General features: G+C 68.5%; 59 protein-coding genes (3 of these 59 cut by a window edge). 30 read left to right on the forward strand and 29 right to left on the reverse strand.

Annotated features, from left to right (window positions below):
* Position 1 carries a 1-nt sliver of a galactokinase gene (gene galK, locus BLR21_RS14860; protein ID WP_090006394.1) on the reverse strand. The gene continues 1175 nt to the left of window position 1, outside the view, so just 1 of its 1176 coding nucleotides falls inside the window; only part of the start codon is in view: it crosses the left edge, with 1 base visible at position 1; the stop codon falls past the left edge of the window.
* Positions 1 to 693 carry the 5' portion of an iron-dependent transcriptional repressor DtxR gene (locus BLR21_RS14865; protein WP_030474727.1) on the reverse strand. The gene continues 3 nt to the left of window position 1, outside the view, so 693 of the gene's 696 nt are visible here — the first part of the coding sequence; the start codon lies at positions 691 to 693; its stop codon lies off the left edge, out of view. The genes galK and BLR21_RS14865 overlap by 4 nt, the downstream gene beginning before the upstream one ends.
* A 78-nt stretch (positions 694 to 771) precedes the next feature.
* Here BLR21_RS14865 and BLR21_RS14870 point away from each other — a divergent pair, with 78 nt between their 5' ends.
* Positions 772 to 1623, forward strand: coding sequence for a sulfurtransferase (locus BLR21_RS14870; protein ID WP_090006395.1), 852 nt, complete (start codon positions 772 to 774; stop codon positions 1621 to 1623).
* 28 nt (positions 1624 to 1651) lie between these two features.
* Here the strand turns inward: BLR21_RS14870 and BLR21_RS14875 are convergent, their stop codons facing one another.
* Complete coding sequence (locus BLR21_RS14875; protein WP_090006396.1) at positions 1652 to 2254, reverse strand: hypothetical protein; 603 nt, start codon at positions 2252 to 2254, stop codon at positions 1652 to 1654.
* 61 nt (positions 2255 to 2315) lie between these two features.
* Here BLR21_RS14875 and BLR21_RS14880 point away from each other — a divergent pair, with 61 nt between their 5' ends.
* The 6 genes from BLR21_RS14880 (at position 2316) to BLR21_RS14905 (ending at position 9117) form a co-directional block, all read left to right on the forward strand.
* Positions 2316 to 3488, forward strand: coding sequence for an acetoin utilization protein AcuC (locus tag BLR21_RS14880; protein WP_090006397.1), 1173 nt, complete (start codon positions 2316 to 2318; stop codon positions 3486 to 3488).
* Between the two features lie 17 nt (positions 3489 to 3505).
* Entirely contained in the window at positions 3506 to 6175 is a 2670-nt protein-coding gene (locus BLR21_RS14885) for a bifunctional acetate--CoA ligase family protein/GNAT family N-acetyltransferase (protein WP_090006496.1), read from the forward strand.
* 222 nt (positions 6176 to 6397) lie between these two features.
* On the forward strand, positions 6398 to 7183 hold the full coding sequence (locus BLR21_RS14890) for a glutamate ABC transporter substrate-binding protein (RefSeq protein ID WP_256334684.1): 786 nt from the start codon (positions 6398 to 6400) through the stop codon (positions 7181 to 7183).
* Between the two features lie 31 nt (positions 7184 to 7214).
* A complete protein-coding gene (locus BLR21_RS14895; protein WP_090006399.1) occupies positions 7215 to 7982 on the forward strand; it encodes a GntR family transcriptional regulator in 768 nt (255 codons plus the stop codon).
* Positions 7983 to 8406: 424 nt separating this feature from the next.
* On the forward strand, positions 8407 to 8622 hold the full coding sequence (locus BLR21_RS14900; protein WP_090006400.1) for a hypothetical protein: 216 nt from the start codon (positions 8407 to 8409) through the stop codon (positions 8620 to 8622).
* 153 nt (positions 8623 to 8775) lie between these two features.
* Entirely contained in the window at positions 8776 to 9117 is a 342-nt protein-coding gene (locus BLR21_RS14905) for a hypothetical protein (protein ID WP_090006401.1), read from the forward strand.
* A gap of 59 nt (positions 9118 to 9176) precedes the next feature.
* Here the strand turns inward: BLR21_RS14905 and BLR21_RS14910 are convergent, their stop codons facing one another.
* The 4 genes from BLR21_RS14910 to BLR21_RS14925 form a co-directional block, all read right to left on the reverse strand.
* A complete protein-coding gene (locus tag BLR21_RS14910; RefSeq protein ID WP_090006402.1) occupies positions 9177 to 9593 on the reverse strand; it encodes a hypothetical protein in 417 nt (138 codons plus the stop codon).
* Complete coding sequence (locus tag BLR21_RS14915) at positions 9586 to 10170, reverse strand: hypothetical protein (protein ID WP_090006403.1); 585 nt, start codon at positions 10168 to 10170, stop codon at positions 9586 to 9588. Before BLR21_RS14915 ends, BLR21_RS14910 begins: the two co-directional genes overlap by 8 nt.
* 74 nt (positions 10171 to 10244) lie before the next feature.
* Positions 10245 to 11423 (reverse strand): RtcB family protein, encoded by a 1179-nt coding sequence (locus tag BLR21_RS14920; RefSeq protein WP_090006404.1) that lies wholly within the window; start codon positions 11421 to 11423, stop codon positions 10245 to 10247.
* 10 nt (positions 11424 to 11433) lie between these two features.
* On the reverse strand, positions 11434 to 12108 hold the full coding sequence (locus BLR21_RS14925; protein WP_176929638.1) for a hypothetical protein: 675 nt from the start codon (positions 12106 to 12108) through the stop codon (positions 11434 to 11436).
* Between the two features lie 274 nt (positions 12109 to 12382).
* Here BLR21_RS14925 and BLR21_RS14930 point away from each other — a divergent pair, with 274 nt between their 5' ends.
* Both BLR21_RS14930 and cpt read left to right on the forward strand, forming a co-directional pair.
* Positions 12383 to 13702, forward strand: coding sequence for an NAD(P)-binding domain-containing protein (locus tag BLR21_RS14930; RefSeq protein WP_090006405.1), 1320 nt, complete (start codon positions 12383 to 12385; stop codon positions 13700 to 13702).
* Positions 13703 to 13955: 253 nt separating this feature from the next.
* A complete protein-coding gene (cpt, locus tag BLR21_RS14935; RefSeq protein WP_256334685.1) occupies positions 13956 to 14513 on the forward strand; it encodes a chloramphenicol phosphotransferase CPT in 558 nt (185 codons plus the stop codon).
* A 25-nt stretch (positions 14514 to 14538) separates the two neighbouring features.
* On the opposite strand, the gene BLR21_RS14940 is transcribed toward cpt, so the two are convergent.
* The 4 genes from BLR21_RS14940 to BLR21_RS14955 all read right to left on the reverse strand — a co-directional run bounded on the left by BLR21_RS14940 (position 14539) and on the right by BLR21_RS14955 (position 18343).
* On the reverse strand, positions 14539 to 15120 hold the full coding sequence (locus tag BLR21_RS14940; RefSeq protein WP_090006407.1) for a class I SAM-dependent methyltransferase: 582 nt from the start codon (positions 15118 to 15120) through the stop codon (positions 14539 to 14541).
* Between the two features lie 68 nt (positions 15121 to 15188).
* Positions 15189 to 16691 (reverse strand): aldehyde dehydrogenase (NADP(+)), encoded by a 1503-nt coding sequence (locus tag BLR21_RS14945; protein WP_090006408.1) that lies wholly within the window; start codon positions 16689 to 16691, stop codon positions 15189 to 15191.
* On the reverse strand, positions 16688 to 17512 hold the full coding sequence (locus BLR21_RS14950) for an NAD-dependent epimerase/dehydratase family protein (protein ID WP_090006409.1): 825 nt from the start codon (positions 17510 to 17512) through the stop codon (positions 16688 to 16690). Before BLR21_RS14950 ends, BLR21_RS14945 begins: the two co-directional genes overlap by 4 nt.
* A gap of 42 nt (positions 17513 to 17554) precedes the next feature.
* Entirely contained in the window at positions 17555 to 18343 is a 789-nt protein-coding gene (locus BLR21_RS14955; RefSeq protein WP_256334686.1) for an IclR family transcriptional regulator, read from the reverse strand.
* 124 nt (positions 18344 to 18467) lie between these two features.
* Here BLR21_RS14955 and BLR21_RS14960 point away from each other — a divergent pair, with 124 nt between their 5' ends.
* The 8 genes from BLR21_RS14960 (at position 18468) to BLR21_RS14995 (ending at position 26164) form a co-directional block, all read left to right on the forward strand.
* The gene (locus BLR21_RS14960) at positions 18468 to 19787 is read left to right on the forward strand and encodes a sugar ABC transporter substrate-binding protein (RefSeq protein WP_090006410.1); all 1320 of its coding nucleotides are present in this window, start codon (positions 18468 to 18470) and stop codon (positions 19785 to 19787) included.
* Positions 19784 to 20755, forward strand: coding sequence for a carbohydrate ABC transporter permease (locus BLR21_RS14965; protein ID WP_218130870.1), 972 nt, complete (start codon positions 19784 to 19786; stop codon positions 20753 to 20755). The genes BLR21_RS14960 and BLR21_RS14965 overlap by 4 nt, the downstream gene beginning before the upstream one ends.
* On the forward strand, positions 20752 to 21633 hold the full coding sequence (locus BLR21_RS14970) for a carbohydrate ABC transporter permease (RefSeq protein ID WP_090006411.1): 882 nt from the start codon (positions 20752 to 20754) through the stop codon (positions 21631 to 21633). Before BLR21_RS14965 ends, BLR21_RS14970 begins: the two co-directional genes overlap by 4 nt.
* A gap of 8 nt (positions 21634 to 21641) precedes the next feature.
* Positions 21642 to 22544 (forward strand): 5-dehydro-4-deoxyglucarate dehydratase, encoded by a 903-nt coding sequence (locus BLR21_RS14975; RefSeq protein ID WP_090006412.1) that lies wholly within the window; start codon positions 21642 to 21644, stop codon positions 22542 to 22544.
* A gap of 13 nt (positions 22545 to 22557) precedes the next feature.
* The gene (locus tag BLR21_RS14980) at positions 22558 to 23817 is read left to right on the forward strand and encodes a glucarate dehydratase family protein (RefSeq protein ID WP_090006413.1); all 1260 of its coding nucleotides are present in this window, start codon (positions 22558 to 22560) and stop codon (positions 23815 to 23817) included.
* On the forward strand, positions 23811 to 24941 hold the full coding sequence (locus BLR21_RS14985) for a hypothetical protein (protein WP_090006414.1): 1131 nt from the start codon (positions 23811 to 23813) through the stop codon (positions 24939 to 24941). Before BLR21_RS14980 ends, BLR21_RS14985 begins: the two co-directional genes overlap by 7 nt.
* A gap of 66 nt (positions 24942 to 25007) precedes the next feature.
* Positions 25008 to 25478: a hypothetical protein gene (locus BLR21_RS14990; protein WP_090006415.1), complete on the forward strand. Its 471-nt coding sequence runs from the start codon at positions 25008 to 25010 to the stop codon at positions 25476 to 25478.
* Between the two features lie 155 nt (positions 25479 to 25633).
* A complete protein-coding gene (locus BLR21_RS14995; RefSeq protein WP_143027725.1) occupies positions 25634 to 26164 on the forward strand; it encodes a hypothetical protein in 531 nt (176 codons plus the stop codon).
* A 232-nt stretch (positions 26165 to 26396) separates the two neighbouring features.
* On the opposite strand, the gene BLR21_RS15005 is transcribed toward BLR21_RS14995, so the two are convergent.
* The 5 genes from BLR21_RS15005 to BLR21_RS15025 all read right to left on the reverse strand — a co-directional run bounded on the left by BLR21_RS15005 (position 26397) and on the right by BLR21_RS15025 (position 32979).
* Positions 26397 to 28061 (reverse strand): fumarate hydratase, encoded by a 1665-nt coding sequence (locus BLR21_RS15005; RefSeq protein ID WP_420843882.1) that lies wholly within the window; start codon positions 28059 to 28061, stop codon positions 26397 to 26399.
* Between the two features lie 276 nt (positions 28062 to 28337).
* A complete protein-coding gene (locus BLR21_RS15010) occupies positions 28338 to 29327 on the reverse strand; it encodes a sigma-70 family RNA polymerase sigma factor (protein WP_090006418.1) in 990 nt (329 codons plus the stop codon).
* A gap of 250 nt (positions 29328 to 29577) precedes the next feature.
* The gene (dtd, locus tag BLR21_RS15015) at positions 29578 to 30003 is read right to left on the reverse strand and encodes a D-aminoacyl-tRNA deacylase (protein ID WP_090006419.1); all 426 of its coding nucleotides are present in this window, start codon (positions 30001 to 30003) and stop codon (positions 29578 to 29580) included.
* Complete coding sequence (locus BLR21_RS15020) at positions 30000 to 31466, reverse strand: DUF7782 domain-containing protein (protein ID WP_090006420.1); 1467 nt, start codon at positions 31464 to 31466, stop codon at positions 30000 to 30002. The genes dtd and BLR21_RS15020 overlap by 4 nt, the downstream gene beginning before the upstream one ends.
* A gap of 28 nt (positions 31467 to 31494) precedes the next feature.
* Positions 31495 to 32979: a PucR family transcriptional regulator gene (locus BLR21_RS15025; RefSeq protein ID WP_090006421.1), complete on the reverse strand. Its 1485-nt coding sequence runs from the start codon at positions 32977 to 32979 to the stop codon at positions 31495 to 31497.
* A gap of 70 nt (positions 32980 to 33049) precedes the next feature.
* Between BLR21_RS15025 and BLR21_RS15030 the strand changes: the two genes are divergently transcribed.
* Positions 33050 to 33388 carry a DUF3099 domain-containing protein gene (locus BLR21_RS15030; RefSeq protein WP_090006422.1) on the forward strand — a complete coding sequence of 113 codons (339 nt, stop codon included), beginning with the start codon at positions 33050 to 33052 and terminating at the stop codon, positions 33386 to 33388.
* 247 nt (positions 33389 to 33635) lie between these two features.
* On the opposite strand, the gene BLR21_RS15035 is transcribed toward BLR21_RS15030, so the two are convergent.
* Both BLR21_RS15035 and BLR21_RS15040 read right to left on the reverse strand, forming a co-directional pair.
* Entirely contained in the window at positions 33636 to 34514 is an 879-nt protein-coding gene (locus BLR21_RS15035; RefSeq protein WP_090006423.1) for a carbohydrate kinase family protein, read from the reverse strand.
* A complete protein-coding gene (locus BLR21_RS15040) occupies positions 34511 to 35401 on the reverse strand; it encodes a pseudouridine-5'-phosphate glycosidase (protein ID WP_090006424.1) in 891 nt (296 codons plus the stop codon). Before BLR21_RS15040 ends, BLR21_RS15035 begins: the two co-directional genes overlap by 4 nt.
* Before the next feature lie 31 nt (positions 35402 to 35432).
* Between BLR21_RS15040 and BLR21_RS15045 the strand changes: the two genes are divergently transcribed.
* Positions 35433 to 35684: a DUF3039 domain-containing protein gene (locus tag BLR21_RS15045; RefSeq protein WP_090006425.1), complete on the forward strand. Its 252-nt coding sequence runs from the start codon at positions 35433 to 35435 to the stop codon at positions 35682 to 35684.
* A gap of 95 nt (positions 35685 to 35779) precedes the next feature.
* Here BLR21_RS15045 and BLR21_RS15050 read toward each other — a convergent pair whose 3' ends face one another.
* Positions 35780 to 36880 (reverse strand): YihY/virulence factor BrkB family protein, encoded by a 1101-nt coding sequence (locus BLR21_RS15050; protein ID WP_090006426.1) that lies wholly within the window; start codon positions 36878 to 36880, stop codon positions 35780 to 35782.
* A 141-nt stretch (positions 36881 to 37021) separates the two neighbouring features.
* On the opposite strand from BLR21_RS15050, the gene BLR21_RS15055 reads away from it, so the two are divergent.
* A complete protein-coding gene (locus BLR21_RS15055) occupies positions 37022 to 38707 on the forward strand; it encodes a DEAD/DEAH box helicase (RefSeq protein ID WP_256334693.1) in 1686 nt (561 codons plus the stop codon).
* A 14-nt stretch (positions 38708 to 38721) separates the two neighbouring features.
* Here the strand turns inward: BLR21_RS15055 and BLR21_RS15060 are convergent, their stop codons facing one another.
* The gene (locus BLR21_RS15060; protein WP_090006428.1) at positions 38722 to 39510 is read right to left on the reverse strand and encodes a class I SAM-dependent methyltransferase; all 789 of its coding nucleotides are present in this window, start codon (positions 39508 to 39510) and stop codon (positions 38722 to 38724) included.
* A 246-nt stretch (positions 39511 to 39756) separates the two neighbouring features.
* On the opposite strand from BLR21_RS15060, the gene BLR21_RS15065 reads away from it, so the two are divergent.
* From BLR21_RS15065 to BLR21_RS15080, 4 genes are all read left to right on the forward strand, one after another.
* A complete protein-coding gene (locus BLR21_RS15065) occupies positions 39757 to 40881 on the forward strand; it encodes a sugar ABC transporter substrate-binding protein (RefSeq protein ID WP_090006429.1) in 1125 nt (374 codons plus the stop codon).
* Positions 40882 to 40953: 72 nt separating this feature from the next.
* On the forward strand, positions 40954 to 41727 hold the full coding sequence (locus BLR21_RS15070; RefSeq protein WP_090006430.1) for an ATP-binding cassette domain-containing protein: 774 nt from the start codon (positions 40954 to 40956) through the stop codon (positions 41725 to 41727).
* A gap of 20 nt (positions 41728 to 41747) precedes the next feature.
* The gene (locus BLR21_RS15075) at positions 41748 to 43184 is read left to right on the forward strand and encodes a sugar ABC transporter permease (RefSeq protein ID WP_176929646.1); all 1437 of its coding nucleotides are present in this window, start codon (positions 41748 to 41750) and stop codon (positions 43182 to 43184) included.
* A 4-nt stretch (positions 43185 to 43188) separates the two neighbouring features.
* Positions 43189 to 44343, forward strand: coding sequence for an ROK family transcriptional regulator (locus BLR21_RS15080; RefSeq protein WP_090006431.1), 1155 nt, complete (start codon positions 43189 to 43191; stop codon positions 44341 to 44343).
* 62 nt (positions 44344 to 44405) lie between these two features.
* Here BLR21_RS15080 and BLR21_RS15085 read toward each other — a convergent pair whose 3' ends face one another.
* The 4 genes from BLR21_RS15085 to ppgK all read right to left on the reverse strand — a co-directional run bounded on the left by BLR21_RS15085 (position 44406) and on the right by ppgK (position 47993).
* Positions 44406 to 44585 (reverse strand): DUF7455 domain-containing protein, encoded by a 180-nt coding sequence (locus tag BLR21_RS15085; RefSeq protein WP_030464836.1) that lies wholly within the window; start codon positions 44583 to 44585, stop codon positions 44406 to 44408.
* A 418-nt stretch (positions 44586 to 45003) separates the two neighbouring features.
* The gene (locus BLR21_RS15090; RefSeq protein WP_051768670.1) at positions 45004 to 45546 is read right to left on the reverse strand and encodes a helix-turn-helix domain-containing protein; all 543 of its coding nucleotides are present in this window, start codon (positions 45544 to 45546) and stop codon (positions 45004 to 45006) included.
* A 147-nt stretch (positions 45547 to 45693) separates the two neighbouring features.
* Complete coding sequence (locus BLR21_RS15095) at positions 45694 to 47013, reverse strand: RNA polymerase sigma factor (protein ID WP_090006432.1); 1320 nt, start codon at positions 47011 to 47013, stop codon at positions 45694 to 45696.
* 218 nt (positions 47014 to 47231) lie between these two features.
* Positions 47232 to 47993, reverse strand: a complete 762-nt coding sequence (ppgK, locus tag BLR21_RS15100) for a polyphosphate--glucose phosphotransferase (protein ID WP_090006433.1) — start codon at positions 47991 to 47993, stop codon at positions 47232 to 47234.
* Positions 47994 to 48110: 117 nt separating this feature from the next.
* Here ppgK and BLR21_RS15105 point away from each other — a divergent pair, with 117 nt between their 5' ends.
* Positions 48111 to 48917, forward strand: coding sequence for an inositol monophosphatase family protein (locus BLR21_RS15105; RefSeq protein ID WP_090006434.1), 807 nt, complete (start codon positions 48111 to 48113; stop codon positions 48915 to 48917).
* Positions 48918 to 49013: 96 nt separating this feature from the next.
* On the opposite strand, the gene BLR21_RS15110 is transcribed toward BLR21_RS15105, so the two are convergent.
* Positions 49014 to 49556, reverse strand: coding sequence for a hypothetical protein (locus tag BLR21_RS15110; protein ID WP_090006435.1), 543 nt, complete (start codon positions 49554 to 49556; stop codon positions 49014 to 49016).
* Positions 49557 to 49587: 31 nt separating this feature from the next.
* On the reverse strand, positions 49588 to 50304 hold the full coding sequence (gene cei / locus BLR21_RS15115; RefSeq protein ID WP_090006436.1) for an envelope integrity protein Cei: 717 nt from the start codon (positions 50302 to 50304) through the stop codon (positions 49588 to 49590).
* 420 nt (positions 50305 to 50724) lie between these two features.
* On the opposite strand from cei, the gene BLR21_RS15120 reads away from it, so the two are divergent.
* Positions 50725 to 51024, forward strand: coding sequence for a DUF4193 domain-containing protein (locus BLR21_RS15120; protein WP_030474775.1), 300 nt, complete (start codon positions 50725 to 50727; stop codon positions 51022 to 51024).
* Positions 51025 to 51087: 63 nt separating this feature from the next.
* Here BLR21_RS15120 and BLR21_RS15125 read toward each other — a convergent pair whose 3' ends face one another.
* Positions 51088 to 51564, reverse strand: a complete 477-nt coding sequence (locus BLR21_RS15125) for a DUF3093 domain-containing protein (protein ID WP_256334688.1) — start codon at positions 51562 to 51564, stop codon at positions 51088 to 51090.
* Between the two features lie 24 nt (positions 51565 to 51588).
* Between BLR21_RS15125 and dut the strand changes: the two genes are divergently transcribed.
* Complete coding sequence (dut, locus tag BLR21_RS15130) at positions 51589 to 52062, forward strand: dUTP diphosphatase (protein WP_030474777.1); 474 nt, start codon at positions 51589 to 51591, stop codon at positions 52060 to 52062.
* 4 nt (positions 52063 to 52066) lie between these two features.
* Positions 52067 to 52681, forward strand: a complete 615-nt coding sequence (locus tag BLR21_RS15135) for a DUF3710 domain-containing protein (protein WP_090006438.1) — start codon at positions 52067 to 52069, stop codon at positions 52679 to 52681.
* Here the strand turns inward: BLR21_RS15135 and BLR21_RS15140 are convergent.
* A complete protein-coding gene (locus BLR21_RS15140; RefSeq protein WP_256334689.1) occupies positions 52678 to 53334 on the reverse strand; it encodes an alpha/beta fold hydrolase in 657 nt (218 codons plus the stop codon). The two genes, BLR21_RS15135 and BLR21_RS15140, sit on opposite strands and share 4 nt — an antisense overlap.
* 69 nt (positions 53335 to 53403) lie before the next feature.
* On the opposite strand from BLR21_RS15140, the gene BLR21_RS15145 reads away from it, so the two are divergent.
* Together BLR21_RS15145 and BLR21_RS15150 are read left to right on the forward strand one after the other, a co-directional pair.
* Positions 53404 to 53784 carry an OB-fold nucleic acid binding domain-containing protein gene (locus BLR21_RS15145; RefSeq protein WP_030474780.1) on the forward strand — a complete coding sequence of 127 codons (381 nt, stop codon included), beginning with the start codon at positions 53404 to 53406 and terminating at the stop codon, positions 53782 to 53784.
* The gene (locus BLR21_RS15150) at positions 53781 to 54551 is read left to right on the forward strand and encodes a DUF3159 domain-containing protein (RefSeq protein ID WP_090006440.1); all 771 of its coding nucleotides are present in this window, start codon (positions 53781 to 53783) and stop codon (positions 54549 to 54551) included. Before BLR21_RS15145 ends, BLR21_RS15150 begins: the two co-directional genes overlap by 4 nt.
* Before the next feature lie 375 nt (positions 54552 to 54926).
* Here the strand turns inward: BLR21_RS15150 and BLR21_RS15155 are convergent, their stop codons facing one another.
* A protein-coding gene (locus BLR21_RS15155) for a LuxR C-terminal-related transcriptional regulator (protein WP_143027726.1) crosses the window boundary here: on the reverse strand, positions 54927 to 56396 show its 3' portion. The gene runs 1080 nt beyond the window's last position; the window shows 1470 of its 2550 coding nt (coding positions 1081–2550); its start codon lies beyond the right edge, outside the window; its stop codon occupies positions 54927 to 54929.

The raw sequence follows: 56396 nt of genomic DNA on the forward strand, positions 1-56396 counted from the left end.
CCGGGCGAGCACCATGACGGCGTGGGCGACTGCGGGGTCGAGTTCTGCCGTGGTGCCGTTACCGCCGCGCACCTGGATGACCTTGGCGCCACCGAGCGCCTCGACCTCCACGGTGCCGCCCGGTACGACGCCGGCGGCCTTCAGTTCGGCCATGAGGTCCGGGTCGAGCTGGACGTGTTCGGCGATGCGGCGCACCTCGACGCGGCCGCCACCGCGGCGGGCCACCTCGTCCACGCGCACCAGGTCCGCCTCGGCGGGCGGGGCGGGCTCGCCGTCGCCCAGCTTGTCGAGGCCGGGGATCGGGTTGCCGTAGGGCGAGGTGGTGGGGTTGCCGAGCAGCTTGATGAGCTTGCGCTCGACAGCCTCGCTCATCACGTGCTCCCAGCGGCATGCCTCGCTGTGCACGTGCTCCCACTCGAGCCCGATGATGTCCACGAGGAGGCGTTCGGCGAGCCGGTGCTTGCGCATGACGGCGATCGCGAGGTTGCGGCCCTGCTCGGTGAGCTCGAGGTGGCGGTCCTCCGCCACGATCACCAGGCCGTCGCGTTCCATGCGGCCGACGGTCTGGCTCACCGTCGGTCCACTTTGGCCGAGACGCTCGGCGATGCGGGCGCGCAGAGGCACCACGCCCTCTTCTTCGAGCTCGTAGATCGTGCGGAGATACATCTCCGTGGTGTCGATGAGGTCGTTCACACCCGCTCCCCTTCGTATGGTGTCGATGGTAGTCGTGCCGGGGGACACAGGTGTCCGCGCGGGTGCAGGATGTGAGCCGTGCATCCCTTGATCACTCCTGAGGCCCTCGCCGATGCGCTGAGTGCGCGTTCGGCCACCGTCGTGCTGGACGTCCGGTGGCGTCTCGGCGGACCACCCGGACGTCAAGACTACGAGGTCAGCCACGTCCCCGGCGCGGTGTACTTGGATCTGGACACCGAGCTGTCCGCTCCGCCCGGTGCCGGCGGCCGTCATCCGCTGCCCGAACCGGAGCGGCTGCAGGCGGTGCTGCGCGCCGCGGGCGTGCGCGAGGGCACCCAGGTCGTGGCGTACGACGCGGGGGACGGGTCGGTCGCCGCACGGGTCTGGTGGCTGCTGCGATGGGCAGGGTTCGGCGAGGTCGCGGTGCTGGACGGCGGGTTCGCCGCGTGGGAGGCCGCCGGGCTGCCGGTGACCGCGGAGGTGCCGGCGCCGCTGACGGGGGATGCCGCCGGTGACGTGGTGGTGCGGCCCGGGCAGATGCCCGTGCTCGACGCGGCCGAGGCGGCGGCGCTCGCTCGGGACGGTGTGCTGCTCGACGCTCGCGCGGCCGCCCGGTATCGCGGCGAGACCGAGCCGGTGGATCCCAAGGCCGGGCACATTCCGGGCGCGCTCAACGCGCCGACGACCGGGCATGTCGGAGCGGACGGGCGGTGGCTCGGGCCGGAGGGGCTGGCCGCGCGGTTCGCCGGGCTCGGAGTGTCGGGTGATGTGGCTGTCGGCGCGTACTGCGGCTCGGGGGTGACCGCCTCGTCCGTGGTCCTCGCGCTGGAGGTCGCGGGGATCACGTCGGCCGAGAAGCCGGCGGCGTTGTACGCCGGGTCCTGGTCCAACTGGTGTGCGTTGGACCGGGAGGTCGCGACCGGCGGCTGACGGTCCAGGCCGGGGCCGGACGCTCGCGTCAGGCCCCGGGGATTCGGTTGAAGCCCTCGGTGGCGAGCTTGAGGGCCGTTGCGCAGGTGTCCAGTTCCTCGATCGCGAGGACGCTCACCGAGAAGGCCGGGGTGATGACGTTCGGGTCGTCGGTCAGCATGACGGTGACCTGGCAGTCCTCCTTGGAGGCGCTGACCTGCCACGCGGTGTTGCCGCCGATCTCGATCTGCTTCTTCTCGCCTTCCTGGTCCACCACGTCGGGGACGGTGACCATCTGGGTGATGACGGTCGACGGACCCGTGGTCGTGTGGATGCAGCCGCCGTCCGCCGAGGACTTGCCGCCGGTGGCCGCCTCGATGTCCGCCGTCTTGAGGACGCCGCAGGTCTCGAGGCCGGTGGCCTTCTTCTTGGTGGCGATCTTCACATCGCCCTGCTTCTGAGCGGTGGGGTTCGCCGGCTTCGACGTCGCGGTGCTGGCCGACGGCTTCTTCGACGTCGTGGTGGGGTCCGCGGCTTCTTGGGTCGCGTTGGCGTCGGCGCGGGCCTGACCCTTGACCTGTTCGGCGCAGCCCGAGACGGCGGCGAGGGTCAGGCCCAGTGCGAGGAGGACGGCCGCTGGTCGCAGGTGCATGTCGCCTCTGACCCCTGTTCGGTGAGATCGGTTCCGGGCTCGCGACTGTAGGTTGCTGGGCATGGGTAAGCCAGCCGCTGTTGTCTGGGACAGGTCCTTCCTGGGGTACGACCTCGGTGGCGACCATCCGCTGAATCCGGTTCGGCTCGATCTGACCATCAGGCTCGCCACGGCGCTCGGGGTGCTGGACGGTGTGGAGTTGCGGGTGCCCGAGCCGGCCGTCGATGACGAGATCGAGCTGGTGCACAAGCCGGGCTATCTGAGTGCCGTGCAGGCGGCTCCCACGGCTGGGTGGGACGTCGGGCACGGGCTGGGGACGCCGGACAACCCAGTGTTCGAGCGGATGCACGAGGCTTCGGCGTTGGTGGTGGGCGGGTCGCTGGTGGCGGCTCGGGCCATCGCGTCGGGTGAGGCGGATCGAGCCGTCAACATCGCCGGCGGGCTGCACCACGCGATGCCGGACAGCGCGGCCGGGTTCTGCGTCTACAACGACTGCGCGGTGGCCATCGAGTGGTTGTTGCGCAGCGGGGTTGAGCGCATCGCTTACGTCGATGTCGACGTGCATCACGGAGACGGGGTGCAGACGGCGTTCTGGGACGACCCGAGGGTGCTGACGATCTCGTTGCACCAGCATCCGATGAGCCTGTGGCCCGGCACCGGGTGGGCCGGTGAGGTCGGGGGCGCCGGGGCCGAGGGCAGTGCGGTCAACGTGCCGCTGCCCGCCGGAACGCGTGACGGCGCGTGGATGCGGGCATTCCAGGCGACGGTGCCGTCGTTGTTGCGGGCGTTCCGGCCGCAGGTGCTGGTCACACAGTGCGGTGTCGATACGCACAAGGAGGATCCGCTCGCGGACCTGTCGTTGAGCGTGGATGGGCATCGGGCGATCTATCAGGCGTTCCGGGACCTGGTCACCGAGCACGGGTACAAGTGGCTCGCGCTCGGCGGCGGTGGGTACGAGCTGCTCAGGGTGGTGCCGCGGTCGTGGACGCACCTGCTGGCCACGGTGCTGGACCGCGACGTCGACCCGAACCGGCCGTTGCCGGCGGACTGGGTGGCTCATGCGACACGGATCGCACCTGAGTGGCCTTTGCCTGCGTCCATGACCGATGGATGCGACGCTGGGTACCAGCCGTGGGGCGGGGACGCGGAAGGGCCGGTGGACAAGGCGATCCGTGAGACCCGGCGCGCGGTGTTCCCGTTGCATGGCCTCGATCCCGACGACCCCAGGGACTGACCAAAGTGCCGGACAACGTGCCTGAAGACGCGCCAGGCAGAGATCCGTTCGACTTCCCGAGGAGCTGGGAGGCGGACGTCGTCCTCAGCGACGGCGGCACCGTCCACCTGCGGCCGATCACGCCGGACGACGGCGAGAAGCTGCGGGAGTTCCACGGGCGGCTGTCCGAGCGCACCCGGTACTTCCGGTATTTCGGGCCGTATCCGCGGATCCCGCAGCGTGACCTGGAGCGGTTCAGCACCGTCGACCACCATGACCGGGTGGCGCTCATCGCGCTCCTGGGCGACGACATCGTCGCCGTCGGCCGGTTCGACCGGCTCCACCGCGACAATCACGGGGACAACCACGGGGACGACCAGCGGGGCGACAGCGCCGAGGTCGCGTTCGTCGTCGAGGACGGACATCAGGGGCGCGGGGTGGGCAGCATCCTGCTCGAACACCTCGCCGCCGCGGCCAAGGAGGTCGGGCTGGCCCGGTTCGAGGCCGAGGTGCTCGCCGAGAACGGGCAGATGGTGCGGGTGTTCCGCGACGCCGGCTACCAGGTCAGCAGGGCGTTCGAGGAGGGCGTGCTGCACCTGGAGTTCGCGATCGACCCCACCGACGAGTCCGTCGCCGTCGCCAGGGCCCGCGAGCAGGCCGCCGAGGCCCGCAGCGTGCACAACCTGCTGCACCCGCGCAGCATCGCCGTGATCGGCGCGTCCACCGACCCGACCAAGATCGGGCACGCGGTCCTCAAGAACCTCCTCGAAGCCGACTTCAACGGGCCCGTCTACCCCGTTAACGCCGAGCACCGGGCGGTCCGGGGCGTCCGGGCCTACCCGACCGTGCTCGACATCCCCGACGACGTCGACCTCGCCGTCGTCGCCGTGCCCGCGGCCAGCGTCGACGAGGTCATGGACGGGTGTCTCGCCAAGGGCGTGAAGGCGCTCGTCGTCGTCAGTTCGGGCTACGGCGAGACGGGACCCGACGGGCTGTCGGCCGAACGCAGGCTCGCGGCGGAGGCGAGAGCGCACGGCATGCGCGTCGTCGGTCCGAACGCACTGGGCGTGATCAACCTCGACCCCAAGGTCCGACTCAACGCGAGCCTCGCCCCGAAGCTGCCCGCACGCGGCCGCGCGGGCTTCTTCTGCCAGTCCGGCGCCCTCGGCACGGCCATCCTCGCCAACGCCGCGGGCTGGGGTCTCGGCCTGTCCACGTTCGTCTCGGCCGGCAACCGCGCCGACGTTTCCGGCAACGACCTGCTGCAGTACTGGGAGACCGACCCCACCACCGACGTCGTCCTGCTCTACCTGGAGTCGTTCGGCAACCCCCGCAAGTTCGCGCGGCTCGCCCGCAGGCTCGGCCGCACCAAGCCCATCGTCGCGGTGAAGTCCGGCCGGCACGCCGTCGTCCCCGGCCTCGCCGCCACCGGCGCGAAGGTCGACGAAGCGAGCGTCCAGGCCCTGTTCGAGCAGGCCGGCGTGATCCGGGTCGACTCGCTGGCGCAACTGTTCGACACCGCGCTCCTGCTGGCCCACCAGCCTCTGCCCAAGGGCAAGCGCGTCGCCGTCGTCGGGAACTCCACGGCGATCGGCCTGCTCGCCGCCGACACGCTGCTCGCCCAGGGCCTCGACCTCGCGGGGTATCCCGTCGACGTCGGTGCCCAGGCCACCCCCGAGGAGTTCGCGAAGGCCGTTCAGGAGGCCCTGGACCGCTCCGACACCGACGCCCTCGTCGTCGTGTTCGTGCCTCCGATCGCGGTCCCCGGCGCCGCCTACGCCCGCGCGCTCAAGGAAGCCGCGCACCGCACGAAACCGATCGTCTCCACGTTCCTCGCGGTCGAGGGCATTCCCGACGAGCTGAAGATGCCCGGAAAGGGCTCGATTCCCAGCTACGCCAGTCCCGAACGCGCCGTGCTCGCCCTGGCCCGCACCGTCCGCTACGCCCGCTGGCGCGCCGCGCCGCAGGGCAACTTCACCCGGCCCGGCGGCATCGACGTCGACCGGGCGCGATCCATTGTGGACAACCCTGGCAGCGAGCTCCGCCTCGACGACCGCAAAGCCGTCGATCTGCTGGAGTGTTACGGCATCGACGTCGTTCCGTTCCGCATCGCCCACAGTGAGGACGAGGCCGTCGAAGCGGCGGACGAGCTCGGCTACCCCGTCGCGATGAAGGCCACCAGCGAACGCCTCCGCCACCGCACCGACCTGGTCGGCGTCAGGCTCGACATTGCCCAGCGCGAATCGGTCAAGGCCGCCTACCACGACCTCGCCGCGCTCTCCGGAAAACCGGACGTGTACGTGCAACGCATGGCGCCCAAGGGAGTCAGCTGCGTCCTGGGCCTGCAGGACGACCCGAGCTTCGGCACGCTGGTCTGGTTCGGACTGTCGGGTCTGGTCAGCGACCTCCTCGGCGACCGGGCCTACCGGGCGGTACCCCTCACCGACACCGACGCGGCGGAACTCGTTGCCGCACCGAAAGCAGCGCCTCTGCTCACCGGATACCGCGGCGACGAACCGGCGGACCTGAAAGCACTTCAGGATCTGGTACTCCGTTTGGCGGCACTGGCCGAGGACCTTCCGGAGGTGCGCTCGCTGAAGCTCGAACCCGTTCTTGCTTCTGCCGCAGGGGCTTTCGTGAGCAGCGCCCGCATCGTCATCGGCCCACCTCCGTCCCTGCACGACGCCGGTCCACGCCGTCTGCGGTGACCGCGGAACTGATGAGTTACCGCAACGATTCCGATGTTTCGTTCGCTCGCAGCTATGGACATGCGTCCTTTGGACGCTTAGGTTTCCCGCATCACCGAGCAGCGCCGAACGAGGTGGGCAGGCGCATGCCCGTGGAGTACGCGTTGTAGTTGATAACCGCTGTAAGAGGGACGAATGACGCCGAGAGCACTTCTCCGCCTGGTGGCGACAACATGTGCGGCCGTGCTCCTGCTCGCCTCGTGTGCCGGCGGCGACGGGTCCGGCATGGCCAGCAAGGTCAGCTCGAGCGACCGCATGGTCATCGCCGTGTCGTACGACCAGCCGGGACTGGCGGTGCGCAGGCTCGACGGCAGCTACCGCGGGTTCGACGTCGACGTCGCCAAGTACATCGCGAACGAACTGGGCGTCCCGGAGGAGAACATCACCTGGAGGGAAGCGCAGCCGGGCAACCGGGAGACGCTCCTGACCAGCGGTGAGGCCGACATGGTCGTCTCCACCTACTCGATCACGGACAAGCGCAAGCAGATCGTCGACTTCGTCGGCCCGTACTTCGTCGCCGGCCAGGACCTCCTGGTCCGCATGAACGAGAGCCGCATCGAGGGCCCGAAGTCGCTCAACGCCAGCCTCCGCCTGTGCTCCACCGCCGGCTCCACGTCCGCCGAGTACGTCCGCGACCAGTTCGCGAAGGACGTGAAGATGGTCGAGTACGCGAAGTTCAGCGACTGCGTCACGGCGCTGCTCGCGGAGAACGTCGACGCCGTCACCACCGACGACGTGCTGCTCGCGGGCTACGCCGCCCAGAACCCGGAGCTCCTGCGGGTCGTCGGCGACCCGTTCAGCAAGGAGGAGTACGGCGTCGGCCTGAAGCGCGACGACCCGAGCAGCAAGGCCAAGGTCCAGGCCGCGATGCAGAAGATGATCGACACGGGTGCCTGGCGCAAGTCGCTCGAGGTCAACATCGGATCTTCCGGCTACAAGATTCCCGACCCGCCGAAGCTGGCCCCGTGATCACACGGGGCGTCACGTAGGCTCACGCCACGTGAACCGCGTCCCGCCGCACCGCGCTGATCGACCCGTTCGCGCGGGCATTCCAGAACACGGCCGAGTCCCGCGTTACTACGCGGTCAAGGCCGAACTGTTCGACCTCGTCGAGAACCTCGGTGAAGGCACCGTCCTGCCGTCCGAACGCGAGCTCGCCGAACGGTTCTCCGTGTCGCGCGTCACGTTGCGCCAGGCCGTCAGCGAACTCGTGCTCGAAGGCAAGCTGATCCGCCGTCAGGGCAGCGGCACGTTCGTCGCGCCGCCCAAGCTCGTGCAACCGTTGTCGCTGGTCAGCTACACCGAGGGCATGCGCCGTCAAGGCGTGGAGCCGAACCGCACGGTGATCACGGTCGAGGAACTGGGCGCCGACGACGGCCTGGCCCGCGACCTGATGCTCGAACCGGGCGACCCGATCGTGCACCTCGAACGCGTCCTGCTCGCCGACGAAGAACGCATCGGCCTCGAGTCGACCTACCTGAGCCTCGGCCGCTTTCCGGACCTGCTGGAGAAGCTCGACCCCGCCGGATCGCTCTACGCGTGCCTCACCGAACGGCTCGGCGTGCGGTTCGCCGAGGCGGAGGAACGTGTCGAGACGGTGCTCGCCACGCCTCGCGAGGCGCTGCTGATCGGCACGAACCCGGCGCTGCCCATGCTGCTGCTGCACCGCGTCTCCTACGACGTCGACGGCCACCCGATCGAACGCGCCCGATCGCTCTACCGCGGTGACCGGTTCAGCTTCGTCGCGAGGCTTCACGCGGACCGCTAGTGCGATTCATCCGGCATGGAACCGGCGGTCCCGGAGCGTCTGAAGATCATGGCGCTGCCGCCGCTATCGCGACACCCCACCGCCAATCTCGACAAGGCCGGGGCGAACGCACGCGAATGTCCAAGATGGACGGAGGCGGTGCGTTGTCCTGAGCGAGAAACCGGTCCGGTGGTGTTCGGCGGCGACGACCCGGCGCAGTGCGAGACGACGAACTTCACGGATCTGGAAGATGTCAAACGATTCGCCGACGGCAGGCTCTGCTTCACGACGTTCGCGTGGACGCCGGCCCGCGAGCCGATTCCCCAGCCGACGCAACAGTTGTCACCATCTACGAGGCCGCTCAGAAGAAGCACGCGCGCAGCGGCATTCCTTTGGGTCCCAACGGATGTGTTCTGCTCGCTTATGGCGCCGTCAGCGTTGTCGCGTGGCACACCTCTGTTGGGGCGTCACGAGAAACGTCTACGACAAGCTGCGCACTTTGCGTGACTTTCCGGGCGCGTCCGGGAGGCTGACGTTCGACCGGGCCGGCGCGAGCGGCACGTCCGGCACCGACCCGGTCGACAAGCTTGTCGTGAACCAGATCGTCAAGTTGGACAACGGTTTCCGCGCGTCACATTACGGCTCCCGCGAAGGAACGTGACCACCAGGTGACGTGACTGCGGGTCACCGGACCCCGTGAGGGCGCAGGAAGATACCGCCCGTTCGCACTCGTTTCCCGCCCGAGCAGCGGAGGTACTGTTGTTGTCACGAACTTCAGGACGTCCGCAACGGTGCGGAGGAGCGGGGGTGTGCCGTGTCCTTCAAGGCGGAGTTCCTCGCAGAACTCGAGGACTGTCTGCGCGGTTACGGCGCGGTCCCGGTGAGCAATCCCGACGCACTCGCGTTGTTCATCGAGTTCGTGCGAGCTCTTCCGGCGACCGACCAGAGGCTGCGGTGCCTCGAAGGCGTCGACCAGGGTTCCGGATCGTTCTGGAACAACCCGGCGGTGTGGTGGGAGCAGGTGCCGAGGTTCGGCGCGGGACTGCCGCGTTGCGGGTCGGCGGAGTGCCGCAAGTTGCTGGACGACATGCTGGACGAGGCGATCAGCGACGAGATCGACGTCCTCGAGATGGAGATCCGCGAGCTGCCCAGCTGATCCGGACATGCCTGCCGGCGCCGCCACCTGTTACGGCCACGGCGCCGGGGCTTCCAGCACTATTTGACGGCGACCAGCGACTTGAAGAGTTCCCGATAGCGGTGGAGAGCCAGTCGCAGGTCCTCGGTCTGTGGATCACTGTTTCCCTCGAGCTGCTTGGTGAGGGAACGGTGCCGGGTGTTCAGTTCCTCGAGCGCGCGCGTCACGAGGTCGTCTGCCTTGCGGACGGCCGACTTCGGGTCGTCGACGAACTCGTACTGCACCGCCTGCCACTCGTCCTCGAGCTTGCTGGACGGTCGCTGCTCGGTGCGGTCGTGTTCGCCGCGCTGTGCTTCAGCATGCTGAACGTCTGCCCGCTGGCCGTCAGTCCGCTGTGCCTCAGCTCGTTGCGCGTCGGTGCGCTGCGGGGTGCGCTCGGTCTGTTGCGGCCGAGCCGGAATGGGAGCCCCGGCGGAGTGAGTCGGTGTCTCAGACATCGGTCTTCTCCTTCCGCACGGCTTCCCTGGCCTTGCGCGGTGCCGCACCGTGTTCGAGCAGGTCGGTGAACAGTTCGCGGTAGTGCACCATCGCGGTGCGCAGGTCCTCGGTGCTCGCCTCGCCGATCTCCTGGCGCTCCGAGATGTCGTGTGCCTTGCGGTAGTGCTCCAGCGTCTTCGCGTGCTCGACGGACAGAACGCTCAGCTGCGCCTCGTATCCCTCGGTGGGGTAACCGCGCTCGGACATCAGATCCGTCACGAGCCGGTCCGCGTCAGCGATGGCGCTCTGCGGCGAGTCGACGAACTTCGCCTGCACGTTCGCCCAGTGCCGGCGATAACTCTCCTGCGCCGTCTGGGAAAGCGGCTTCAGGTCGAACTCGCTGTGGCGGTGCTCCCGCTCGGCGAGTTCCTTCTCCGCGGTCGTTCTGCTGTCGCTCTCGGTGACCGCGCGGTCGTATTCAGGGCCGAAGCGGTCGCGCAGCTTCTTGCGCTGCATGGCGGGCCTCAGCACGAACGCGAGGACCACCAGCACCACGAGAACCGCGACCACCAGGCCGATGATGGCGCCCGTTGACATGGAAAAAACCTCCAAGACAGGCAAAGAGACTCTGCTGTCCCGGAGGCTTTCCCCTACGCACCAAAGGGAAAACATCAACCCTTGATACAAACGACCTGCTTGAGCTTGGCGACCACCTCGACCAGGTCGGACTGGTTTGCCATCACGGTGTCGATGTCCTTGTAGGCGCCCGGAATCTCGTCCACCACACCGGAGTCCTTGCGGCACTCGACACCACTTGTCTGGGCGGCGAGATCCTGCGTCGTGAACGTCTTGCGGGCCTTGTTGCGCGACATCCTCCGGCCGGCGCCGTGTGACGCCGACTCGAACGAGTCGGGGTTCCCGAGCCCGCGCACGATGTACGAACCGGTGCCCATGGAACCCGGGATGATGCCCAGCTCACCACGGCCGGCGCGGATCGCACCCTTGCGCGTCACCAGCACGTCCTCGCCGAAGTGGTTCTCCTCCGAGACATAGTTATGGTGGCAACTGATCGGCTCCTCGAACGCGATCTGCGGGAACTCGGCGCGCAACACGTCGCAGACCAGGCGCAGCATCACCGCGCGGTTGCGTCGCGCATAGTCCTGAGCCCAGTACAGGTCGTGACGGTACGCCGCCATCTCGGTCGTGCCCGCGAGGAACACGGCGAGGTCCGGGTCCGGCAGCTCGGCGTTGTGCGCGAGCGTGCGCGCCACCGCGATGTGGTGCTGCGCAAGCTCGTTGCCGATGCCACGCGATCCGGAGTGCAGCATGACCCACACCCGCTGGTCGGTGTCGAGGCAGACCTCGAGGAAGTGGTTGCCGCCGCCGAGCGTGCCCATCTGGTGCATCGCCTTGTCGGCGCGCGCCTTCACGGCCGGCGTCAGGTCGTCGAACTTCCTCCAGAACGTGCCCCAGTCGGCCGCGTCCCTCTCGGTGAACGCGGTCGCCTTGTGCTGGCCGAAACCGACGGGAACCACGGCCTCCATGCGGGACCGCAACCCGCGCAGGGTCTCCGGCAGGTCGTTGGCCGTGAGCGAGGTGCGCACGGCGGCCATGCCGCAGCCGATGTCCACGCCGACCGCCGCGGGGGAGACGGCGTCGCGCAGCGCGATCACCGAGCCCACCGTGGCGCCCTTTCCGTAATGCACGTCGGGCATGACCGCGATGTGCTTCACGGCCCACGGCAGCGCGGAGATGTTCTGGAGCTGTCGCATGGCGAACTCCTCGACCTCGTCCGGTCGAGTCCACATTCGGATGTCCACGTTCTGGCCGCGGACCACGGTTGCTGCCATGACTACGAGGTTAGGCCGCGTTTTGCTTGTTCCACAAAGGAGTTTCCTCCGCGCTGACGAACTCCCAGGTGCCCTTGCGCACCTTCGCCTTGCGGATGTCGCCGCCGATGCCGGTGACGAACGCCCGCACAGTCGGCAGGTCGTCGACGTCCGCGATGAGGATCGCCTTGTTGTGCAACGTGACGCTGCCACCGCCGAGCTTCTCGCGCGCGACCGCGTCCTCGAGAAGGCCTTCGCGGACCTGCGTCGCGGTGATTCCGTCGACCTCGACCTGGACGGCGTCGACCTTCGGCGAGTTCGCGGGCAGGAAGCGGAACGTGAGCACCGACTCCTGCCGGAACTGCTTGCTGATCGTGGACGCGGTGTGGCGCAGGCTTTCCTCGTCGAGGGTGACGTCGAACTTGCGGGACCGCTCGAACGTCGTCTGCTGCAGTTCGCTCGACCAGAACACGCCGTCGAGCAGAGTCGAACGGGTGGTGAGGCCGCCGTTGGCGCGCACAATGCCGCGCACCTCGCGGTCGAACCGCACCAGTCGGTCTCGCAACCGCGGGTCGGCGGGGTCGGTGATGATCGCGGTGTTGTTCGTCGCGAAGATCTCCGGGCACGGCAGCGGCGCGCCCGCCGCCGTGCCGGTGGAGACCGCGAACGCCAGTACCGACGTGACTGCCACGAGAAGATTTCGCATGGGCCACAACGTATTGGGCGCGACCCGGTCTGGCACACCCCGTTCCACTCAGCGGGCTACCGCGCGTTTGTGTTGATAGTGGTAGAGCCTGCCGGCCATGTCGGAGTTCTCGGCCCGTGAGGTCGGCCGCCGCGTACTGGCCGCAGAGTCCGATCTTCGTGCGCAGCTCGTCGGCCTGCTCACGAACGTCGACTCGCCGGACTGACATCTTTGTCCGATTCCGACCGTGTCCGGTGATTGACAGCCGCCTCGAACGTGAAAATACTTCGGTCGCATGGAACGCGTGTGCGTCATCGGGGCGGGGTCGTCCGGCATCGCCGCTTGTCAGGTGCTCGGCGCCCGCGGCATCGAGTTCGACTGCTTCGAGACCGGGTCGGAGGTCGGCGGCAACTGGCGCTACCTCAACGACAACGGCATGTCCTCGGCCTACCGGTCCCTCCACATCAACACCTCGCGGCAGATGATGGAGTTCAAGTCCTTCCCGATGCCCGCGCGGCTGCCCGCGTATCCCTCCCACTTCCAGATCGCCGAGTACTTCGACGACTTCGTGAAGCACCACGGGTTCCGCGACCGCATCCGCTTCCGGACCGAGGTCACGTCCGTTTCCGTCGCGCCGGGCGGCTATTCCGTCACGACGCGCGATCGCGACACGGGCGAGGAGATGTCGGGTGTCTACCGTTCGGTAATCGTCGCGAACGGGCACCACTGGTCGCCGCGGATGCCTGAGCCCGCGTTCCCCGGCTCGTTCGACGGCGAACAGATGCACGCGCACTTCTACAAGACGCCCGAACGATTCGCGGACAAGAAGGTGCTGGTCCTCGGCATCGGCAACTCGGCCTGCGACATCGCGGTCGAGACATCGCGCGTCTCGTCGCGGACGTTCCTGGCCATGCGCCGCGGAGCGCACATCATGCCCAAGTACCTCTTCGGTATGCCCACCGACCACCTGACCACCTCGCCGCTCGCCCGCTTCGCACCAGCGTGGCTGCAGGCGCTGTCCGTGCGGATGATGCTTCGGCTGGCGCGAGGCAAGCTCTCCGACTACGGCCTGCCCGAACCGTCGCACGGCATCCTCGCCGCGCATCCGACGGTGTCCGACGACCTGCTCACCCGGCTCGGGCACGGCGACATCACCGTGAAGCCGAACCTGACGCGGCTGGACGGGTCCGGCGTCGTGTTCGCCGACGGGTCGCGCGAGGACGTCGACATGATCGTCTACTGCACTGGTTACAAGGTGGAGTTCCCGTTCCTCTCCGCCGCCGAGTTCCCCGCGGTGTCGTCTGCCGACAACGACGTGTCGCTCTATCGGCGGGTCGTGGATCCGGCACATCCCGGGCTGTACTTCCTCGGGCTGATCCAGCCGCTGGGGGCGATCATGCCGCTGGCCGAGGCCCAGTCGGAGTGGGTCGCCGACCTGATCTCCGGGCGCGGGGTGCTGCCTCCGGTGCCGGAGATGAAGGCCGAGATCACCGCATACCGGGAGAGGCTGCGGCGCCGGTACGTGAAGTCGAAGCGGCACACTCTGGAGGTCGACTTCCTCGGGTATCAGCGGGAGTTGCAGCAGGAACGGCGAGTCGGCGCCGCCCGCCGCTGACTGCTCCGGCCACGCCGCCGTAGGGCCTGCGCCGCCCTGGTGATGTGGATCTTTGCAATGAGTCTTTTGACTTCGTCCGCAAACGTTTTTTGCATCCGGCGTTCGCGATATGCGATATATCAGTTAGCGGAAGTGCCGTGAGCTGCACCTTAGCAATGGGTCTTTTGAGGACGTCGTCAAAAGACCCATTGCCAAGGTGGTAGCGGGTGGGAAATGAGCGATGAGGACGAGGTCGTCTGGGTACGGTCGGGGTGTGTCGGCGAGTACTCAGGTGATCGTTCTCAACGGTGGGTCCAGCTCGGGCAAGTCGGGGATCGCGAGGTGTCTGCAGGCGGTGTTGCCGCAGGCGTGGCTGGCGATCGGGGTCGACACGTTGATCGACGTGATGCCCGCGCGGTTGCGGCTCGGTTCGGAGGGGATCGGGTTCGCGGGTGACGGCGAGGTCAGCGTCGGAGCCGAGTTCCGGATGCTGGAGGACGCGTGGATGGCCGGGGTCGCCTCGATGGTGCGCGCGGGGGCGCGGGTGATCGTGGACGACGTGTTCCTCGGTGGCGTCGAGTCTCGGCGTCGGTGGGAGAAGGCGCTCGACGGGCTGGACGTGGTGTGGGTCGGGGTGCGGTGTGATGCCGCCGTCGCCGCCGGGCGGGAGCTTTCCCGTGGTGATCGGGTCGCCGGGATGGCCGCGGCGCAGGCCGAGCTGGTGCATCGCGGGATGAGGTACGACGTCGAGGTCGACAGTGCGAAGTCCGAGGCGGTCGAGTGCGCCAGGGTGATCGCCGCGAGGGTCGCCTCGCTATCGGCAACTGAGTGATCAGCCGCCGATCAGGAGCGCTTCATCAGGAGCGCCTCATCAGGAAGCACGCGAAACCGCTCCCGCGAGCGGGCTCGGCGAGCCGCTCGATCTCGAACGACGCCCCGAACAGCCGCTGCTCGCCACCCTCGGCGAGACCGGGGAACCGGCCGCCACGGCGCTTCCACCACGGGATCTCGTCGTAGAAGCACCACATCAGGAACAACGAGCCGGGGTGCGACAGGCGGTGAACCGTCGCCGCCATCGCGTCCTGGGCGGGTCCGCGCAGGTCATCGAGCACGCTGTAGTCGACGAGCAGGTCGAACGTCCCGGAGATCCCGGGGATCGAGGTCGCGGTCAGGTCGCCGGGTAGCCACTCGATCGACAACGACGGCGGGGTCGCGCGCCGGGCCTTCGCCAGGCCGACGGGGGAGTAGTCGACGCCCGTCACGTCGAAGCCGTGCTCCGCGAGGAAGATCGAGTTCGCCCCGCTGCCGCACCCGAGGTCGATCGCGCGGCCGGGCACGATCCGTCCCGACGTCACCAGGTCCACGAGTTCGGAACGGGCTTCGCCCTCCCACGGCGCCCACGTCCGGTACATGAAGTTGTACGCCCAGCGACCGACCATCCCAAGTCCTCCCAACGAAAACGGGGCCGCCGACACGTGTCAGCGGCCCCGGTCATCCGGATGTCCTCTCAGTGCACGCCGAGCACACCGTCCACCCGGCGCGGAATGCCGAGCGGGTTCGCGTCCTGCAACTCCGCCGGCAGCAATGCGTCCGGCCACGACTGGTATGTCACCGGCGCGATCCAGCGGCGGATCGACGTGGCGCCCACCGACGTGTGCAGCGGGTTCGTCGTCGACGGCCACGGTCCACCGTGGTGCTGACCCCACGCCACCGCGACACCGGTCGGCCACGCGTTGAAGATGATCCGGCCCGCCACGTGCCGCAGGACCTCGGCGACCTCACCGGCCTGCGCGTGGTCCGACTCGGCGGCGTGCACCGTGCCGGTCAGCGTGCCCGGCAGCTTCGCGAGCACCGAGTGCAGCTCCTCCGGCGACGAGTACGTCACGACCAGCGCGGCCGGGCCGAAGTGCTCCTCGGTCAGCTTCTCGAGGTTCTCCTCGAACACCTTCACCGACGTGCTGAACAGCAACGGTGCCACGGCCCACGCCTCGTCCGGGCGGGCACCCGTCGACACGACGGAGACGAGGTCCGACGCGGCCAGCGCGTCCGTGCCCGCCTTGTAGGAGTCGCACATCCGCTCGTTCAGCATCGCGCCACCCGACGAGGCGGCGACCGCCTCGCCCAGCGCCTCCACGATCGACTCCGGCGCGAACACCAGACCTGGGTTCGTGCAGAACTGCCCGACACCCATCACCAGCGACTGCGCGAAACCGGCGGCGATCTCCGGGGTGGCCGCGCCGGGCAGGATCACCGTCGGGTTCACGCTGCCGAGCTCGCCGTAGAACGGGATCGGGTCCGGCCGGCCCTGCGCCAGGTCGAACAGCGCCCGGCCGCCACCGGTGGAGCCGGTGAAACCGACGGCCCGCACGGCGGAGTGCTTCACCAGCGCGACACCGGACTCGGTGCCGTACACGATGCCGAACACGCCCTCGGGCGCACCGGCCTTCCGCAGCGCGTCGATCACCACCCGGGCGGTCTCGCGCGACGTCGACGGGTGCGCCGAATGTGCCTTCACCACAACGGAACAACCGGACGCCAGCGCGGAAGCCGTGTCACCACCGGCGACCGAGAACGCGAACGGGAAGTTCGACGCGGAAAACACCGCGACCGTCCCCAAAGGACGGAGAACGCGCCGCAGCACCGGGCGCGGCGGGATGATGTCCGGGTTCGCCGTGTCCAAAGTGGCCTCGACGTAACTGCCCTCGCGCAACACCTCGCCGAACAGCCGCAGCTGGTTCGTCGTGCGCTTGAGCTCGGTCGTCAGCCGCGGCGCGCCCAGCGCCGTCTCGCCGTCCGCCGTCTCCACGAGCAACGCCGACTCGGCGTCCAGCGCGTCCGCGACCTTCTCCAGCACCACGGCACGATCCGCCGCCGGAACGACCGACCACGCCGAGAACGCGACGGCCGCGGCTGACGCGATGCGGTCGACCTCGCTGTCGGGGGTCTTCGCAACCGGTTCGCCGAACGGCTGACCGGTGCGCGGGTTGTATCCCTGCACGACGTGGCTCAACGCCCTGCCTCCTTGACTGCCGTGTCGAAATCGGGGCCGCACCAGGCCCCGCCCACGTACTTCGCCGCGGGTGACGAGGGGTCGAGCTCGCCGTGCTGCTCCAGCACGGCGGCCGCGTACTCCTCGGAGTCGTCCTGCGGCTCGTAACCCAGCGCGCGGGCCTCGTCCAGCGAGAACCAGCCGCGCTTGTTGCCGGAAACGCCCCACACGATCCGGAATCCCGGTGACGGAGCGGAAAGACACGCCTCGAACAGGCGCGCGCCGTCGTCCGGTGACATCCACGTCGACAACATTCGCACGTCACGCGGCTTCTCGAAGCACGAGCCGATGCGGATCGCGATCACGTCCATGCCGTAGCGGTCGGCGTACAGCGACCCCAACGCCTCCAGCGCCACCTTGGACACGCCGTAGTAGGTGTCCGGGCGCGGGAACGCGTAGTCGCCCGCCTCACCGTCGGCGCGCTCCAGGTAGCCGACGGCGTGGTTCGAGCTGGCCAGAACGACGCGGCGAACGCCGGCCCGCCGCGCGGCCTCCAGCAGCGTGTGCGTGCCGTCGATGTTGACGCGCAGGATCTTGTCCCACGACTCCTCGAGGCTGTGACCACCGAGGTGGATCACCGCGTCGACGTCCTTCATCGCGGCTTCCATCGCGGCCATGTCGGTCACCGACGCCTCGACGAGCTCGACGTTCTCGCCGTCGGCGGCCGCGGGCAGTTCCGCGATGTCCAGCAGCCTCAGGACGCGGCCCTCAGTGGCGAGGCGGGTACGCATGAGCGTGCCCACCCCGCCGCCGGCGCCGGTGATCAGGATGCGTGCGGTCACGGGTTGGACCCCTCCGTCTTGTTCAGGTGTTCTGTCAAAATCTCAGCGACCGAACTGGCGGAGGAGCTCGGTGATCGTCCGGGCGGCGTCGAGCAGGGCCGAGATGACCTGCCGCTCGTGCTCCGGAGTCAGTCTGCCCAGCGGGACCGAGCAACTCATGGCGTCCAGCACGGGATTGCGGTATGGCAGCGCCACCGCGAAACAGCCCAGGCCGGGCGTGTTCTCCTCGCGTTCGTGGGCGTACCCGACGTTGCGGAACCCGGCGAGCTGCTCGTGCAACGCCGCCCGATCGATCACGGTTTTCGGGGTCAGCGGCGCCAGGTCGTGGGGGAGGATCAGGTCGACCTCCTCCGGCGTGCGCGTCGAGAGCACGGCCTTGCCCAGCGACGTCGAGTGCGCGGGCAGCCGGCGGCCGACGCGCGAGACGACACGCAGGTGGTGCTCGGACTCGCGGCTCGCCAGGTAGACGACGTCCGCGCCGTCCAAACGGGCAAGGTGCACGGTCTCGTTGATCTCCTGGCGGACCTGCTCCATCACACGGATCGCCGCGCGCACCACCGGGTCGTGGTCCAAATAGGACGTACCGACGAGCAGCGCGCGCACGCCGATGCCGTACGTGCCCCTGTCCGAGTCGACCTCCACCCAGCCACGCGCCACGAGCGTCTGCAACAGCATGTAGAGGCTGGACTTGGGATAGCTGAGCTCGCGGTGCAGCTCGGTGAGCGTCAGCCTGCGGTCTGACGCGGACAGCACTTCGAGCAGCTCCACCGTGCGGTCGGCGGACTTGACCGCGCCCGGACGAGCTGTGCCCTTGTCGATCGGCGACGCCACCTGGCCTCCTCGTAACAGGAAAGCAACTTGCCCTTGACACGTTGCTGTGCCGATTCTTACAGTCCTGCACCAGGTTCACAAGTACGACCCAGGTTCATGTATCTGAACACGAAGGGCTCCGACGATGCGCCGTAGAACTGCCACAACACTTGCCACGCTGGGCGTGGCCGCGCTGCTCGCGGGTTGCGGCAGCGGTGGCACCACGGCCGCGTCGAGCAAAGACCCGAACAAGCCCCTCGAGGTGTGGACCCGCTCGACGGAGGCAACCGCGAAGGTCTACGCGAAGATCTTCAAGTCGTTCACCGAGAAGACCGGTGTGCAGGTCGACTACAAGCCGATCTTCAACGACTTCGACAAGCAGGTGCAGCAGCGCGCCGCGTCGAAGGACCTCCCCGACATCGTCATCACCGACACCGGTTCGCTCGGCAACTTCGTCAAGCAGGGCTGGACGACCGAGGTCAGCAAGAACGACGTCGCGGGCAGCGGCGACATCGTCGACCGCGCGTGGAACAACGGGAAGGGCGCGGACGGCAAGTTCTACGCCATTCCCTACTCCACCCAGGCGATGGTCACGCTGATCCGCAAGGACTGGCGCGAGAAGCTCGGCAAGCCGATCCCCACCACGTGGGAGGAGCTCGACGACCTCGCGAGGGCCTTCACCCGCGACGACCCCGACGGCAACGGGCAGAACGACACCTACGGCATGCTGGTGCCGGGCACGACCGACCGCGGCTACCTCGGCTGGTGGGCGGCCAGCTACATCTGGCAGGGCGGCGGCGACATCCTCGAGGACGAGGGCGACGGCAAGTTCCGCGTCGGCATCGACTCGCCGGAGTCGACCAAGGCCGTCGAACGGCTGCGCAAGCTCTTCTGCGAGGACAAGGTCATGCAGCCCGGCTCGCTGACCCTCGGCACGAACGACGCGCACCCGCTGTTCGAGTCGGGCAAGAGCGGCATCTACCTCACCGGCCCGTACATGATCGGCCGCTTCGACAAGTCGCTCGGCAAGGACAAGTACGAGGTCGTCGCGTCCCCGAAGGGCCCGGCCGGCGCCACGGTGCTCGGTGAGGGCGAGAACATCTACCAGATGGCCGGCTCCGCCAAGACCGCCGACCAGAAGAAGCTCGCCGAGTACCTGATCACGCCCGAGGCGCAGCAGGCCGGCATGAAGGGTGACCCGCAGCCGGTCGTCCGCCTCCCCGTGAACAAGACCGTCGACGTCAACGCGACGTACAAGGACCCGCGCTGGGCGACCGTGGCGGGCGTGTACTCCAGCGAGGCGCGGCCGTTCCCCAGCGTTCCGAACTTCGCGCCGTTCCGGCAGAAGACCTCGGAGACCCTGAACTCCATCTTCGCGAAGTGCCCCGCTGACTCCTCGGCCGAGCTGAAGACGCTCGCGGAAGCGCTCAAGAAGGAACTCGAGAACCAGAAGGCGTCGAAGTGACCGCTGTTCAATCACTCGGCGACACCCGAGACGTGGGCTCGACGGCTAGTGGCGGCGGTGCCGTCGAAACCCACCCCGTGAGGCGGCGCCGCCGGCGTCGCCTCACGGGAGCCACCTTCGTCCCGTGGCTCTTTCTCTTCCCCGCCGCGCTGATCTTCCTGGTCTTCAAGTTCATCCCGATGGCGGAGGGCATCCGGCTCTCGCTGTTCGAGGTCCGGCCGTTCCTCGGCGACATCTTCGTCGGCTTCAAGAACTACGCGACGATCCTGCAGGACGAGAAGTTCCTGACCGCCAGCTGGCACACCCTCGTGCTGGCCGGCGGTCAGACGGTCGGCGCGATGGTGATCGGCTTCTTCCTGGCGTTGCTGCTGGAAGGCCACACCAAGTCGTTGTGGTTCGTGCGGTCCGCGGTGTTCCTGCCCGTCGTGGCGGCCACCGCGGTCATCGGTGAGATCTGGCGGTTGTTCTTCTACCCGGCGCCAGAAGGCTTCCTCAACGAGCTCATCTCGTGGGTCGGCCTCGGGCCCTGGGAGTACATCCACAGCACGGACACCTCGCTGGTGTCGGTCATGTTCGTCGGCATCTGGAAGCACGCGCCGTACGACATGGTGCTGATCCTCGCCGGGCTCGCGGGCATCGACCGCCAGCAGTACGAGGCCGCCGCGATCGACGGAGCCACGACACCGCAACGGATCTGGAACGTCACGCTCCCCGCGCTGCGGCCCGTCATCACGATCCTGCTGACGCTGGCGGCGATCCGCGGCCTGCGCGTCTTCACCGAGGTGTACGTGCTCACCGGCGGTGGTCCCGCCGGGTCGACCGACGTGTGGATGACCCGCGTCTACACCACGGCGTTCGAACAGTCCGAAGCCGGACTCGCATCCGCTGGTTCCGTGCTCTTGTTCCTGGTTACCTTGATTTTGACGGTCAGCGTGCAGTGGTACCGCCGCAGGAGGGAAGCGCGATGAGCACTGTCAACTCAAGCCGCTTCGACAGCGCCATCGGCTGGTCCGCCCGCCCGGACGCGTGGCTCAGCAGGGGCATCCGGTTCCTTTTCAGTGCCCTCGCTGTAATCCTTTTCTGCGGTCCGCTGCTGGTCATCTTCTCCGGCGCGTTCGACCACAACCCGGACCCGACCAAGCTGTCGGTGATCCCGGAGAACCCGTCGCTGATCAACTTCCAGGTCGCGGCGGAGAACAAGATCTGGCGCTACCTGATGAACTCGTTGATCATCGCCGGTGGTGCGCTGCTGCTGCAGCTGTCGGTGAGCGTTTTCGCCGCATACGCGTTGGCGCGCAAGAAGTTTCGCGGTCAGGCCATCGCCCTGTTGGTCATTCTTGCCACGATGATGTTGCCTGAGGAGGTCATCGCGATCCCGCTGTCGCTGGTGATCGGAGACCTGCCTCTGGTGCACGTGAGTCTCAAGGGCACCCTGCTCGGCGTCATCCTCCCGTTGGGGGCTTGGGGTTTCTCCATCTTCGTCATGACGGAGTTCATGAAGGAGATCCCCAACGAACTGGAGGAGGCGGCCAAAGTGGACGGTGCCGGAGAGCTGCGCCTCTTCGCGCAGATCATTCTCCCGCTGTGCAAGCCCGCGCTCGGTGTCATCGCCGTGTTCGGCTTCAACATGATTTGGGAGCAGTACCTGCTCCCCCTGATCGTCGCCGCTGACCCCTCCGATTACACGCTCACGGTCGCACTCCTCGCGCTTCGATCCGACGACATGGTCGGAACGGGCATCGTGCTGGCCGGTGCGTTGCTGGCGCTGGTACCGAGCTTGGTCGTGTACCTGTCGCTGCAGAAGTCCTTCCTGCGTGGGATCACCACCGGAGCGATCAAGGGATGAGTCTGGTTATGCAACTCGATGGTGTGCTGTTCTTTCCGGTGACCCCGTTCGACAGCGAGGGGAACATCGCGTACGACGTGCTCGCCGAGCACGTCAAGCACGGTGTCTCCGCCGGGCCGGGCGCGGTGTTCGCCGCCTGCGGCACCGGCGAGTTCCACGCGTTGGAGCTGGGTGAGTTCGAGCGCGCGGTGGCGGTCGCGGTCGAGGCGACCGCGGGCAAGGTGCCGGTCTTCGCCGGAGCGGGCGGTTCGGTCGCGGCGACCAAGCAGTTCGTGCAGGCGGCGGAACGCGCTGGTGCCAACGGCATCCTGCTGCTGCCGCCGTACCTGGTGTCCAACCCGGCCGCCGGTCTCGTGCGGTACGTGGCCGAGGTCGCCGGTGCCACCGAACTGCCGATCATCGTGTACCAGCGCAACAACGCGCGGTTCACGCCGGAGACCGCGATCGAGGTCGCGCGCATCCCGAACGTCGTGGGCCTGAAGGACGGCCTCGGCGACCTCGACCAGATGCAGCGGATCGTGCTGTCCGTCCGTGCCAACGTTGACAAGCCGTTCCAGTTCTTCAACGGCCTGCCGACCGCGGAGATGACGCAGCTCGCGTACCGGGCCATCGGCGTCGAGCTCTACTCGTCGGCGGTGTTCTGCTTCGCGCCGGAGATCTCGCTCGGCTTCTACAACGCCGTGCAGTCCGGCGACACCGAGCTCGTGAACCGGTTCCTCTTCGAGTTCTACAAGCCACTGGTCGAGCTGCGCGACAAGGTTCCCGGCTACGCGGTCTCTCTGGTGAAGGCCGCGGTGCGCGCGAACGGTCTCGAGGTCGGCGGCGTGCGGCCGCCGTTGATCGACCCGCTCGACGAGCACGTGGCCGCGCTCGACAAGATCATCGCCGCGGGCAAGGCCCTGCTGAGCTGAGAGGGCGTTCGGCATGAAGATCACCGAGATTGTCCTGACACCGATCGCGTTCCGGGACCCGCCGCTGCTCAACTCGGCCGGCGTGCACGAGCCGTGGGCGCTGCGCACGATCGTCGAGGTGCACACCGACGAAGGCATTTCGGGGCTGGGGGAGACCTACGGCGACCTCGGGCACCTGGAGCGCTCGCGGTCCGTTGTGGACACTTTGATCGGCCTTGACGTCTTCGCGTTGAACGAGATGCACGCGCGGGTCGCCGCCGTGCTCGGCGGCAAGGCGGGGCCGGACAAGCACGGCCTGACCGGCAAGATCACGGCGGAGAGCACCGTCGACCGCGTGTACTCACCGTTCGAGGTCGCGTGCCTGGACATCCAGGGCAAGGCGCTGGGACGCCCGGTGCACGACCTGCTGGGTGGCGCGGTCCGTTCCGCCGTGCCGTATTCGGCCTACCTGTTCTACAAGTGGGACGGGCATCCCGGCGCCGAGCCGGACGAGTGGGGCGAGGCGGTCGACCCCGCCGGCATCGTGGCCCAGGCCGCCGGGATGATCGAGCGGTACGGCTTCGGGTCGATCAAGCTCAAGGGCGGTGTCTTCCCGCCGGAGCAGGAGATCGAGGCGATCCGCGCTCTGCGCGAGGCGTTCCCGGACCACCCGCTGCGGCTGGACCCGAACGCGGCCTGGTCGACGGCGACGTCGCTGAAGGTCGCGGCGGAGCTCGACGGCGTGCTGGAGTACCTGGAGGATCCGACGCCGGAGATCTCCGGGATGGCGGAGGTGGCCGCGAAGGCACCGATGCCGTTGGCCACCAACATGTGCGTGGTCGCGTTCGAGCACCTCAAGCCGTCCGTGGAACAGGACGCCGTGCAGGTGCTGCTGTCCGACCACCACTACTGGGGCGGACTGCAGCGGTCGCGTCAGCTGGGGATGATCTGCCAGACGTTCGGCATCGGCCTGTCGATGCACTCGAACTCGCACCTCGGCATCTCGCTGGCCGCGATGACGCACCTGGCCGCGGCGACGCCGAACCTGAACTACGCCTGCGACACGCACTACCCCTGGAACGCTCAGGACGAGGTCGTGGAACCGGGTGTGCTGTCCTTTGTGGATGGGGCGTTGCAGGTTCCCGTGACGCCGGGACTCGGTGTGTCGCTGGATCGTGACGCGTTGGCGCGCATGGCCGAGAACTACGTTCGGTGCGGCATCACGGCTCGCGACGACACGGGCTACATGCAGAAGTTCGACCCGAGTTACGAGAGGAAGCGCCCCCGGTGGTGAAGTCGGTTGTCCACGCCTATCCGTGGGACCTGATCGGAGACCCTGACGCCGTCGCGCGGTATCAGGACCTCGGGATCGACGCGATCGCCCTCGCGGCGTCGTATCACACGGTGCGGGCGGCGACGCCGCTTCATCCGTCGCATCGGATGGTCGATGCGCGGCACGCGGCGTTCTACCTGCCGGTGCGTTCGGCTAAGTACGGCCGGCTCGTGCCTGCGGAACCGTCCTGGGTGGACGGTTCCGGCTCGTTCGGCGCGGCCGCGGCTCTGGTCCGTGCCGCCGGTCTGCCGGTGTACGCGTGGACCGTGCTGACGCACAACTCGCGCCTCGGTGACCTGCACCCCGATGTGACCGTGGTGAACGCGTTCGGGGACCGCTACCCGTACGCGTTGTGCACCGCGCAGCCCGACGTCGTCGAGTACACCTCGGTGCTGGTGTCCGAGGTGCTGGAGCTCGGCGCGCCGGACGGGATCATCCTGGAGGCCTGCGGGCCGCTGGGGTTCTTCCACGGCGGGCACCACGAGAAGACCGACGGCACGGATTGGAACGCGGTGCAGCAGAAGCTGTTGTCGCTGTGCTTCTGCTCTGCCTGCACCGCCCTGTACGCCGACCCGGATGCCCTGCGTGAAGCGGTCCGGGCCGGGGTCGATCGCGGGGCGTCCAGCGTCGAGGAGGCGCTGGGCGCGCTCGCGGAAGACGTTCAAGCGGTGCGCACCGGCGTGGTGCGGTCGTTGCGGCAGAGGCTGGTGTCCGAGATTCGCGCTGCCGCGCCCTCGATCCGGGTCGGCATGCACGTGACGGCGGACCCTTGGGGCACCGGGCCGTTCGCGACCGTGGCCGGTGGTGTCGACGCCGACGTCGATGTCCTGACGACGATGTGCTGGCCCGGACCGGAGATCGCGGTTCCCGGCATCGAGGCCCTTCGTGCTGCCGCCCCGGACACGCGGATCGCCGCGTACGTGCTGGGGTTGCCGCCGAAACCGGCCGACGGTGCGGCGTTGTCGAAGGAGTGGCTCGCGTACGTGGACGCCGGCGTGGAGGAGTTCCACCTCTACCACGGTGGTCTCGCGTCCGCGGCACGGTTGGAAGCTTTGCGAGAGGCTGTAACCGCCGTTAGCCGCTAACTGTGAAGAGAAGTTCCTGAGAGAAGTTGCTGCAACCCGTTGTGAGCGCGGTTCCGTCCTCTTCACATGAGGCACATAGGAACCGTAGTTGGCACTGGCGTCCTGCTGCTGGTCATCTCGGCCTGTGGCAGCGCGCAGAACGCGGGCGCCGGGGCAGGTGGCGGTCAGGAGTTGCCGACCGCCACCTCGACCTCCGAGGTGCCCCCGAACGTCGCCCCCGGAGAAGTGCCGCCGGACGGCAAACCCGTGACGAAGCTCGACACCACGGCGCTGCCGCCCGATCAGCCGCGCACCGTGTGGACACAGGGCGACGGGAAGACCGTCGGAGTCGTGGCCCAAGAGGGCGGATGTGGCAAGGCGAGCGCGTCCGTGCTGGAGCAGAACGCTTCCACCGTGAAGATCGAACTGCTCGAGACGCTGCCGCTGACCAAGGAGATGTGCACTATGGACATCCGCTTCCCTCCGTTGACGGTGCAGCTGTCCGAGCCCCTTGGTGAGCGCACGGTCGTGCTGACGTCGCGGCAGGAACAGAAGTAGACCTTCCTCCCCACGGTGCCCGGTCGGCATCTGCCCCGCCGGCCGGGCATCTCTCCTTCTGGATCTGCTTCCGGGGCTTGTCCGGGACATTCGACCGGACAGGTCGCAGGACATTTAACAGGGACTTCTTGTCCCGGTTTGCGAGGATGGTGCGCATGAGAAACGCCGTCGCTGCCGTTGCTCTCGCCGTTGTGCTCGCCGGCTGCTCGTCCGGCACGCAATCGAGCGCGCCAGGCTCCGGTTCGTCGGGTACCACGCCTGCGGGCACCACCGCGCCCGGCTCGAGCGGCACCCCCGGCTCGTCCGGCGCGAACCCCACCGCGCCCGTCCAGCCTCCGGTCTCGATCTCGGAGGAGAAGCCGGTCGTCCCGCCCAACGTCACGCCCGTGGCGAAGGACAAGGTCGACACGACATCGTTGTCAGACACCTACCGCGACGAGGCCTACGTCTTCGGCGACGGCCGCGACCTCCAGGTCTTCGGCGTGGGCGGCGGCTGCAAGGAGGCCCGTGCCGAGGTCACCGGCCAGTCCGCCGACGTCGTCCACGTCACGCTGGTGACGATCACCAAGCAGCCCCCGGGCACCATGTGCAGCCAGGAGATCCGTCAGGTGCCACTGACGGTCCGCCTGGACGCGCCTCTCGGGAACCGCCGCTTGGTGCTGGAATCCCGCGAGGAAACCGGCTGATATATCGCATATCGCCGATTCCCTCGGCGTCCTGAAGGTCGCGGTGGCCGGACACTCCGGCGGCGCACCACACGCCCTCGCGTGCGCCGCCCTGTTGCCCGGCCTCGCACAACCGCTGGCTCGCCTGCCGGATCCCCGGCGCGGAGGTATGGCCGACTCCGGACGATGGATGCCACGAAGCCGTCCAGGCCCCGCCGATGCGGGCGAGACCTGGACGGCTTCGTGAAGGGGTCTAACGGCGGAAACTGACCTGCAGGGTCGGCGTCGACGTCTCCGCGAAGAAGTCGTTGCCCTTGTCGTCGACCACGACGAAGGCGGGGAAGTCCTCGACTTCGATCTTCCACACCGCCTCCATGCCCAGTTCGGGGTACTCGAGCACCTCGACCTTGCGGATGCAGTCCTGCGCCAGCCGCGCCGCCGGGCCACCGATCGAGCCCAGGTAGAAGCCGCCGTGCGACGAGCAGGCGTTGGTCACCTGCTTGGAGCGGTTGCCCTTGGCGAGCATCACCAGCGAGCCGCCCGCGGCCTGGAACTGCTCCACGTAGGAGTCCATTCGGCCGGCGGTGGTCGGACCGAACGAACCGGAGGCGTAGCCCTCGGGCGTCTTGGCCGGGCCGGCGTAGTAGACCGGGTGGTCCTTGAGGTACTGCGGCATCTCCTCGCCGGCGTCGAGGCGTTCCTTGATCTTGGCGTGCGCGATGTCGCGTGCCACGACCAGCGGACCGGTCAGGGAGACGCGGGTCTTCACCGGGAGCTTGGTGAGGATGTCGCGGATCTCCGCCATGGGCCGGGTGAGGTCGATCTGGACGACCTCGTCGGACAGGTCCTCGCCCTCGATCTCGGGCAGGAACCGTGCCGGGTCGCGCTCCATCTGCTCCAGGAACACGCCCTCGGCCGTGATGCGCGCCTTGGTCTGGCGGTCGGCCGAGCACGAGACCGCGATGCCGACCGGGAGGGACGCGCCGTGGCGGGGGAGGCGGATGACGCGCACGTCGTGGCAGAAGTACTTGCCGCCGAACTGGGCGCCGATGCCGAAGTTGCGGGTGAGTTCGAGGACCTGCTGCTCGAGGTCCGTGTCGCGGAACGCGTGGCCCGCCGGTGAACCCTCGGTCGGCAGGGTGTCGAGGTAGCGGGCGGAGGCGAGCTTCGCGACCTTGAGGTTCTGCTCGGCGGACAGGCCGCCGACGACGACCGCGAGGTGGTAGGGCGGGCACGCCGCGGTGCCGAGCGAACGCAGCTTCTCGTCCAGGAACGACGCGAGGCGCTTCGGGTTCAGCACCGCCTTCGTCTCCTGGTAGAGGAACGTCTTGTTCGCGCTGCCGCCGCCCTTGGCCATGAACAGGAACTCGTACACGGGCTCCTGGCCGGGCTTGTGGAACACCTCGATCTGCGCGGGCAGGTTCGTGCCGGTGTTCTTCTCGTCCCAGAACGTCACCGGGGCCATCTGCGAGTAGCGCAGGTTGAGCTCCTGGTAGGCCTCGTAGACGCCGCGGGCCAGGGCCTGTTCGTCGTCGCCGCCGGTCAGGACGGTCTCCGAACGCTTGCCCATGATGATCGCCGTGCCGGTGTCCTGGCACATGGGCAGCACACCGCCGGACGAGATGGCGGCGTTGCGCAGCAGGTCCATGGCGACGAAACGGTCGTTGCCGGAGGCCTCGGGGTCGTCGATGATCTTGCGTAGCTGGGCGAGGTGCGACGGGCGCAGGAGGTGCTGGATGTCCCGGATCGCCTCCTTCGCGAGCAGCGTCAGCGTCTCGGGGGCGATCTCCAGGAACTTGCGGTCACCGGCCTCGATGAGCTTGACCCCGTCGGAGGTGACGAGGCGGTACTCGGTCTCGGTGTCCTTCGCGAGCGGGAGGACGTCGGTGTACTCGAATGTGGTGGGCACGGGGTACACAACTCCAACGGTGTGCAGTTCGGATCAGAAAACCGTACCGCCATCAAAGGGACGTACTCGTCCCCGTCCACCGTGTTCTTCACTACCCGTGTTCCTGGCAAGGGCCGCAGACGCGGAAGGCCGGGGCGGCCCCCGGCCGTCCCGACCTTCCTTCGCGTGCGAAACCCGACTCACGACGGGCGTCGCGTGGCTCTGGTAACGCCCGACCGTGCCGTGAGTTGAGTCACAAGTCAATACTGCCGGACAGGTGAAACCCGACCGTGACGACTCCGGGGGCTACGAGGCGTAGGCCCGCAGCTTCGCGGCGCGTTCGCCCTGGCGGAGCTTCGACATGACCTCGCGCTCGATCTGACGGACCCGCTCGCGCGACAACCCGAAGCGCTTGCCGATCTGGTCGAGGGTGCGCGGCTGGCCGTCCTCCAGGCCGTAGCGCAGCCGGATCACGGCCTGCTCGCGCGGCTCCAGCGTCGCGAGAACGCGGCGCAGGTCGTCCTGCAGCAGCCCGGAGATGACGGCGCTCTCGGCGTCGGTCGCGTCCGAGTCCTCGATGAAGTCACCGAGGGGAGCGTCCTCCTCCGTGCCGACCGGCATGTCGAGCGATACCGGGTCACGCGCGTGGTCGAGCAGGTCGGCGACCTTGTCGGGGTTGAGGCCCGCTTCCTTCGCGAGCTCCTCGTTCGTCGCCTCGCGGCCGAGCGTCTGGTGCAGGTCGCGCTTGATCCGCGCGAGCTTGTTCACCTGCTCGACGAGGTGGACGGGGAGGCGGATGGTGCGGCCCTGGTCGGCCATGCCGCGGGTGATCGCCTGGCGGATCCACCACGTCGCGTACGTCGAGAACTTGAAGCCCTTGGTGTAGTCGAACTTCTCGACCGCGCGGATCAGGCCCAGGTTGCCTTCCTGGATCAGGTCCAGCAGCGGCATGCCGCGGCCGGTGTAGCGCTTGGCCAGCGACACGACGAGGCGCAGGTTGGCCTTGAGCAGGTGGTCCTTGGCGCGGCGGCCGTCGCGGACGAGCTCTCCCATCTCGTCGCGACGGGTGGGGGTGAGGCGCTTGGCCGTGTCCAGGACGTGCTGCGCGAACACACCTGCCTCGATGCGCTTGGCGAGCTCCACCTCCTCTTCGGCGGTGAGGAGCGCGGTCTTGCCGATTCCGTTCAGGTAGACTCGAACGAGGTCGGCTGCTGGTCCCTGCGCGTCGAGTTCGTGCTCGACGACGGCGGGCGTGTTCTCTCCGACTTCACGGTCGGAGATCCTCGTGACGGTCATGGATCTCCCTCCCCCTGGTGCGGGCGACGCTGCTGTCGGTCAGGACAGTCGCGCGTGGCGGTCAAGGCGGCGCGGCGCTGCGCCCTGGTTGCCGGTTGCGGCGGGCCCGCTCGGGATCCCATCGCTAGCTGGCTGATACCTGGGTAACGAAGACGATTCCGAATTCGTTCCCGACTTCCATGACCTGAAGACGTCACCACAGTCACAGCGGTTGCGCGACTAATCTGAGGATTGCCTGAGAACCGTTTAGTCAGAGGTCGACGATCACCGTGAACGGACCGTCGTTCACGCTCCGTACCTTCATCTCCGCTCTGAATCGTCCTGTTTCGACGCGAGCGCCCTTTTGGCGTAGTTCCTGCACGACGGCGTTCACCAACGGTTCCGCAAGCTCGGGCCGGGCGGCCGCCGTCCAGGACGGACGGCGGCCCTTGCGCGTGTCTCCGTAAAGGGTGAACTGGCTGACGACCAGCAGCGGAGCACCGGTCGACTCGCACGACTGCTCGTCGTCGAGGATGCGCAGACCATGCAGCTTCTGCGCCATTTTGCGGGCGTGCTCGGCCGTGTCGTCGTGGTGGACGCCGAGCAGCACCAGCAATCCGGGCTCGTCGATCGCGCCGACGATCTCCCCTTCGACTTCGACACTCGCTTCTGTGACGCGCGCCACAACTGCTTTCACGCGGGAATCAACATTCCGTGCCGGATGAGATCACGAACGATCGGCAAGGCCGCTTCTGCATCGATTTCTCCGTAAGCGAACTCGAGCAGTGCGAGCAGGTCCTCCAGTGGCAGAGCGCCGTTGCAACCGGCCACGAGCCTGGCGGTCGCCTCGTCGACCTCGTGCTGCCAGCCGGGCCCGTCGGTGCGGTGCAGCCGGGCGACGACCTTGCGCCAGCCCTCGTCACCCGGCTCGGACACCTCTTCGAGCAGCACGGTGTCGGCGACCCGGAACCGCCGGCTCAGCAGATCGGGGTTCGCGCGCAGCCACGCGACGTTGTCGAGCCAGCGCGCCGCCTCCGGGCCCAGCGGGTCGTCGTAGGCGTGCCGCAGGTCTTCGCAGATGACCTGGGAGTGCATCTCGTCGGTGCGCCGCAGCGTCACGTAACCGAAGCCGACTCCCTGGACGTCGTTCTCCTCGAACCAGTCCAGCCACGCGGCGGCCTTCTGCCGGCCCTCGGGGCTGCGCGGGTCGACGCCCGCGTCCTTGAGCCACGTGCCGACGTACAGGGCGGGCTCGGCGATGTCGCGCTGCACGAACCACGCGTCGATGCCGCCACGCGGGAGCCAGCCGGAGACGCGCTCCTCCCAGTCCTCACCCTTGCGGTGCACCCATGACGCGAGCAGCTGGCCGACGCCGCCCTCGTTGAGGAAGGCGGGCAGCTGCCGGATGACCAGCGCCGACGCGTCGTCGCCACCGAGACCGGAGTCGCGGTAGACGAAGTCCACCCGCGGCGGGCCGACGACGAACGGCGGGTTGCACACGACCTGGTCGAACCGCCGGTTGCGGACCGGCCCGAACCACTCGCCCTGCAGCGTCTCCACGTCGAGCTCGTTCATGCGGAACGTGCCCTGCGCGAGCCTCAGCGCGCGCTCGGACAGGTCGGTCGCGGTGATCTTTTGAGCGTGCGTGGCGGCGTGCAACGCCTGGACGCCGCAGCCGGTGCCGAGATCGAGCAGCGTGCCGACGGGCGTGCGCTTGGTCGCGCGGGCCAGGCTGATCGACGCGTGGCCGACGCCGAGCACGTGGTCCTCGGGGACGGCGCTGCCGCGCAGGTCGGAGTCGAGGTCGGCGACCACCCACCAGTTGTCCTCGTACGGCCTGACGTCGAGCCCGGCCTTCAGGCTGTTCGCGCCGGCGGGGGACAGGATCTCGTTCTTGACGGCCTCGTCGATGTCGACACCGTCGAGCGCCTTGCGGACGTCCTGCTCGGGTTCGTGGTCGCCGAGCAGGAACATGCGGATCAGCGTGCCGAGCGACCCGGCGTCCTTGCTCGCGCGGCGGGCCGGCTCTGGCTCGCCGCGCCCGAGTGCGGCGTGGGCTTGGAGGCCGAGAGCGCCGACGACGCCGTCCGCGGTGTAGCCGGTGTTCAGGAAGGCCTCGCGCAAACGGGCGCACAGTTCAACGGAAAGATCGGGGTGCACGGGTGGAGATGCTTTCACGCCCCGTGATTCAGCGCGTGATCTGGAGGGCGATGGCCATCGCGAGACGCTGGTCTGGATCGTCGAGGGGAAGTGGTGTCACCTCGGACATCTTCTGCATGCGATACCGCAACGTGTTCGGGTGCACGTTGAGCTCCTTGGCCGCCGCCCGCACGTCCCCCTGAGTCGTCAGCCACGCCCTCAACGTCGTCGCGTACTGCGTCCCGTACTCGGCGTCGTGTCGCAATATATTGGATATCGGTCCACGGGTCGGCAGTCGTCCGGCCTCGGCGACGGCGGCGAGCCGGTGCAGCAGGACCTGCGCCCACGCGTCGTCGTAGACAACCGGTACACCGGTGGAGAGCGCGAGGCATTCATCCGCTTCCTGCCGTGACGTAGGTAGCTGCGTCGCCTCGGCCGGCCCCCCGATGCCTGCCAGCACCGTCGCCTCGGCGGGCAGTTCGCGCACCAGCGAGCGCACCCACGCGACGGCGTCGTCGGCGGCGGGGATGACGGTGTAGAGGACGTTGCCGAACAACGCGCTGCGCCCAGGCCGCGACCAGCCGAAGCCGGCTGTGGCCCGTTGAAACGCGAGCACCGCCGCGCCGTGCTCACCCTCACCCGCGTGGGCCTGCACCGCGATCACCCGCAGATCGGCGGACGGCAGCCCGAGGCGCGCGACGTCGGCGGACTCAGGCTGGTCGAGCAGCCTGATCACCAGGTCGGCCTCGGCCTGGCGTTCGAGGTCCGTCGACGCCCGCGACCGCAACAGGTGCAACGCCGCGGTGCGCGCGCCGTCGACCAACGCGGCACTCCGAGCCGCGTCCACCGGCCCCGTCACCTCGACCCACACGGACCCCAGCAGCTCACGACCCGCCCGCACCGCGGCGACGAGCCGGTTGCCCAGCTGCGGGGTCAGCTTGGGCACGAAGATCGGCTCGTCCGACGACGCGAGGTGCGTGAACACGCCGAACTCGTCCAGCGCCCGCCGGGCCTCCTCCGGCACCCGCCGCCCGAGGATGGTCTGCACCCGCACGGGGTCGACGTCCTCCTGCCGGTAGGAGTACGCGAGCACGCGGGACTGCTGGTCCTCGATCGTCACCGGCCCGCCCACGACACCCGCGATCACGTCGGCGAGCCCGAACAGGTCCCCGGTCCGCGTACCGCCGTTGACCAGCGTCTGCGTGACGTTCGCGAGCTGACTCCACGGCACAGACGGATCCACGAGCAACACGGCGGCACCGGACTTCTTGGCCGCGGCTACCACCCGTTCGTCGAGCGGCGGCCTGCCGTGCAGAACCACCGCGGACGCCACCGTGGAAGACACGAGCCGCACCGCCGCCGCGACCGACGGCGTACCCAGCCCGAGAAGCACGTCACCCGCGGCCGCCGGCGTGTTTTCCGCAGGATCATGGAGGGCAACCCCACGAAGTTCGGCGTCACGTCCCCTCGGCGCGCAGGCCAGATGCGTGCCCAGGCTGCCGAGCACGTCCACGAGGCGATCAAGGGCGACCACCCGCGGATGTTAACCGCCAACCGGGCGTCCCTGGCGTCACTCGGACGTGGGACTATTGGACGCGTAGCCGATGGAAGTTGGACGAGGTGGTGTCGTGAGCAGTCCCGACCGGACCGACACCCCGGTGTTGATCACCGAGGCGGCCCCCTCCTACGAAGAACAGCACGCTGCCCGGCGCCGGAAGTACGCGATCATGATGAGCCTGCGCTTCCCGTGCCTCATCCTCGCTGCGCTGTTCGCCCACATCTGGTGGCTGGCCCTGTTCTTCATCGTGCTGTCCGTGCCACTGCCGTGGATGGCCGTGCTGATCGCGAACGACCGGCCGCCGCGCAAGGCCGAGAAGGCCAACCGCTACGAGGTCGAGCGCCGCGCCATCGCCCCGAAGAGCACCACCGTCATCGACGGCTGACCTGCCGCCGAACCCGCACGAATCGGACAGCGGCCCCGCGCCGTCCGTGCCATTGCAATGAGTCTTTTGACTTCGTCCGCAAACGTTTTTTGCATCCGGTGGGCGCAGCAGCACTACCCAACGTCGGTGCTGACGAGTGGCGAGACGCTGGCCTTGAGCCTCTGACCAGGGCGGCGATGGGTGCGGGGCGATTGAGAAGGCAACCGATATATCAGTTCGAACTGATATATCGGTTGAAGCCAAAGACCTAACGGGGTGGTTGGGCGCCCACGACACTGACCGCGCGAGAGCCCGCGCGGATGCCGCCGAGAAGAGCGTCGCGCTTCGACGCGCCGGACAGCCAGGCCGCGAGGAAGCCCGCGTCGAAGGCGTCACCGGCGCCCGTCGAGTCGATGCACTCGGTTACTTCAGCGGGAACTGAGATCAGCTCGTCGGCGTCGACCCACGTCGCGCCGTCGGGCCCAGAGGTCACCACTACGGCACCGACGTGGGAGAGCAGCGACTTCGCCGACGACGGTTCCGGGAAGCCGGTGAGGGCGAGGAGTTCGTCCGCGTTGGGGAGCAGGAAGTCGACGCCGCGCACGTCCGCCAGGAACGCCTCGGGCGAGTGGATCAGGACGGCTGCCTGGGGGTCCACGGACGTCGTCCAGCCCGCGGCGCGGGCGGCGTCGAGCACGGCCAGGCCGGCGGGACGTGAGGTCGCGTCGAGCAGCACGTAACCGGAGAGGTGCAGGTGGCCATGGGGCTCGGCGAGCAGGCCCGGGGCTAGGTCGGCGGGGGAGAAGCGGGCGTTCGCGCCGCGGTCGGGGAGCATCGAGCGCTGGCCGTCCTCGTCCACCAGGACGACCACGCAGCAGGTGGCCAGGTCCTGGTCGACCGCGAAGGCGCACTGGACGCCTGCCGTGGTCAGTTCGGAGTGGACCTGGCGGCCTGCCGAGTCGGCGCCCACGCGGGCCACCAGGACCGGCGAGGCGCCGCAGGCCGCGAGCCAGACCGCCGTGTTGGCGCCGGCGCCGCCCGGCTCGATGGTCACCTTGGCGCGGACGTCGCCGCCGTGGGCGATGGGGCCTGCGTGGCGGGCCACCACGTCGAGGCCCGCGTCACCGACCACGACCACCGGCCTCACTGGAACAGCTCGACGGCGACGGCGGCGGCCACGGAGACGTTGCTGACGACGAGCTCCTCGTTGGCGTCGAGGCTGACGCCGGCGCTCGCGGTGTGGAAGTGCTCCAGCAGGACGGGGGTGACGTCCTTGCCACGCACGTCCTGGTCGACGAGCTTCTGCAGGCCCTCGGCGAGCAGGCGGTCGTGCAGCGCGGAGTCCATCTCGAAGGCGGCGGGGATCGGGTTGGCCAGGACCATGCCGCGACCACCGGCCGCGAACACGGCCGCGGCCTCGGCGGCGGTGTCGACCCGCCACGACAGGTCGAACTCCGACTCGCGGCGGTAGAAGGCCGGGAAGCGCGAGGTCCGGTAGCCGACGACCGGCACCGAACGGGTCTCGAAGACCTCCAGGGTCGCGCCCATGTCCAGGATCGACTTCACGCCCGAGCAGACGATGAGCACCGGCGTCGTCGCCACCACGTCGAGGTCGGCGGACACGTCCCACGTCTCGCGCGCGCCGCGGTGCACGCCGCCGAGACCGCCGGTCCCGAACACGCGGATGCCCGCCTGGTGGGCCAGGGCCGTCGTGGAGGCCACGGTCGTCGCGCCGCTGCGGCCCAGGGCGTAGGCGGGGCCGAGGTCGCGCAGCGAGAGCTTCACGAGGTCGCCCGCGTTGCAGACCCGATCGAGCTCGGACGAGGAGAGACCGATGCGTGGCACGCCGTCGAGCACGGCGATCGTCGCGGGGACCGCACCGGCCTCCCGCACCACCTTCTCCAGGCGTGCGGCGACCGTCAGATTGCGCGGCGCGGGCAGGCCGTGGGACAGGATGGTGCTCTCGAGAGCGACGACGGGACGGTTCTCGGCCAGTGCGGTGGCAACTTCTTCAGCGATGTGCAGCGTGGTCACGAGTGGGCATCATCCCAGGTACCCTGGGCGCGTGAGCACCCAGACTCTTCCCGAGGTCGACGTACGGCCGGATGAGACCGACCAGTCTTCGGACGACACGCCGAAGATGTTCCACTACGTGCGCAAGGCGAAGATCGCCGAGAGCGCCGTGATGGGCACGCACGTGGTCGCGCTGTGTGGCGAGGTCTTCCCGGTCACGCGGTCGCCGAAGCCCGGTTCCCCGGTGTGCCCGGACTGCAAGAAGATCTACGAGAACCTTCCTCCCGGCGGCGACGGCGACTAGTCACACCAGACCCTTCGGCGCCCGCCGCCTCGAGCTGACTCGATGCGGCGGGCGTCGCTGTCTCGAGAATTTTCGAGTGGGGACGTGACGGCTGACTAGCGGCGCTGCTTCTCTTCCTCCGCGTGCGACCGCTGCTCCTGGATCTCCAGCGGCATCGTCAGCTGCGTGTCCGCGGGGGAGGGCGCCGAGTAGACCGTGTTGTTCTCCTGCTTGGGCGCGGCCTCCTCGGAACGGATGCGGGACGCCGCGCGCTCCATCTCGAGCCTGCGCCAGCGGCGGCGCTGGCGGCGGGTCATCCGGGCCGGCCACATGTCCTGGACGGCGCTGTTGAAGTACGCGCCGATCGTGATCGCCAGGCCGATGAAGAACACGAACAGCAGGAACGCGATCGGCGTCGCCAGCGCGCCGTAGGTGTAGCCGGTGGTGGTGATCCACTGGATGTACAGGCGCAGGCCGATGGACGACAGGATGAAGAACACCATCGCGAGGATCGCGCCGGGCAGTACACGGTGGTACGGCAGCCTTCGTGGCAGCGCGACCTTGTAGAGCAGCGACAGCGAGAGCACCAGCAGCAGCGCCACGCCGGGGTAGTAGAACCGGCCGACCCACGTCGTGATGTACGGCTGCCAGGACGCCGGGAAGAACTGCGGCAGGATGTCCGGGCCCAGCGCCAGCACCGGCAGACCGATCACCAGCGCCACCAGTGACACCAGGTAGAGCAGCAACGCGAAGACCCGTTGCCACACCTCGTTGCGCACGCCGTACTGGCCGTGGGCGACCGTGATCGCGTCGACGAACGACGACATGGCCGACGACCCCGCCCACAGCGAGATCAGGAAACCGATCGAGACGATCTCGCCCTTGCCGCTCGACAGGATCTCCGCGACGGTCGGCTGGATCACGCCGTTGACGACGTCCGCGCTGAAGATCGTCCGGGTGAACCCGATGATCTTCTCCTGGACGGACAGGACGATCTCAGGGCCGAACCAGGTGCCGATCCAGCCCATCGAGCCCAGCACGCCGAGCAGCAGCGGGGGGAACGACAGGGTCTGCCAGAACGCGGCTTCGGCGGCTTCTGAGAAGATGTTGTGCTGCCACGCCTTCGACAGCGTGCGCGCGAACAGACGCAGCGGCCCCTTGCGGCCGGACCTGCGCGCGTCGTTGTCGGAAGGCGAACCCATCGCAGTGACAAGCATGGTGCATACCGCCACGTTTCGCGGCATCGACGCCTGGAACAGGTAGGGTCGTAGTGCCCTCGGCCACGGTCTGCCTGAGGGTATTGCCATGTTTGACCTGCATAAATGAGGAGAAACACGTCTGTGACAGCGACAGCAGCAATGCGACCGCTGCGGGCATGGCAGCGGCGCGCGCTGACCAAGTACCTCGCCGTCAAACCCAAGGACTTCCTCGCCGTCGCGACGCCGGGTGCGGGCAAGACGACCTTCGGGCTCCGCGTTGCCGCCGAGTTGCTGGCCGACAGGACGATCGAGGCCGTCACGATCGTCACGCCCACCGAGCACCTCAAGCACCAGTGGGCGAAGGCGGCTGCCGAGCAGGGCATCCACATCGACTCGAACTTCCGCAACACCAACGCGATGACCTCCCGCGACTACCACGGTGTGGCCGTCACGTACGCACAGGTCGCCGCCCATCCGACGCTGCATCGGGTGCGCACCGAGAACCGCAAGACGCTCGTGCTGCTCGACGAGGTGCACCACGGCGGTGATGCCAAGTCGTGGGGTGATGCGATCCGTGAGGCGTTCACGCCCGCGGTGCGCCGTCTGTGCCTCACCGGCACGCCGTTCCGCTCCGACGACTCGCCGATCCCGTTCGTGCAGTACGAGGAGAGCAACGGCGGCTTCAAGACGTCCAAGGCGGATCACACGTACGGGTACTCCGACGCGCTGCGCGACGGCGTGGTGCGGCCCGTGCTCTTCCTGGCGTACTCGGGCGAGGCGTCGTGGCGGACCAGCGCGGGCGAGGAGTTCACCGCGCGCCTGGGCGAGCCGCTGACGCAGGAGCAGACCGCGCGGGCGTGGCGCACCGCCCTGGACCCGGCCGGCGACTGGGTGGCGTCCGTCCTGCGTGCCGCCGACCAAAGACTCACGCAGAAACGCGAGAACGGCCTGCCCGACGCGGGCGGCCTGGTGATCGCGACCGACCAGACCGTCGCGAAGGCCTACGCGCAGGTGCTCCAGCGCGTCACGGGCCACATCCCCACGCTCGTCCTCTCGGACGACCCGAAGGCGTCCGGCAAGATCGCCGAGTTCGCCGCGACGAACGAACGCTGGATGATCGCCGTCCGCATGGTGTCCGAGGGCGTCGACGTGCCGCGGCTCGCCGTCGGCGTGTACGCGACGTCGTCGTCGACCCCGCTGTTCTTCGCCCAGGCCATCGGCCGCTTCGTGCGCAACCGGAAGCCCGGCGAGACCGCCTCGGTGTTCCTGCCGTCGGTGCCGGTGCTGCTGGCGCTCGCGTCCGAGTTGGAGGCCGAGCGCGACCACGTCCTGGGCAAGCCGCACCGCGAGAAGGACGGCTGGGACGACGAGCTGATGGCCGCGGCCAACGCGGTCAAGGACGAACCGGGCGAGGACGAACGCGCCTTCACGGCGCTGGGCACCACCGCCGAGCTCGACCAGGTGATCTTCGACGGCTCGTCGTTCGGCACCCCGACCCTCGCGGGCTCCGTGGAGGAGCAGGAGTACCTAGGTCTGCCGGGGCTGCTCGAACCGGACCAGGTGCGCACCCTGCTGCTGCAGCGGCAGGAGGAGCAGATGGCGACCGCCGCCAAACGCCCCAAGCCCGAGGCCGCGGTGCGCGAGGCACGGCCCGTGGGCGTGCAGGAACGCCTCACGTCGCTGCGCAAGGAGCTCAACACCCTCGTCGCGATGCACCACCACCGCACGAAGAAGCCGCACGGCAAGATCCACAACCAGCTACGCGAGTACTGCGGTGGGCCGCCGACTGCGATGGCCACCATCGAGCAGCTCGAAGAACGGATCGCGACCCTGCGGTCCTGGTAGCGATATCCGATATATCAGTTACGCGTGACGGCGACGGCGAGCGTGCTGTAGCGCACGGTCAAACGGCCGCCGATCGCGTCGATCGCACCACCGATGTCGGACGTGAGCCCCGTGATCTGCTCAGCGCTGAGCAGGGCCATCGGGCTCATGGTGAGCGTGAGGTCGAGGAACTCGGCTGTCGTGAAGGTCCGTTCCCAGTCGGCTGCCCACTGCTCGGCGCCGGAGAACTCTCCCGTGCCGGCGAACGCGTCGGCCGTGCGCACGCAGCCCTCCTGATACGACTTGAACGCCTCGTCGTAGGAGTGACCGACGCGGTACGGGACCTGCGGCGCCACCTTGTCGTAGGCCGCGACGAAGGCCTCGGAGATCGGCTCCGGCGTCCCGAACACGTGCCAGAGCGCCACGAACACGCCGCCGGGCCGCAGCACCCGCGCCGCCTGCGCCAGGCCTGCCTCGGTGTCGACCCAGTGCCACGACTGCCCCGCGACGACGGCGTCGAACTCCCGGCCGGCCGGATCCCAGGTCTCGAACTTCGCCACGTCGACGGTGACCCCCGTGGCGCGGGCGAACTCGGCCATCCGCTCGTCGTGCTCCACCCCGAGCACGTCCAGCCCGGCTGCCTGGAGCTGTCGTGACAGGACGCCGGTGCCGCAGCCGACCTCCGCGACCCGCGGCCCCGGACTGGCGGCGGCGAGCTTCGCGATCAGGGCGCCGGGATAGGCGGGCCGGGTGCGGTCGTAGCGGGCCGCCTCGGCACCGAACGAGATCGCCAGCCTTTCGGCGGCTTCCTTGTCGACGGTCATGCACCCAACCTAGGGATGTCCGGGAGGTGACCGGCGGGCGTTCACCGCAGGCGATATCCGATATATCGCCGTTGAAACCAGTAGCGCGGTGGTAACGCTCTCACAACTCTCGGTGACCAGATTTCGCCACGGTTACCGCATCGTTGCGACTTAATCGATTCAGTGTGGTTCCGGTCACGCATATGTCCGGCATACGTTGTGCGCCACAACATTCTCTGTGACACAGCGCAGTGAAAGGGATGGCGGATGCGCAGCAAGACTCTCGCTTCCATCGCCGTTACCGCGGGCCTCGCCCTGGCGGTCTCGGCGTGCGGCGCCAACACGTCCTCCGGCACCGGAGGAGGCACCGAAACGAATTCTGGCAGCGGCACGGGCGCGAAGGTCGGCGTGATCCTGCCCGAGACCGCCTCCTCCGCGCGCTGGGAGGGCTTCGACAAGCCGCTCCTCGAGGCGGCTCTGAAGAAGGAAGGGCTCGTCCCCGACATCCAGAACGCTCAGGGCGACGTGCAGAAGTTCAGCACCCTGGCCGACGGCATGATCAACGCCGGCGTCAAGGTCCTGATCATCGCCACGCCCAACAGCGAGGTCGGTGCCTCGGTCGCCAAGAAGGCGCAGGCCCAGGGCATCCAGGTCATCGACTACGACCGCCTGAACACCGGCGGCTCCTCGTCCTACTACGTGTCGTTCGACAACGTGAAGGTCGGCGAGCTGCAGGGCCAGGGGCTCTCGGACGCGATGAAGGCCGCCCCGCAGGGTGCGAACGTCATCGAGATCGAGGGCGCGCCGACGGACAACAACGCGACCCTGTTCCACCAGGGCCAGCAGAAGGTCCTCAAGCCGCTCTACGACTCGGGCAAGCTCAAGCTGGTCCAGTCCCAGCCGATCGACAACTGGGACAACCAGAAGGGTGGCCAGGTCTTCGAGCAGATCCTGACCAGCAACGGCGGCAAGGTCGACGGCGTCGTCGCCGCCAACGACGGCCTCGCCGGCGCTGTGATCACGGTCCTCAAGAAGGTCGGCCTGAACGGCAAGGTCCCGGTCACCGGTCAGGACGCCACCCCGGACGGCCTGCAGGCCGTGCTCCGCGGTGACCAGTACATGACCGTCTTCAAGCCCATCAAGGACGAGGCCGAGGCCGCCGCCAAGCTGGCCGCCGCTCTGGCCAAGAACGACACCGCCGCCGCCGACGCGCTCGCGTCCGCCTCGACGGACGACACCAAGGGCAACCGCAAGGTCAAGTCCGTCCTGCTGTCCGCCCAGCTGATCACGAAGGACAAGGTCAAGTCCGTCGTGGACGCGGGCTTCGTCAAGGCGTCGGAGATCTGCGTCGCCGACACCCAGGCCGCCTGCACCGAGCTCGGCATCAAGTAAGACCGCGTGCGTCGGGCGGGGTGCGGAACTCCGCACCCCGCCTCGGCGCGTGGTAACCACGGAGGAAACCCAGTGAGCGAGCCGATTCTCGAGCTGCGCGGCATCAACAAGAGCTTCGGTCCCGTGCACGTCCTGCACGACATCGACCTCGACGTCCATCCAGGCGAGGTCACCGCCCTCGTCGGCGACAACGGCGCGGGCAAGTCGACGCTGGTCAAGTGCATCGCGGGCATCCACCCAACCGACTCGGGTGAGGTCCTGTTCGAGGGCAGGCCGGTGCACATCAAGGGCCCGCGCGAAGCCGCGGAGCTCGGGATCGAGGTCGTCTACCAGGACCTCGCGCTGGCCGACAACCTGGACATCGTCCAGAACATGTTCCTCGGCCGTGAACGCACCAAGGGCGGCCTGCTAGACGAGACCGACATGGAACAGGCGGCGCGCAAGACGCTGGCGTCGCTGTCCGTCCGCACGGTCAAGTCGGTGCGCACCCAGGTCTCGTCGCTGTCCGGCGGTCAGCGCCAGACCGTGGCGATCGCCAAGGCCGTGCTGTGGAACAGCAAGGTCGTCCTGCTCGACGAACCCACCGCGGCGCTCGGCGTCGCGCAGACGCGGCAGGTGCTCGACCTGGTCCGCAGGCTCGCGGAGCAGGGCCTTGGCGTCGTACTGATCAGCCACAACATGAACGACGTCTTCGAGGTCGCCGACAAGATCGCGTGCCTCTACCTCGGCCGCATGGCCGCCGTCGTGGGGTCCAAGGACGTCACGCACGGCCAGGTCGTCGAGCTGATCACCGCCGGTCGTTCCGGCGACCTGGGCATCGCCCGCCCTGAGGCGGCGACGATCTGATGAGTTCCGAAGAGGGCGGCATGACCGACACCACCGAAAAGCACGAGCACGACCACGAGATGCCCCAGCAGGGTGCGATCTCCGACTTCGGCATCGACACGACGTCCCAGTCCACGGGCGAGGCCGTGCGCGACTACTGGGCCAGGGTCCGCGGCGGCGAGCTGGGCTCGCTGCCCGCGCTGCTCGGGCTCGTCGTGCTGCTCGTCGTGTTCAGCGCGTTGTCCCCCACGTTCTTCACCCTCGGCAACCTCGCGAACCTGCTCCAGCAGGGCGCCAGCATCACCATCATCGCGATGGGCCTGGTGTTCGTGCTGCTGCTCGGCGAGATCGACCTGTCCGCCGGTACCGCGTCCGGTGTGACGGCAGCGGTGATGGCGCTGCACCTCATCAACGACGGCAACCTGCTCGGCGGCATGGGCGACACGGTGTTCTACGTGTTCTGCGGCCTGCTGGTGCTCGCCATCGTGCTCGCCTCGGTGATGAAGATCTGGGCCGGTGCGGTGCTGTCCGCGATCGCGCTCGTGATCGCCGCGGTCGGCATCCCCGCGAACGCCTGGCTGGAGATGCTGCTCGCGATCTGCGTCGGCGCGGCCATCGGCTCCATCACGGGCTTCCTGGTCGCGAAGGTCGGCATCCCGTCGTTCGTCGTGACCCTGGCGCTGTTCCTCGTCTGGGGCGGTGTCGTGCTGCAGTTCATCGGTGACGGCGGCACGCTCGGCCTGCGCGACGACACGATCTTCAACGTCGCCAACGGCAACCTGAACTTCGTGGGTTCCTGGGCGTTGTTCGTCATCGCCGTCGGCGGCTACGCGGCGGTCGTGCTCACCCGCCACTTCTCCCGCCTGCGCAAGGGACTCGTGGCCCAGCCGACCTCGCTGGTGCTGGGCAAGATCGGCGCCCTCACGGTGCTGGCCGCCGTCATCACCTACGCGCTCTCGCTGAACCGGGCGCAGAGCAACCTCGTGATCATCGAGGGCGTGCCGTACGTGGTGCCGTTGGTGCTCGTGCTGCTCGTGATCGGCACGTTCGTGCTCGACCGCACCAGCTACGGCCGTCACGTCTACGCAGTCGGTGGCAACAAGGAGGCCGCCCGCCGCGCCGGTATCAACGTCGAGCGGATCAGGATGAGCGTGTTCGTCATCGCCTCCTCGGCCGCCGCGATCGGTGCGATCGTGTACTCGTCCAAGGTCGGCTCCGTCGACCCGAACGCCGGAGCCGGCAACACGCTGCTGCTGTCGGTCGGTGCGGCCGTCATCGGTGGCACGTCGCTGTTCGGCGGCAAGGGCCGGCTGCGCGACGCGGTCATCGGTGGCGCGGTGCTCGCGATCATCCAGAACGGCATGGGCCTGCTCAGGCAGCCCGCCGCTGTCGTGTTCATCGTGACCGGTCTGGTCCTGCTGCTCGCCGCGAGCGTCGACGCGTTGTCCCGCCGCCGGGCGGCCACCGCGGCTCGATGACGCGGTGACCGGCCCCACGTCCGGCACCCGTCCCGACGAGATCCGCAGGCACAACCGGACGGCGCTGCTGCGCCGCCTGCACATCGACGGACCGTCCACCAGGGCGTCGCTCGCGGCTGAGCTCGGCCTCAACCGCAGCACGATCAAGGCCCTGGTGGACGGCCTCGCCGAAGCCGGTGTCGTCGCCGAACGCGTGCCCGCTCTGCGCAGCGGAGCGGGCCGCCCGTCCCTGCTCGTGCTGCCCCAGCCGAACGCCGCCGTCGTCATCGCGATCGACGTGCGCGTCGAGCACGTCGCGATGGGGTTCGTCGGCCTCGGCGGGGAGATCCTCGGACGGGACAGCTGGAACCTGCACCGGACGCGTGATCCGGGGGAGGTCATCACGCACATCGTCGAGTCGGCGCGCCTCATGGCCGACGACCTCGACGCCACCGCGGTCGGGGTGGGTGTCTCGGTGCCCGGCGTCGTGCGACGCTCCGACGGGTACGTCCACGAGGCACCCAACCTGCACTGGACCGGTGTCGCGCTCGGCAAACGCCTGGAGGCGGTGCTGAAGCTGCCGGTCCAGGTCGGCAACGACGCGGAGCTCGGTGCACTGGCCGAGCACGTGCGCGGTGCGGCCCGCGAGTCCTCGGACATGGTCTACATCTCCGCGGACGTCGGCGTCGGCGGAGGCGTGATCCTGTCCGGGCAGCCGTTGCGCGGCTCCGGCGGTTACGTCGGCGAACTCGGGCACATGGTGGTCAACCCGGCCGGACGGCGGTGCTACTGCGGCTGCGACGGCTGCTGGGAGACCGAGGTGGGCGAACCGGCGCTGTGCCGGGCGCTGGGTCTTCCCGACGACGCTCCGCGCGGCGCCGTCGTCGCGGCGTTGCGGGCGTTGGACGACCCGTCGGTGCTCGACGAGTTCGCCGGCTGGCTCGCACTGGGGCTCGCGAACATCGTCAACATCCTCGGCCCGGAACTGGTCGTGCTCGGCGACCTCTACACCGCACTGCCGGCGTCCGTCGTCGATTCGGTGAGCTCCGCCGTGCAGGTGCGCAGTCTCGTCTCGCGCGCGGTCGGCGGGACCCAGGTCGTGACATCGCCCCTGGGCCGCGACGCGAAGCTCGTCGGAGCGGCTGAGCTGGCCTTCGAACCCGTGCTGGACGCCATCTAGAAAGCGAAGGGGGCGGAGACCCAGAAGGGGTCCCCGCCCCGAGCGGCTAGGTGGGGTGGAAGTCAGCCCTGCTGAATTTCAGCAGCGAGCTCGCGCAGCTTTTCGCTGTGTGCGCGGGAGTGGTGCCCGCAGAACAGCAGCTCGCCCCCGGACGGGAGAACGGCGCGAACCTGGGCAGCAGCCCCGCAGCGGTCGCAGCGGTCGGCAGCGGTCAACTCGGGGCGGGTGAGTGCTGCAGTCATAATGGATCTCCCTCCGTCCCAGCACCGGAAACGGTGTGTTTCGGTGCCCTCTTACCAAGCTGCGACCACAGCGCCCCTGGCCGGTGCGCGGTGCTCGCTGCCTCCACTCTGACAGACGTTTCGGCGATAGTCAGTGTTCCCGTGTACGTGGCGACTCGCGTCACTATGCGATTTACCCGCCTGCAGCATGCCCACACCTGTGTTCGCCACCGGTTCACCGTCTTGACATGCACACTGAGCAACCGGAAACCCGCTGGTGGAGCAGCGTGTTCCGGCCATTCGGTCGGTTGCGTGCGACCGGGAGTGTGATATCCCTTGCGCTTGTCCGCCCTCCGCGAACAGGTCACGAACGTCCCACGATTCGGACGCGGAACCGTGATCAAAAATCCGGTCGAATGCCTGCTTCCAGCCTGTCCGATCAGCTCGCGAGGGCTGCGCTGATCGCTCGTGCCGTGTGCCCCACGGCCTCTCTCAAGGCCGTGGCGCTGCGGCCGTTGTCGAGAACCGCGGAGACGGTGCCGATGACGCTGCTGGACGGCGTGCGCACCGGTGCGCTGACGAACTCCATGCCCGCCGGCACCGTCGCCCCTGGCCGCAACCGGGTCACGTCCTCGGCCCGCACGATGCTCGCCGCCGCGACCAGCACCCGGTCGAGCCGCGGCACCGCGAGGATCGTCGACGTCCTGATCGTCGCGGACAGTGCCCGCAACGGTTGCCGCGCCACCCGCAGGACGCCCGGAGCAGGTTCCCAGGCCTGCCCGAACCGGAACATCTGCGCGCCGATGCGGTAGCGGCCGCGCACGTTCTCCACCGCGCCGAGGACCTCCATCTGCTCCAGCAGGCGGTGCACCGTCGTCTTCGGCATCTCGCAGCGTGCAGCCAGTTGCGTGAGCCCCAGCTCACCCTCGTCCATCAGTTCGTCCAGCAGTGAGAAAGCCCCTTCGAGTACCGATCTGCCCATGGTTTCGTGCCCCCTCGTTCCGTTGTTCGGAACTGATGCTGGCGGGGATCCATTGGTGGCACATGAGTACAGGGGTACTCAATTTCCGAAACACGACAGCCCCGCACCGAACCGGTGCGGGGCTGTGTGCGTATGACTGGGTAAGACCTAGTCGAGGTAGTCCCGGAGAACCTGCGAACGGGACGGGTGACGCAGCTTCGACATCGTCTTGGACTCGATCTGGCGGATGCGCTCACGCGTGACGCCGTAGACCTGGCCGATCTCGTCCAGGGTGCGCGGCTGGCCGTCGGTGAGGCCGAAGCGCAGCCGGACGACGCCCGCCTCACGCTCGGACAGCGTCGCGAGCACGGACTGCAGCTGGTCCTGCAGCAGCGTGAACGAGACGGCGTCGACGGCGACGACAGCCTCGGAGTCCTCGATGAAGTCGCCGAGCTGGCTGTCGCCCTCGTCGCCGATCGTCTGGTCCAGCGAGATGGGCTCACGCGCGTACTGCTGGATCTCCAGCACCTTCTCGGGCGTGATGTCCATTTCCTTGGCGAGCTCCTCCGGAGTGGGCTCGCGGCCCAGGTCCTGGAGCAGTTCACGCTGTATGCGACCGAGCTTGTTGATGACCTCGACCATGTGCACCGGGATGCGGATGGTGCGGGCCTGGTCGGCCATCGCGCGGGTGATCGCCTGACGGATCCACCAGGTGGCGTACGTGGAGAACTTGTAGCCCTTGGTGTAGTCGAACTTCTCGACCGCGCGGATCAGACCCAGGTTGCCCTCCTGGATCAGGTCCAGGAACGCCATGCCGCGGCCGGTGTAGCGCTTGGCCAGCGACACGACGAGACGGAGGTTCGCCTCGAGCAGGTGGTTCTTGGCGCGCTCGCCGTCGCGGACGATCCAGCGCAGGTCACGGCGCAGCTGCGGCGTGAGCTTCTCCGCTTCCTCCTCGGAGCGGCGCACGCGCTCGGCGGCGTAGAGACCCGCCTCGATGCGCTTGGCGAGCTCGACCTCCTCCTCGGCGTTGAGGAGGGCGACCTTGCCGATCTGCTTGAGGTAGGCGCGGACCGAGTCGGCCGAGGCGGTGAGCTCCGCGTCCTTGCGCGCCTGGCGCAGGGCCTCGGACTCCTCCTCGTCCCAGACGAAGTCACCCTTGTTCTCGGGGTCCTCCGCGGCCTCGGGCTCGTCCACGACGGGCTCGTCGACGATCTCGACGTCCTCGACCAGGTCCTCGGCGCCGGGAGCGCCTTCCATGTCCTCGGGGTCGTCGCCGTCCTTCTTGGCGGTGCCCTTCGCGGCAGGATCGGCCTTGCCGGCCGTCTTGCGCGGGGCCTTGGCGGCGGCTGCGGGCTTCTTCGCTGCCGCAGCGGTCGTCTTGCGCTTCGGCTTCTCCTCGGCCTCGCCGGCCGCGGTCGCCTTGGTGGTCTTGGCGGCGCTCGCGGCGGAGCTGGAGCGTCGGGTTGCGGTTTCTGCGGCTGCCACGTACGCCCTTTCGCGACGGTCGTTCAAGGCTAACCAGAGGGCGCGAAACCTCGGTCGCCAGAGTTCGGGGGATATCCCCGCCGATCTTGCTTGGCGGGTGTGCGTTCCATTGTAACGACGTCCGTGACGCGGTGTTGCGCCCCGAGGTGCTTCGAGGCGCTCTCACCTGCGTTCCCGCAGCTAGATCGAGTCGGACACGTTTCGGTGTCGAACGCTCACTACGGCCTGACGCCGTGCTCGGCGGCCCATGCGGCGCCCACGATTCCGGCGTCGTTCTTCAGCGCGGCAGCGACCACTTCGGTGCGGACCTCAAGCAACGGCAACCACTTGTGCGCCTTCTTGCTCACACCGCCACCGGCGATGACGAGATCGGGCCAGATGAGGTCCTCGAGCACGTTGATGTACCGCGTCACCCTGGGCGTCCACTCCTCCCAGGACAGGTCCTTCTCCTCCTTCACGGAGGCGGCCGCGCGCGATTCCGCGTCGTGCCCGTCGACCTGGAGGTGGCCGAACTCGGTGTTCGGGACGAGCTTGCCGTCGAGGAACACCGCGCTGCCGATACCCGTGCCGAACGTCAGCAGGACCACAGTGCCGTTCTTGCCCACGCCCGCGCCGAACGACATCTCCGCGATACCGGCCGCGTCCGCGTCGTTCATCACGACGATGTCCTCGGGCCTGCGCTCGAGGCGCGCGGCGAAGAGCTGCTGGGCGTCGCAGTTGATCCAGCCCTTGTCCACGTTCGCGGCGCTGAGGGCCACACCGTGCTTGACCACACACGGCAGCGTGATGCCGACCGGGCCGTCCCACTGGAACTTCTCGACGATCTCCGCGACGACCTCCGCCACCGCCTCCGGTGTCGAAGGCTGGGGCGTGGGGATCCGCATGCGTTCGCCGTCCAGTGCTCCTGCCTCGAGGTCGACCAGGCCGCCCTTGACGCCGGAGCCGCCGATGTCCACACCGAACCCGCGGGTGATGCCCATCCCCGTGGTCCTTCCTACTAGATCCTGCTGGTTTCGATTCAGTACACCTGTGGTGCGCAGACATTAGCCTGACGTTGCCCGATAGTCCCGTGCTAGTGACGCAGGAGGGAACCGGTCGTGTTCGATCCCCGGCCACTCGTCGATACCGCGACGGCCATCGCACGGGAAGCGGGTGCTCTTGTTCAGCGCATGCGTGCTTCCGCGGTCGTCTCGTTCGACACCAAGAGCACTTCGACGGACGTGGTGACCGCGGCGGACCGCGCCTCGGAACAACTCGTCCGGACGCGTCTGTCCGAGTTGCGCCCCGGCGAGCCCGTGCTCGGCGAGGAGGAGGGCGGCCTTGACGGTCGTGCCGTCGTCGAGGGCCTGACGTGGGTCGTCGACCCCATCGACGGCACCGTCAACTACCTCTACGGAATCCCCTGGTACTCGGTGTCGATCGCCGCACAGCTCGACGGTGAGTCTGTCGCGGGCGCGGTGTTCGAGCCCGCCACCGGCCGCATGTGGACCGCCGCACGCGGGTACGGCTCGTTTCTCGACGGTTCGCCGTTGCGCGTCTCCTCGACGACCGACTTGTCTCTCTCGTTGCTGGGGTACGGGTTCGCCTACCGGCCGGAGCGGCGTCAGCGTCAGGCCGACGCCTGGGCCCGGATGGCGGGTCGGGTCCGCGACCTGCGGCGGGCCGGAGCGGCGTCGCTGGACCTCTGCTCGGTGGCGGCCGGGCGGCTCGACGCCTACACGGAGCACGGCCTCGGCCGGTGGGACTGGGCGGCCGGCGGACTGATCGCCGCGGAGGCCGGCGCGGTCGTGCGGTTGCCGGGCTCATCGCCCGAACTGGGGGAGGACGCGACGTTCGCCGCGGCGCCCGGCATCGCCGACGCCATGCACAGCGCGCTCGTCGAGTCCGGCTACGGCAAGGTCTGAAAGCGCAGGTCAGAACGCTAATATATCGGTTATGCAAAATACGTTTGCGGACGTCCGCAAACGTATTTTGCATAAGGGGTCCGCGAGCGGATCCGATCAACGTTGAATCAACGTTGATTCAGGGAGGCCCGTCAACGTTGACAGCAGGGTGACGACCTGGCGCACGTCCGGGAGGTGGATCAGTTCGGCGACCGTTCGGGTGCCGTAGCCGTCGGGCATGACCCGCCGGTCGAGCCTGATGTATCCGGTGCCATCCGGTTCCTCGGCGAAGGTCAGGTCGTCGATGTCGGCGAGCTTCACCGACCGCGCCCGCCTTCCGGGAACGGACACGACGCGTTGGTCGGTCACGTAGTAGGTCGTGCGACGCAGGGTCCGATAGCGCCAGAGGAACGGCTCGGCCAGGTAGAGAAGTTCGAGCACGACGAACGCGCCGAACACCAAGAGGGCGGTGGACCAGCTGTCGAGGAAGTCCGACCACCCGCGCATCAGAAGGACCGACCCCGCCACGAGCGCGATCTTGACGGCGTCGAACCTGAGGCTGAACCTGATCCACTTCACGTCCAGGCTCAAGAAGACCGAGTGATGTGCCGGCTTGCCCTTCCACAGGACGTGCTCGTCCGGAAGAAGATCTAGCCCCATGCGCGCAAGGTAGCGCGCGGCCGAGCGGGAGTCAGCAGGTCACGTCGCGTGCGCCGGCCAGGTTGTCGGCGTTGAGCGTCGGCGGGGCGGCCGCGGCGACCTGACCGCCCTGCTGTTCCGGCTGCTGCGCCGCCCACTCGCTGAGCTGGTCGAGGACCTTGCGCACACTGCTGTTCGGCTTGACCTCGTCGAACTTCTTGCCGATCGCGATGTCGACGGTGGCGTCCTGGCGGTCGTCGCGCACGAGTTCCAGGCACGGTTCCAGCAGCGACAGGGTCCTGGCCGCCGACGCGCCGGGCGCGCCGAAGCGGATCTGGCCGCGGCAGGTCATGTCGCCCGCCGGGTAGATCGCGTCGTTGTCGGGTTCGGCCGCCTGCTTCAGGCCCAGTTCGGTGAACATCGTCGCGACGGCCTTCGCGTGGTTGCGCTGCGTCGAGGCGTTGACGACCTTGAAGTTGACCTCGCCTACCGGCACCGGGTTCGTGCGGTCCAGCGCGTCGTGCTCCAGGACGGTGCCCAGCGGCGGGGCCTGCGGCGTCGAGGCCGCAGCCGGATCAGCCGGTGCGCTCACCGATGTCGTGACGTTGCCGGGCGCATTGCACTTGATGGCCGCGTCCACGTCGCTCGCGTTGCCGAGGACCTTGATCCACACGAACACGGAACTGACCAACAGCACCGCGAACAGGACGAGCGCGGGCACGGGCCGACGCCTCTTGTAAGGCGTCAAGCTTCCCGATGCGGATCCCACGTCCGAGCCCTCCCCGTGATCCGTCCCTGAGATCAGCCTAGGCCCAACCAGGCTGATGCGCGCCCTGACGGGCGTGACCCACTGCACCGTCGTGATTGCTCACAGTCAGGACGGTACCGGCCCGGCGTCAGGTTGCACGCCGGAGCACGCGTGCTCCCGCACAGGGTATCGGTCCTGCGTAGAAAGGTTGTGTCACCCGTCCGGTCGGTAAGGGGTAACCCGATGCTGAGGCACTCCGGCAATGAGCTACCCTCTGCGCGCTCCGCACACATTTCGATCAAGCCGACGGTCACGTCAAGGGGGTTGGCTTGCCCGCCGGGTGTGCGAGACCTACGTCACCTTGACGTGGGGCACAAAAGAGGTCGCTGGAGCGTTAACCAGCGACACGAACAGTCTCCGTAGACCGCAGGGGTGAAGAAGATGGCGACCGACTACGACGCGCCGCGTCGCAGCGAGGCGGACGAACTCGCTGAGGACTCCCTCGAGGAGTTGAAAGCCCGGCGGAACGAGACGCAGTCCGGCGTCGTCGACGTCGACGAGGACGCGAGCGCGGAGAACTTCGAGCTTCCGGGCGCCGACCTGTCCGGTGAGGAGCTCACGTTCAAGGTCCTGCCCAAGCAGGCCGACGAGTTCACGTGCTCGAAGTGCTTCCTGGTGCACCACCGCAGCAGGCTCGCCGAGGACAACGGCGGCACGTACATCTGCCGGGACTGCGCCTGAGTTCAGTCCGCCGAAGAAAGAACTGGGCGCTCACCCTCACGGGTGGCGCCCAGTTGTGTTTTCTCAGGACCGTGTTTCTCCGGACTTGATCGCGGCGGCGAGCTCGTCGGGGCGGCGCGTGCTGATCACCCAGTAGGGCGTCGGGTCCTCCGGGTCGGTCACGCGCACCCGCACGAGCGGCTTGACCCAGCCCCGGTGCACGACGAACGCCGCCGGGTCGAGTTCGCGGCCCATGGCCCGGCGGCGGTCCTCGGGGGCGATGATCTCGACGTCGCCGAGCAGTTCCAGCGGGATGTGCGCGTCACCCGCGCGCAGCTCGCCGTCGGCGACCTCCACCCTCGTCGACCCCATCTTCGCGATCAGGACGGCCGTCAGGGGGAGCAGGATCACGTACGGCAGCCAGGACCTGACGCCGGGGAAGCCCATGTGCACCTCGGCGGCCAGCAACGCGGCCGCGAGCAGCGGCAGCGGCCAGATCCACCACGTCACGTACAGGCGTTCGCGGAAGGTCGTAGTGGCGGTCACGGCAGTCTCACTCACGTCGTCAGGGTAATCTCGGCCGCCGTGTCCAGCGTCGAGGTGTTGCTGACCCGGCTCGATCCGGGGGTTCCCGTGCCCGCCTACGCCCGTCATGGCGACGCGGGCGCAGATCTGGTCACCACGTCGGACGTGGTCATTCCACCAGGAGAGCGCGCCGTGGTCGGCACCGGTGTCGCCATCGCGCTGCCCGACGGCTTCGCGGGCTTCGTCCACCCGCGGTCGGGCCTGGCCGCGCGAGTCGGGCTGAGCGTGGTGAACACACCCGGCACGATCGACTCCGGCTACCGCGGTGAGATTCGTGTTTGCCTCGTGAACCATGATCTCCGTGAGCCGATCGTGCTGTCACGTGGAGACCGGATCGCCCAGCTCGTCGTGCAACGCGTCGAGCGCGCGGTGTTCCGCGAGGTGACCGAGTTGCCGGAAACGGAACGCGGTGCGGGAGGCTATGGCTCGACCGGCGGGCACGTGGTGCTCGCCCGGATGAAGGCGGAGGGGTAGGGGCATGTTCGGAAGGCGCCGCAAGCGCGGTCGTCACTCCTCGGGGGCGGTCGAGACCGGTCCGGAGCACGACGAGGTCCTCGACGACGTCGACGGCCCGTGGGACTCGACGGTCGCTCCCCAGGACGACGTGGAGCGGCTCGACCTGGGATCGGTGCAGCTCCCGATGCCGGACGAGGCCCAGCTGCAGGTCGAGATGGATCAGCAGAACGGCTCCGTGCGTGCCGTGCACGTCCTCACGTCCGTCGGCCAGCTGACGGTCAGCGCGTTCGCCGCGCCGAAGTCGGGCGGTCTGTGGCGGGAGGTCGGCGCCGAGCTGATCGACGGCCTCAAGGAGGACGGCGCCCGCATCAACCGCGAGAACGGCGAGTGGGGCGAGGAGATCACCGCGCGCAACCAGGGCGTGCAGATCCTCTTCGTCGGCGTCGACGGCCCGCGCTGGATGCTGCGCGGCGTCGCGGCCGGACCCGAAGAGCACTTCGAGCAGAACTCGCAGGCGCTGCGCGAGATGTTGCGCGGCACCGTGGTCGTGCGCGGCGAGCAGCCGATGCCGCCCCGCACCCCGCTGCCGGTCGAGCTGCCGGAAGCGATCGCCCGGCACATCCAGCAGCAGGGCTAACGCGCCTGCTGCCACGCCTGCACCGCACGCCCCAACGCGTGCGGGTAGGCGTCCAGCGTCGTTGTGACGAGCACGGCGCGCGGGATGGCTTCGGCCCATGCCCGCGCGACTGCGATCGGGTGTACCGGGTCATCGGTGCACCCGACGATGCCCGTCGGCACGTCCAGCGACTTCAGCTCGTCGAGCGTCGGCGCGAGCGACTCGGCGGCTTCTTCGAGGTGCGGCACGAGCAGGTCGCCGTAGCCGTGCCAGGCCCTCGTCAGTTCGTCGTGCAGCCAGCCGGTCGTGCCGGCGAGCGCCGTCGTGAGGCCCTGGGACCTGACGATCTGCGCGCTCGCCTTGGCCGCGAGCGCCGCCGGCGCCTCGTCCGGAGCACCGGTCCACGCCGGAAGCGCCAGAATCAGGCCGGAGCACCGGTTCGGGTTGGCCACCGCCCACCGCGCGGCGACGTGCGCGCCCAGCGAGACACCACCCACCACGATCGGGTGGCCTGCCGGGGCATTTTCGAGAGCCGTCAACCGTTCACTGAGTGTGCGGACACGTGGTGCGGTGAGAACGGCACCGACCTGCGACAACGGCTCGGTGAACACGGAACGGACGAATACCTCGTCAGAGGCGGTTCCGGGCAGGAGAAGCACAGTCTCGGCAGGCACGCCCGAGATTGTCGTTGCCCGTGCGTACCCTCACTGTCAGACGGTCCACACCACGGGGCCACCTGAGCAATGCAGGAGTCGGGGATGAGCGGCTATTGGCGCCGCTTGGTACGTCGCTTGACCAGCGACGTGACCGAGCTCGACGCGGACGACCTGTCGCGAAAAGCGGAGGCCGTCGGCGCGGTGAAGGCCTGCGACTGCAAGTCCGGTGAGGAGGTCACGGTCCTCGGAAGGCTCCGCAGTGTGGAGCTCTGCCCCCGGGACGCGGCCGCCACACTGGAAGCCGAGCTCTACGACGGCACCGAGGGCGTCACCCTCGTCTGGCTCGGCCGCCGTCGCATCGCGGGAATCGAGCCTGGTCGGACGATCAAGGCCCGAGGCCGCATCGCCGTGCGCGACGGGCGCAAGGTGCTCTACAACCCCTATTACGAGTTGCAGAACGCTTCATGACTTCAGTCAAGACCGAAGAAAAGCAGCCCACCGTCCTAGAGCAGATGGGCGGCGTGAGCGGAATGCTCTACTCGTCGCTGCCCGTGCTCGTCTTCGTGATCGTCAACTTCACGACCAAGAACCTGATGGCCGCGATCATCAGCTCGCTCGCCGCCGCCGTCGTCATCGGCGTGGTCCTGGCCGTGCGCAAGGGCACCATCCAGCCCGCGATCTCCGCCGTCTTCGGCGTGGGCATCGCGGCGTTCATCGCGTACAAGACAGGCGAGGCCAAGGGTTTCTTCCTCTTCGGCATCTGGCAGAGCGTCGTGTACGGCAGCGCGTTCCTGCTGTCGATCATCGTGCGCTGGCCGCTCGCCGGCGTGATCTGGACGTTCCTCAACGGCAGAGACCGCTCCTGGCGCGACGACAAGGCCTCGGTCCGCGACTACGACATCGCGACCTTCGTGTGGGCCCTGGTGTTCTTCGCCCGCTTCGTGGTCCAGCGCTGGCTCTACGACGAGGACCAGGTCGGCTGGCTCGCCGTCGCCCGTCTCGGTATGGGCTACCCGCTGATGGCCATCGCGCTGCTCGCCACGGTCTGGGCGGTCCGCCGCGCGGACAAGCGCCTCAAGGCGGCCGAGGAGGCCGCCGAGGCCAGGGCCGCGGCGGATGCCGAAGCGGCGACGGAGGCAGTGCTCGCACGCACGGCCGACGACCTGCTCACCCCGGACATGGACGAACTCAAGCGCGTCGTCGACGCCGAGTCCCGCGACAAGTCCAGAGACTGACCCGCTCCACGCTTCGCGGCCGGTGCCTCCTCTCAGGGGCACCGGCCGTGTCGTTTCCGGTCGTGTCGCAATGATCGAGTAGGCCAGCCATGGGCACCTTCGGCGCCAACCCGTTCGACAGTGACGGGGTGGGGATCCGCTGGAGAGGTTTCGGCCGCGAAGTGTTCGCCCATGAAGCCGCGCAGATGCCGATTTCTGTTCGCCTCGTGGTCCACCGGATGCAAAAAACGTTTGCGGACGAAGTCAAAAGACTCATTGCAATGGGTGGGTCAGGTGGTGGCGACGGCCCGGTGAGGGTCGGCTTCGGGGCTCTGACCAGTGGCGATGTGGCCGTAAGGGAATCTTCGACCATGTCGAGGCGCGATATATTGGATATCAGTTGGTCCGGGACGGGCCCAGCACGGTGCGCAGTTCATCGCGGCCCGTCACACCGAGGACCCCGTAGATCGCGTGCAGGTGGTTGTCGACGGTGCGTTTGGACGTGTGCAGCCGCTCGGCGATCTGCTGGTTGGTGAGTCCGGACGTGGCGAGGTGGGCTACCTCGGCCTGGCGGCGGGTCAGGTGGGTGAGGTCGCCGGCGCGCAGGACCGGGGTGTAAACGCCGTCGAAGTCGCGCATCAGGAGGGCCTGCCGGGCGGAGGCCTGGGAGGCGGCGCGGGCGTTGCCCTGGGTTCGGTGCAGGCGGGTGGCGGCGGCCAGGGCCTCGGCGGCGTAGAGGGTGGCGCCGATGCGCTGGAAGTCTGTTGCGGCGGCTTCCAGGGCGGTTGGTGCGGCGTGGGCGAGGGCGGTCGCGTGTGAGGCGTAGGCCTTCGTCATCGGGTCGTCCATAACGGCTGTGAGGGCCGTCAGGCGCAGGGACGTGTCCACGCCGTAGCGGGCGGCATCGTGCAGTGCCATGGCCTCGCTGCAGTGCATGCCCAGTTCGGCACATTCGTCGGAGGCGGCCATGGCTGCGTCTGCGGCTGCGCGGATGTCACCGGTGCTCGCCAGAACCCAGGAGCGCGTCACCGAGACCGTGGTCCCGATCCGGCGCCAGGCGGGGCGGCGTGCCTTCTCGGCGCGGGCCAGGGTCTGCTGGGCCAGGGTGACTTCGCCGCAGACCGCCGCGGCCCCGGCCAGGTTCGCCAAGGCGATGACGTCGAAGATCAGGGGACTCGCGGGGGACTTCGGGCTGCCTTCGCGGGCCAGGCGCAGGGCTTGGGAGCCGTTGCCTCGCATGCGCGCGCAGAACGACAGCACGCTGTAGAGCGATGTCGCGCCTGTGAACGCCAGATCGTCGAACGATCGGTCGTACATCGTCAGCGCGAGGGCTTCCGCCTCGGCGAGATGGCCGGCGAACGCCAATGCGAAGCACCGCATGCGCAGTGCGCCGTCGTCCGGTTCGGCAGGGTCCTCCAGAGCCTCGTAGGCGGTGATCTCCTGCGCGACCTCGCGATAGCGGCCCGCGTGCAGGAGGCACAACGCTCTGGTGCGTCGCATGTGGACGGAAAGATGCGGTGCCACGGGCCGATAGGTGCGTTCGAGGACCGTTGCCACGTGATGGTGCTGTGCGTCCAGGATGACCCGGACGACCTGCAGCCACTCGTGTACGTCCGCTGGGAGGCCGGGGACGTCTACGGAGTCGAGCATCGCGGCGGCGGCGTCCGCGTCGCCGAGGCCGAAGTGCAGGTTCATCGAGCGGGTCGCGGCGAGGCGGCTCAGGTCCTCCGCCGACAGCGGGCCGGCCATCACGTCGGCGAGTGTCGCTTCGGCCTGCGACGGCTCGTGGCCGTGCATCAGCACCTGGCCGAACACGTGTCCGACCCGGTTCAGGCCACCCGCCTCGACGGCGGCGCGGCAGAGGCG

This window comes from Lentzea albidocapillata subsp. violacea, from assembly GCF_900100275.1.
Taxonomy (GTDB): Bacteria; Actinomycetota; Actinomycetes; order Mycobacteriales; family Pseudonocardiaceae; genus Lentzea; species Lentzea violacea.

Bases quoted from the DNA above. Each gene is read 5' to 3' on its own strand.
- BLR21_RS15110 (WP_090006435.1), bottom strand. From the start codon at position 49,556: ATGGGGCTAGATCTTCTTCCGGACGAGCACGTCCTGTGGAAGGGCAAG.
- BLR21_RS14980 (WP_090006413.1), top strand. From the start codon at position 22,558: ATGAAGATCACCGAGATTGTCCTGACACCGATCGCGTTCCGGGACCCG.
- BLR21_RS14875 (WP_090006396.1), bottom strand. From the start codon at position 2,254: ATGCACCTGCGACCAGCGGCCGTCCTCCTCGCACTGGGCCTGACCCTC.
- ppgK (WP_090006433.1), bottom strand. From the start codon at position 47,993: ATGGGCATCACCCGCGGGTTCGGTGTGGACATCGGCGGCTCCGGCGTC.
- BLR21_RS15030 (WP_090006422.1), top strand. From the start codon at position 33,050: ATGGAAGTTGGACGAGGTGGTGTCGTGAGCAGTCCCGACCGGACCGAC.
- BLR21_RS15065 (WP_090006429.1), top strand. From the start codon at position 39,757: ATGCGCAGCAAGACTCTCGCTTCCATCGCCGTTACCGCGGGCCTCGCC.
- BLR21_RS15120 (WP_030474775.1), top strand. From the start codon at position 50,725: ATGGCGACCGACTACGACGCGCCGCGTCGCAGCGAGGCGGACGAACTC.
- BLR21_RS15075 (WP_176929646.1), top strand. From the start codon at position 41,748: ATGACCGACACCACCGAAAAGCACGAGCACGACCACGAGATGCCCCAG.
- BLR21_RS15085 (WP_030464836.1), bottom strand. From the start codon at position 44,585: ATGACTGCAGCACTCACCCGCCCCGAGTTGACCGCTGCCGACCGCTGC.
- BLR21_RS15055 (WP_256334693.1), top strand. From the start codon at position 37,022: ATGCGACCGCTGCGGGCATGGCAGCGGCGCGCGCTGACCAAGTACCTC.
- BLR21_RS15145 (WP_030474780.1), top strand. From the start codon at position 53,404: ATGCAGGAGTCGGGGATGAGCGGCTATTGGCGCCGCTTGGTACGTCGC.
- BLR21_RS14925 (WP_176929638.1), bottom strand. From the start codon at position 12,108: ATGCGAAATCTTCTCGTGGCAGTCACGTCGGTACTGGCGTTCGCGGTC.
- BLR21_RS15135 (WP_090006438.1), top strand. From the start codon at position 52,067: ATGTTCGGAAGGCGCCGCAAGCGCGGTCGTCACTCCTCGGGGGCGGTC.
- BLR21_RS14995 (WP_143027725.1), top strand. From the start codon at position 25,634: ATGAGAAACGCCGTCGCTGCCGTTGCTCTCGCCGTTGTGCTCGCCGGC.
- BLR21_RS14975 (WP_090006412.1), top strand. From the start codon at position 21,642: ATGCAACTCGATGGTGTGCTGTTCTTTCCGGTGACCCCGTTCGACAGC.
- BLR21_RS14920 (WP_090006404.1), bottom strand. From the start codon at position 11,423: ATGGCAGCAACCGTGGTCCGCGGCCAGAACGTGGACATCCGAATGTGG.
- BLR21_RS14960 (WP_090006410.1), top strand. From the start codon at position 18,468: ATGCGCCGTAGAACTGCCACAACACTTGCCACGCTGGGCGTGGCCGCG.
- BLR21_RS15010 (WP_090006418.1), bottom strand. From the start codon at position 29,327: ATGACCGTCACGAGGATCTCCGACCGTGAAGTCGGAGAGAACACGCCC.
- BLR21_RS15090 (WP_051768670.1), bottom strand. From the start codon at position 45,546: ATGGGCAGATCGGTACTCGAAGGGGCTTTCTCACTGCTGGACGAACTG.
- BLR21_RS15060 (WP_090006428.1), bottom strand. From the start codon at position 39,510: ATGACCGTCGACAAGGAAGCCGCCGAAAGGCTGGCGATCTCGTTCGGT.
- BLR21_RS14970 (WP_090006411.1), top strand. From the start codon at position 20,752: ATGAGCACTGTCAACTCAAGCCGCTTCGACAGCGCCATCGGCTGGTCC.
- BLR21_RS15050 (WP_090006426.1), bottom strand. From the start codon at position 36,880: ATGCTTGTCACTGCGATGGGTTCGCCTTCCGACAACGACGCGCGCAGG.
- BLR21_RS14910 (WP_090006402.1), bottom strand. From the start codon at position 9,593: ATGTCTGAGACACCGACTCACTCCGCCGGGGCTCCCATTCCGGCTCGG.
- BLR21_RS14930 (WP_090006405.1), top strand. From the start codon at position 12,383: ATGGAACGCGTGTGCGTCATCGGGGCGGGGTCGTCCGGCATCGCCGCT.
- BLR21_RS14940 (WP_090006407.1), bottom strand. From the start codon at position 15,120: ATGGTCGGTCGCTGGGCGTACAACTTCATGTACCGGACGTGGGCGCCG.
- BLR21_RS14915 (WP_090006403.1), bottom strand. From the start codon at position 10,170: ATGTCAACGGGCGCCATCATCGGCCTGGTGGTCGCGGTTCTCGTGGTG.
- BLR21_RS15150 (WP_090006440.1), top strand. From the start codon at position 53,781: ATGACTTCAGTCAAGACCGAAGAAAAGCAGCCCACCGTCCTAGAGCAG.
- BLR21_RS14880 (WP_090006397.1), top strand. From the start codon at position 2,316: ATGGGTAAGCCAGCCGCTGTTGTCTGGGACAGGTCCTTCCTGGGGTAC.
- BLR21_RS14990 (WP_090006415.1), top strand. From the start codon at position 25,008: ATGAGGCACATAGGAACCGTAGTTGGCACTGGCGTCCTGCTGCTGGTC.